Raw genomic sequence first — 57,671 nt, 5'->3', positions numbered from 1 at the left:
ACGTGTCTGTTTTTGATGTTTTAAAGGAAAGAGGATTTATACAACAACTTACCCATGAAGATGAAATAAAAGAACTTCTTGAAAAAGAGAAGATAACGTTCTATACAGGCTATGACCCAACTGCTGATAGTCTACATGTTGGACATTTCTTAACAATGATGGCAATGGCACATATGCAGAGGCTGGTCATAGACCTATTGTGTTAATTGGCGGTGGAACTGCAATGATTGGTGATCCAACGGGTAAAACCGATATGAGAAAAATGCTTACAAAGGAAGATATTGACCATAACGTGTCCTGCTTCAAAAAGCAGATGCAAAGATTTATTGATTTTTCAGATGACAAAGCCATAATCGTTAATAATGGCGATTGGCTTTTAAATCTCAACTACATAGAATTTTTAAGAGAAATTGGAGTTCATTTTTCTGTTAACAGAATGCTTACAGCTGAATGTTTTAAACAAAGACTTGAAAAAGGGCTTTCATTCCTTGAATTTAACTATATGTTAATGCAGGGTTATGACTTTTTAGAGTTAAACAGAAGATACGGATGTGTACTTCAGCTTGGCGGTGATGATCAGTGGTCAAACATAATAGCTGGTGCAGATCTGATTAGAAGAAAAGAAGGAAAGGCCGCATACGGAATGACCTTTACCCTTCTTACAACAAGCGAAGGAAAGAAAATGGGCAAAACTGAAAAGGGTGCACTCTGGCTGGATGCGGAAAAAACTTCTCCATACGAGTTCTACCAATACTGGAGAAATGTTAACGATGCAGATGTTGAAAAATGTCTTGCACTTCTTACTTTCCTTCCAATGGATGAAGTGAGAAGGCTTGGTTCCTTGAAGGATAAGGAAATAAATGAAGCTAAAAAGGTTCTTGCTTATGAAGTTACAAAGATAGTTCATGGAGAAGATGAAGCAAATAAGGCACAACAAGCCGCTGAAGCCTTATTTGGTGGTGGAGGAGATTTAGTAAACGTACCAACCTCAACGGTATCAAGATCACTATTGAATACAAACATACTTGACATCCTTATAGCTGCTGAAGTAATTCCATCTAAAAGTGAAGGCAGAAGGCTTATTCAACAGGGTGGATTATATGTAAACGATAATAAGATAACTGATATAAATGCTGTAATTGCTGATAATGACTTAGAAGATAACAGCATACTTGTAAGAAAAGGAAAGAAAAAATATCACAAGGTTATATTTGACTAGTGAAAAAGGATTAGCAACTGCTAATCCTTTTTATATACAATCTTTCCATTTATTATGGTCATTTCCACGTTTGTATCCTTTAATTCACATTTATCAATTTCAAAAATATCTCTGTCTAAAACAACCAAATCAGCTAACTTGCCAATTTCAACAGTTCCCAATTTATCTTCAAGATGATTAGCAAAGGCAGGCCAAAAGGTAAAACATCTTACTGCTTCATTTATAGGTACAACTTCCCTTCTGTTTAAATTAAGCTCATTTGCAGCACAATGTAATCCTATCATTGGCTCAAAGCCTTTAAAATAAGTTCCATCTTTTTTTCTAAGATATTCTGAACCATATGGACAATCACTGTTGAAAATTACAGGAATATCTTTTTCTATAAATGTCCTGAATCTATAACTGTCTTTTATTCTTCTCATACCTATCCTATTAATTGTAAGTGTGCTCTCAAGATTGAAAACTGGTTGATAAGAAGCAACTATCCCAAGTTTTTTAAACCTATCTATATCTTCCTCTTTAATTATCTGTATGTGCTCAATCCTGTTTCTTACTTCCTTGTTAGGGTATTTACTAAATACATCTTCATATACATTAAGTACTTTATTTACTGCTTTGTCACCTATTGCATGAATGGCTATCTGTATGTTATTTTTCAGTGAATCTTCTATTATCTCATATAGTTTATCATCAGTTATATTCTGCATTCCCTTATTGCCAATGTCATCTTCATAATCTTCAAACAATAAAGCCGTCCTGGAACCAAAGCTTCCGTCCATAAAATACTTAACTGGCCCAACTGATAAAAACTCATCCCCTTTTAAATTCATAAACTCATCATATTCCTTAGAACCACCAAGTGCACCAGCTTTAATTCTTACATTAAGCTCACCCTTTTGGTGCATTGTTCTATAGATATTATATATCACAGGGTATTGTGTCATTATATCATTTATCATGGTTATGCCGTTTGAAATAAGCTGATAATCCGCCCTTTTTAAGGCAGTTTTAAAATATACATCAGATAGTTTTTCAGTTATCATACCCAATATTTTAAAAACTAAGTCTTCATAAAATAACCCTGTATAATTTTCATCACTGTCCCTTGGCGCCTTTTCATCAGAAAATGTATTTTTAAATTTATCAAGCTTTAAAATATTTAAAGCACAGCTGTTTAGTATAACTGCATGACCATCTTGTTTAATCAGACATACTGGCTTGTTTTGCACAATCCCATCTAATAACTCTCTGCTTGGCATAATACCATCAAATAGATATGCCTCATTCCAACCAAACCCTAAAATCCATTCATCCTTGGGCAACCCCTTAGAATAAGCTGATAAAACATCTTCAAATTCTTCACGGTTTTTTATATTTTTAAGGTCTAAATCAATTAATGTTCTTGCAAAATCAAGAAAATGAATGTGACTTTCAAAAAAGCCAGGCAGGACTATCTTCCCATTTAAATCTATAACCTCTGGATTAGTCATATTGTTTAAAACATCAATTGTTGTTCCAGTAAGTTTTATTTTTCCCTCACTGATTCCAACAGCTTCGTAAGTTTCATCTTTAGAATTCATACTGAAGACTTTCCCATTAATTAATGCTATTTCAGCCATGGCCATCCCCTCCATAAAAATAATATTCGACATGTATAAATCCAATTCCTTCATATTTCTAAAAGTTTACATAACCAATTTTTTACATGTGTAATACCAGTTTGCTTTACAATATAAACATCTGTCATTGACTTTTTTTATCTAAATGTTTAAAATTTACTGGAGAAAATAAAAGGAGGATTTTTATGTTCGATTACATAAAAGCAACAATGTCTTCAATGTATAAAGAGGATATTGATATGACAGTTGAAGAATTTGTTGAAAATAATATCAAATATTACACAGAGGAGCAATTAATTGAACAATATGGTGAAAAGGTAAAGATGTTTTATGTCCACGCAAAAATAAATTCACCTGAAGAATTGCAGCTCCTTGTAGAAAAAGTTGCAGCTGGTGGTATCGAAATGTCCTTTGAATTTAAAACAAACAAAAAACGTTAAAAAAGAGCCTGCAGATTAATTTGCAGGCTACTTTAAAAATTCCTTGATTAAATTATGCTCTATTGTTGCATCTGAATTCTTCAGGTACTTAAGTGCAAGGTCAAATTCCTGTGAATAATCCTGTTTATCTAATTCCTTACCAGTTTTCAGTTCAACAACCTTATCAACATTGCTTAAATAAATAACGTTATTGTCAAGCCATACACCATTTCTATTAACTACAAATCCATTTTTTGAATTTAACAAATCCCTTCCTAATGAATACATAGGATTAAATCCATAGAAATTTGCAAGAGTTGGGTATAAATCATATTGTCCCGCAGCCATACTGTTATGACCCTTTATCTTCTCTCCAGGTATATGAATCATTGCAACAACTTTCTGGGCTGTTATCCATTCATATGGTGTTAAATCATTTTTATTATATAAAAGTTTTGCAAGTAAATCCCTTTTGTCATATGGAATCGCTGCATGATCTCCATAAAATACTACGATTGAGTTATCCCAAAGTCCTTGTTTCTTTAAAGATTCAACAAACTCACCAATTGCCTCATCAGTATATTTTACTGATTTCAAATAATCCCCCATTGTCGTTCCTTCAAAATCACCAACATCTAAAATATCCTTTATTTTGTTTGCTGAATCCTTATATGGAAAATGACTTGAAAGAGTAATTAAAAAGGTATAGAATGGCTGCTTATACCCTGTCATCTTTGTAATTGCCTGATTGAAAAAGGATTTATCACTTAACCCTAAACCCTGTTTATCATCAATTACGAAATTCGGTTCACTTTCATATTTTTCAAATCCAAGGCTTGCATACATATTTGTTCTATTCCAGAAAGCAGGTCTGTTTGCATGCATTACTGCAGTAAAATAACCTTTATCCTTTAAATGACTCACCAAAGACTCATACTTATTGCCTGAATACTGATAATATACAGAACCTTCCCTAGCAGGCAATAATGAAGTATTGGAGAGAAATTCTGCATCGGAAGTCCCTCCCCATGCAGTCTGATAGTAATAATTATCAAAAACAAGACAATCCTTCATAAGTTTATTTAAATTTGGTGTTATTTCCTGTCCATTTATTTTTCTATTTAAAACAAAGCTCTGAAATGCCTCAAGTTGAACCACAATCAGGTTTTTTCCTTCAGCAATTCCAGTATATCTTTTTATGACACTATTTTCTTTACTGATTTTTTGATTTATATAAGCACTGGTAACAGATGACTCTGAATTGTTTTTATTTTCATACCACTGCTTAACTGAGTTTTTCTCCTCTTCAGATAGCTTTTCCTTCTTTAATACGTTGTTTGAAATATACCTATAAAAATCAACAAAATGGAAATTCAAATTCCCAATCCTTGTTACAATGAATTTTTTATCGTATAAGGTCCTTAAAAGACCTGGCATTTCTCTTTCAAGTGCAGATGCACTGTTATAGGATAATGAATACCCTGTAACTAATAATACAGTAATTAATGCTATCCTTCTCTTAAAATTATTTGGTTTTACAGTTTGAAGTTTAGCTTTTATCCTTCTATGAAAGGGCAAAATTAAAATTATATCGATGAAGTAAATTAAATCCTTTAATTTGAACAGTTCAGCAACACTGTCCTTAACTTCACCTACAAGCCTTGCCTGTTTAATTAATGCAACTGATGTAACATCTAAAAAATATCTGTTATATACAAGATCACTCATCAATATAAAACTTATTACAAAATCAGATATTAAAAGAAACTTAAATCTCCTTTTCTGATTAAAAAAGCAGCCTAAGGAAGAAATAACCATTACAGAACCTAAACAGCCTAAAATCAAATTTATGTTACCAACCTGAGGCAGTTTTATAGCATAATTGAAACTTATTAATTTTATAAGCATCAAAGCAATAAAAACAAAAACATCAATAGAGTTTAAACATAATCCAGCAATTTTTTTCATCTTTTCCCCACCTTTATACAAAACATAAATTGTTTCTCACAATTTAACATTATAAGACTTGGGGTTTTTAAATTAAACCCATTGATATTATTATTCATACTTTATTAACATGATTATCCCTGTTTCTCCCAGTTTGTTCATCGGCACCGCTATTTCCTATCACTATTTTCTAAATCATATAATAGCTGTGCTATGCTTTTCTTAAGGACTGGATGAACATAATCAGGACAGATATCCTTCAATGGTTTTAATACAAAATCCCTGTTCTGCATATCTGGATGGGGGACCTTAAGGTCTTCTTCGTCATAAATTTCATCGTTATATAGTATTACATCTAAATCAATATTCCGTGGACCCCATTTAAACTCTCTAACCCTTCCTGAATCCTTTTCTATTTGTAGGAGTGTCAAAAGTACCTCTCTGCAACTAAGTCTGGTTTTAACTTCGATAGCACCATTTACAAATTTAGGCTGTTCTTTATAACCATAGGGTTCCGTTTCAATTATTTCTGAAACCTTTGTTATCTTCATACCCCTTTCCTCAATAAGCCTCAAAGCCTTCTCAATTGTTGAATAGCTGTCACCTATATTACTTCCAAAAGCTATGTAAGCAGTATTCATTTTAACACCTCAATCATCATCGCAGCCCTTTTATTCTCTTTAACATCATGTACCCTGACCATTTCGACATTCTTAAGAGCTGCAAAGCAAGTTACAGCTATTGTTCCCTCTAGTCTTTCTTCTGGCGGTAAATTGCCAAGTGCCATTCCGATACTTGATTTCCTTGAAACAGCCAGTAATATGGGACATCCAAGACTATGAAATTCATCTATTCTTTTTATAAGCTCAATGTTATGTTCAAATAGCTTTCCAAATCCTATACCGGGATCTAATATTATCTTTTTCTTCGATATCCCCTTTGATAATGCATAGTCAATTCTGTTTTTAAAAAATTCCTTAACCTCCATTACAACATCATTATAATGTGGATTCTTCTGCATATCCTTTGGAGTACCCTTTATATGCATTAAAATAACCGGTACATTATATTTTACTGCGACATCAGCCATATTTTCATCAAATGTCATTGCGCTTATATCATTTATAATGTCTGCTCCTGCCTTAATAGCTTCTTCAGCAGTTTTTGCTCTATATGTATCAACTGAAATTAATATATCTTTATTTACATTTCTTATTGCCTTTATAAGTGGAACAACTCTGTTTATCTCCTCTTCTTCCCCAATAGGTTCAGAACCTGGTCTAGTTGATTCACCACCAATATCGATTACATCTGCCCCTTCTTCAATCATTTTAAGGGCTCTTTTCAAAGCACTTTCCTCATCTGAAACCCTGGAATCCTTAAAAAAGGAATCCGGTGTTGCATTGATTATTCCCATTATCTTCATTGAATCGAAATTATATTCTATGCCATTCTTTAGTGTTATACTTCTCACAGCATACACCCCTTTTCAGTATAAGCAAAAGCATTATGGTTATGAATACTCTCCATACTTTCAACATAAACACTGTACCATGAAATTTTTTCGTTTTGTTCCAATCTAATTGCCGCTTCTCTTGCCACATCCTCAACAAATCTTGGATTTAAATATGCCTGCTCAGTTATCCATTTTTCATCCTTTCTCTTAAGCAATGAAAATACAGGCGTACTTGCACTATCCTCAGCAATTTTTACAATGTCCTCTATCCATATCATCTTGTTCATTTCTACTTTTATATAAACCGTAGCTCTTTGGTTATGTGCACCAAATTCACTTATTTCCTTTGAACATGGACATAAGGTACTAACAGGTACTGCAACTTCCATTGTAAACTTAAATTTTTCACCCTTTTCTGCATCAAAGGTACACTTTACATCGTAAGGTGATACTATTCCTGTTACAGGTGAAGGTTTTTTAACAAAGTAGTCAAATACAACTGTACAATGGGCAACCTCAGCTTCTAGCTTCTCCTTAAGTTCATCAAGCATAACCTCTAAATCCTTTGGTGAAACAACATTATGTTTACTCATAATCTCAACGAACCTGCTCATATGAGTTCCCCTGACATCATGTGGAAGCTCAACAGATAAAGCTAATTCGGCAACAGTATGCTGCACTCCATCAGTTCTATCCTTCGCTACAATTGGCCATTTTAAATTTTTTATGCCTACTTTTTTCAGCTGTACATTTCTTATATCTTTTTCGTTTTGTACGTCTTTCATAATTTACCCCCTGTATATGATACCACTAGTTTTTGTTTCCCAGATTTCAACTTCATATAATCTGCAGTTATCCCTTTTAACAACATCTACAAGAGCATCCCAAACGTAAACTGCAATATTTTCTGCAGTCGGCTGGGGTATTATATCATTTAAATACGCGTGATCGAATTTATCTATTATTTTCTCCTTTACAAGTTTTTTTAGTTCTACAAAATCATATACCATTCCTTCATCATCAGGCTGGCCCTCAAGTTTTACAACCATTTTATAAGTGTGTCCATGCAGTTTTTCACATTTGCCATGATAATGAATTAAATTATGAGCAGCATCAAATTCAAATTCCTTTATCAATATCATAACTTCATCTCCATTTTTTTATGTTATTTAACAAGATTATACACTATCACATATAATATACACAATTATTATTAAAAAATTGGTAATCTATTTAAATTTATTAATTAAAAAAAATTTTCATTTATCTTTAGCTCCTCAATAAAATAATATATTATTTTAGCTGTAAGCCCCCAGATTACATAGTCCTTAAATCTATAGAAATAAACATTATGTCTGCCAACATCCCAATTATATCCCATTGCCCCCTCCATATCTGTATATGGAAATTCTTCTTCAGGAAGGCTAATTACCTTAATCCTTTTAACTATGGGTTTAATTTCCATAAAGAATTTTAATGGTACATAGAATATATGGTCAACCTCAGTCTGTGAAGGCTTTATTGTAACTTTATTGTCAATTTCTGCAATAAATGGATATATTATTTTACCATGCTGCGTAATTAATGTATCCATCTGACCTATAATGTTTATTTGTTTTTCTTCTATATTCAGCTCCTCGCAGGTTTCCCTTATAGATGCTTTTTCAGGGCTTTCAAATTCTTCAACTTTACCACCTGGAAAGGATATCTCCCCTGGCTGACTTCTCATATTTTTTGATCTTACTTCGAAAATCACATTCAGCTCACCATCAATATTTATAATTGGTATAACCACAGCATACCTTCTATATTCATTGTTTTCTCCCATTATCCCAATATCTTTATTTCGAAATACTTTTGAAATGAAATCAATTTTCATGATGCACCCCCTAAATTAATACAAATTAATTCTAACACAAGTACTCCATAGAGGAATAGTAAGTAACTTAAATTACTCCGATTAAATAATGTAGAAAATGCACTTTTTTTGTCGGATAAGCATATATAAATATTGAAAAGAGAGGTGAGATATATGCTATTTAATTCCTGCAACAACTGTTCCTGCTGCAATCGCTGCTGTAATTGCCAAAGTTCCTGCTGCCAGTGCTGCAATCCATGTTTAATCCCCTGCTTTATTCAAAATTGCAATACAAGCTGCTGTCAGTGCTGTAATCAATGTTGTCCGCCAAAGGATAATCTTTGCTGTGAATTTGCCAGAATACTAGGTGGGACCATAGTTGATTTTCCAAACAAGGTCTGTACTGTTACTATAAGAAGAAATATTCAGGTCAGCATCTCAGGTCAACAGACACAAAGTCCACTTGTTATAAATTCCCTCTTCTCCTATGATGCATCGGATTCGCAAGGCAGAACGATTAACTTTGGCCAGGTTGTTCTATTACAGGAGGAAGTAAATCCATTTATCAGTATACTAAGGGAAAACAATATCACAATAACTGCCTTAAATAACAACTGGTTCTTTGAGAATCCAAGCCTATTCTATCTATACTTCTTCTCAATAGAAGATCCATTGTCCTTCGCAAACAAAGTAGCTAGAGCACTTAGAGTTTTAAGAACTTAGCAAAAATAAGGAGTGGAAAGTATTATTTACAACCACTCCTTATTTTTGTTTAATTATATTTTAACAGTAAATATCCCATTCTTAACCTTTATCTTATCCTATGTGACATTATTAAGATTTATTAAAAATTTCTTTCATTTGCATCGCTATGCGAACCTTTTAATGTCATATGTTTGAATTTTCTGATTTATTGCCCTTGTTTTTTTATATTTATACTGCTGTTTTACCGGTAAAATTAATATATATACAGATTATTTTATTTTGTATCAATATCTTAATTCTAATTTATTCATTTTGCACTCAATACGGTCAATTCAGAATTTTATAACATAATGTAGAATTATTGCTTTTTATGTCGATTGTTATATAATAATCCTTGTACTTTATAATTTAATAATACTTAAAGGGGGTAAACAAAGTGGCATCAAATCCACAAAACAACAAAAAACTTACACTGGTATCATTAATACTAATGATATTTACTTCAGTTTATGGATTTAACAATATCCCAAGATCATTCTACAAAATGGGATATGCTGCGATTCCATGGTACATTCTTTCAGGAATAACATTCTTTATTCCATTCGCATTTATGATGGCTGAATTCGGTGCAGCTTTCAAAAGCGAAAAGGGTGGTATATACTCATGGATGGAAAAATCAGTAGGACCTAAATTCGCATTCGTTGGAACATTTATGTGGTATGCATCATATATAATCTGGATGGTTAACGTTGCATCCGGTGTATGGGTTCCAATATCAAATGCAATATTCGGTAAAGATACTACTAAAACATGGTCACTTTTAGGACTTTCAGGACCTAAGACTCTTGGATTATTAGGTATACTTTGGATAATTTTCGTTACTTTTATATCAACAAAGGGTCTTGACAAGATTAAGAAGATAACATCACTTGGTGGAACTGCAGTTGCTGCATTAAACATCGTGTTATTAGTTGGTGCTATATTAGTTTTAATAGGAAATCATGGACAATTAGCTCAACCAATAGTTGGACTAAGCTCATTTACAACTTCACCAAATCCTAAATATGTAGGAAACATAATCACTTCACTTGCATTCGTAGTTTACGCTATATTTGCATACGGTGGTATTGAAGTTGTTGGTGGTCTTGTTGACCAGACTGAAAACGCTGAAAAAACATTCCCTAAGGGAGTTGCAATATCAGCAGTTGTTATTTCTATAGGATATTCATTAGGTATATTCATGGTTGGTATATTTACTAACTGGACAAACGTTATGAACACTGAAGGCGTTCACTTAGGTAATGCTGGATATGTTGTTATGGCAAACCTTGGATACGCACTTGGAAATGCTTTTGGTGCAAGCGAAGCAACATGTGTTGCAATGGGTGCTGGAATTGCTAGATTCGTTGGTCTTTCAATGTTCTTAGCACTTTGTGGAGCTTTCTTCACATTAACTTATGCTCCATTAAAACAAATTATTGAAGGTACTCCAGCTAAGTTATGGCCAGGAAAAATGGGAGAACTTAAGAATGGAATGCCAATAAACGCTATGGTAATCCAATGTGTAACTGTTTGTGTAATGATTGCACTTGTTACATTTGGTGGAGACTCAATGACTAAGTTCTTCGATATACTTGTAGCTATGACAAACGTTGCTATGACTCTTCCATATATGTTTATAGCACTTGCTTTCCCAGCTTTCAAGAAAAAGCAAGAAATCGTTAAACCTTTTGAAGTATTTAAAACTCAAGGCAGTGCTTCACTTTGGACTGCTGTAGTTGTTCTAACTGTTGGATTTGCTAACGTATTCTGTATAATAGAGCCAGCAATCAACGGAGACATGTTAACAACTATATACAGTATAGCTGGACCAGTATTCTTCTCAATAGTAGCAATACTAATGTACAGCAGCTATGAAAGAAAAGTTAAAGCTAACAGTGAAGATATAGCAGCATAATTATATTAAAAAGCAGGATTAATTCCTGCTTTTCTTTTTATTTGTTATAAAAATACTAAAATTTAAAAAAATTTTTGGATTTTTATTGATTTATTTAATCTATAATGCTACAATAATAATGTAAATTTTAAGAGATTTAACACTATAAGGTCTTATCCTCCCTATCTTTGGGATGTGAGTCTATGAGTCGTTAAATCCCAAATTTAGGAGGTAATTTAAAATGGCAGACAAAACATTAGTATGCACAGATTGTGGAAAGGAATTCATATTCACTGAAGGCGAGCAAGCTTTCTACGCTGAAAAAGGTTTCGAAAACGAACCAAAGAGATGTCCAGAATGCAGAAGAGCTAAAAAAGCTCAAAGAAACAACAGAAACTTCGACAGATAATTTAAGGAGCCTATGGCTCCTTTTTTATTTCATTTCACTTATATATTCATAGGCTTATCCATAATCACAAATCACACTTCTTCTTTATTTTCTAAATTTATCCAAGTATAAAATACTGCCCTCATAAAGAAAATAAGTTTGTAACTTAAATTTTGGTGCAAGAGGTGAATTTATGAAGGCAGTAATCATGGCAGGTGGTGAAGGTACTAGACTTAGACCTTTAACAAGCGATATTCCTAAACCTATGGTACCAATACTTAATAAACCAGTTATGGAACATATAATAAACCTTCTTAAAAAACATAACATAGTAGATATAGCCGCTACCCTTTACTATCTTCCCTCATCAATAAAAGATTATTTCGATGACGGTAGAGAATTGGGTGTTAACATATCCTATTACGTAGAAGAAGTGCCCTTAGGCACTGGCGGCAGCGTTCTCAACGCAGAAAATTTTTTAGATGACACCTTCATTGTTATAAGCGGAGATGCTTTAACAGATATCAATATAACTGAAGCTTTAAAATTTCACAAAGAAAAAGGTTCAAAGGCAACCTTAATATTAAAAAAAGAAAATATTCCTCTTGAATATGGAATTGTAATTACAGATGAAAATGGAAAAATAATCAGATTTCTTGAAAAACCCAGTTGGGGTGAGGTTTTCAGCGATACCGTTAATACAGGCATTTATATACTTGAACCAGATGTTTTAAATTATTATAAAAAAGGACAAAACTTTGACTTCAGTAAAGACCTTTTCCCTAAATTGTTAAAGGATTCAGTTCCTATGTTTGGATACATAACTGAAGATTACTGGTGTGATATTGGAGATATTAATTCATATAAACAAACCCAATTCGATGTCTTAGACGGAAAAGTTCGTTTAGAAATTGCTGGAACTGAAATTTCAAAGGGGATATGGGTTGAAGATGGTTGTATTGTTTCAGAGGATGTAAAAATTACTCCTCCTGTTTACATAGGCAAAGATTGTATTATAAACAGCAATTCAACTATTGATTCTTACTGCATAATCGGAAACAACACTACAATTGATTCAAAATCAACATTAAAGCGAAGTGTTATCTGGTGTAACACATATATAGGTAAAAACTCACAGCTAAGGGGAACTATTTTATGCAATAAAGTTAAAATAAAAAATAACGTAAATATCTTTGAAGACACTGTTATTGGAGCAGAATGCACACTTCAGGATGGCTGCACTATTAAGCCAAATATTAAAATCTGGCCTAACAAAACAATTAAAGAGGATACTATTATTAATAAAAATCTTGTTTGGGGTACAAAGGCAAGACGTACTTTGTTTGGCAACAGAGACATCAGCGGAGATGTGAATATTGATATAACTCCTGAATTTGCATCTTTATTGGGCTCTGCTTTTGCATCGGCTATCAACAAGGACTCTCCAGTGATTATAAGCTGCGACTCCACTCCAGCTTCCAAAATAATAAAACAATCATTAATAGCTGGTGTTTTATCTACCGGTGCCAGAGCTATTGATATAGAAAATATAATTTTACCCATAAACAGATTTGCAGTCAGGTTTTATCGTGGTTCAGGAGGTGTTCATATCAGCACCTTCAATTGTGATCCAAATAAAGTACATATTGAGTTTACAAACAATATGGGAGGTAACATCCAACGAAGTGTAGAGAAAAAAATAGAAAATTTATTTTTAAGGGAAGATTTTCAACGCTGTAACTCAGATATGATAAATGAAGTCATTAATGTTGATAATTTCACTTCCCTGTATATACAAACAAGTGCCAACAGCATCAAATCCCTTAGTAAAATCAGAAGTAAAAATTATAATATTTTAGTTTCTTCTGAAAACGAAAAAACAACTATGCTGACTTTGACATTCCTTAATTTTTTAGGTTGTAAAGCAGATGGGGATTACAGTATTAAAAATTTTAATTCCATGGAGAAATTCATAGATGCAATGGGCAAAAAAATAAAAAGGGGTAACTACAACTTTGGTGTTGTCCTAAGCGAAAACGGTGAAAATTTAACCCTTATTGATGAAAATGGAATACCTGTAAGGGGCGAAAAATATACCGTACTTGCCAGTTTAATCGCACTAAAATCAGGAACAAATAAAAAACTTGTTGTTCCTTATACAACAACCAGGGTTATTGAAAATATTGCAATGCAATATAAGGCTGAAGTTATAAGAACAAAGTCTTCACCCAGCGAAATAATGAACACAATGTTAAACCTTGCAGAGGATGAAGACTCCCTTATTCAATATATTTTAAGTTACGATGGAATACTGGCAGTTGGTAAAATACTTGAGTATTTGACTTTAAACTCCATTTCTTTAGGTGATCTGCTTAAAGAAATACCAGAATTCTACGTTAAACATGATGAAGTCCTTTGTGATTTTAAGGACAGAGGCAGGGTGATAAGGAGGCTTATTGAAGAACACAGCAACAGGGATATTGAGCTTTTTGAAGGAATTAAGATTAATACTCAGAAGGGCTGGACCTTGATTCTTCCAGATAATGAACGGCCTATTTTTAACATTTTCTCTGAAGGCTTCAATGAAGAATATGCTGAGGAGCTTTGTTTGTCAATAAGCGATAAAATCTGTAAGATTGTTAACAACGATTAGTCTTAGGAAAGGTGATAAATATTATGCAGCTTTATATAGTAATCCTTTTGGGGTTAATCATTATACTTTTTTTATTGAAAGGCTTTAACCTTAAACCACATAACATTGAAATTAACGACGTTTTATTAAGTTATGAGGAACTACTCAAACACGCTAAAGAAACCGCAAAATCACACAGAATTTGTAAGAATAAAAATGGTTATAACTATCTCTTTGATAGATTGGATGAAAACTTTGACTATATAACAGATGTATATAAAAAATTAAATGCATACTCAAAGGGGCAGTTACCTCTCTGCCCTGCTTCTGAGTGGCTTTTAGACAATTATTATATAATTGAAGAACAATACAAGAGACTTAAACAGAATAAAGAAAAAAAATTCTTTAAAAACCTTAATGTATTAAAAGATGGTTATCTAAAAGACTATCCAAGAATTTTTGCTATTGCTCTTGAACTTGCAGTACATACAGACGGAAAAATTGATGAAGATCTATTGATAAACTTTGTCAGAGCATACCAGTCAATAAATACTTTATCTATGGCAGAGCTTTGGGCTCTTTCTCCTGCCATTAAAATTGCTCTATTTGAAAAAATAAGATATACCTGCGAAAAAATATATAACACTCAGCTTCAATGGAAAAAGGCAGAAAAAATTAAATATACCGATGAGGACAGTGTTTTAAATGTAATAAATCAAACTATTACTTCATCAAACATACTTCTACCCTCATTTATTGAACGTGTTGTGAATATAGCAAAATATCGGGGTATCAATCTGAACCCTATAATGGATTATTTAGAAGAATATCTGTTAAAGTTTGATACTTGCCTTGAAGATATAATAAAGCATGAACATCAGGAACAAGCATCTATGCAAATAGCTATGGGCAATAGTATCACATCCCTTAGAGTTAATGCCTCTATTGACTGGGAAGAAGTTTTTGAGTCACTGTCCATTGTTGAAGGAATATTAGAACAAGATCCCTCAAATATATACTCCCAGCAGGACTTCGAAACAAGAGACTATTACAGACATAGAGTTGAAAAAATTGCAAAGCTTTTAAATATTTCAGAATCATCTGTTGCAAGGGCTGCTGTTGAATGTTCAGAGAAAGGTTTACCTGACTGTACTGCTTCGTACCATGTCGGGTATTATTTATCAGGTAAAGGTATAAATATCCTTCTAAATAAATTAGGTGCTAAGAAACTTTTTCTTAGAGATAAATACGATACACCTTATATTTATATCTTACCCTTTGCTGCAATGACAATTGTCTTTTCTTCACTGGTTTCTTATGCCAGTTTTTTATATACCCGTAACTATACAATAAGCTTAGTTATTTTTATTCTCTCAATAACACCATTAAGTGATGTTGCACTGTCTCTGACCAATTGGATTGTAACCCATACAGTTAAACCTGATTTTATCCCTAAACTTGAAATGAAATACGGAATTCCAGAGAATAAGACAACAATGGTAATTGTTCCCACTATACTTCCTGATGTTTCAAGGGTAAAGGAATTAATTTCTCAATTGGAAGTTACTTATCTTGCAAATAAAGAAAACAACATCTATTTTGCTTTAGTTGGAGATTTTAAGGATTACAAAGAAGAAACATCACCTAATGATCAACAGATTGTTGATACTGCCCTTTACGAAATATCTAAATTAAACAAAAAATACTCCAGGAATATATTCTTTTTTCTTTTGCAGAAAAAGAATATTCAATAAAAATGAAAATAAATGGATGGCCTGGGAAAGAAAAAGAGGTGCAATAGTAGAATTAAATAACCTTATCAAAGGTGATACAAAAACAACCTTTAGTTTTATATCCAGCGACATAACACCTTTAAAAAAGGTTAAATATATTATAACCCTTGATGCTGACACAATAATGCCTATAGGAACTGCCAGAAAACTTATAGGAACAATTTCACATCCTCTTAATGAAGCTATTGTAGATAAAGATAAAGGTATAGTAACTGGTGGATATGGTCTTATCCAACCCCGTATAGCAATTAATATAGAGAGCAGTAACAAAACATTGTTCTCAAGAATATTTGCCGGCTGTGGTGGTGTGGACCCATATTCTACAGCAGTTTCAGATGTCTACCAGGATTTATTTGGTGAAGGTATATTTACTGGTAAAGGTATATATAATGTTGATGTTTTCAGGGAAGTATTAAACACCTCAATACCTGAAAATACGATTTTAAGTCATGATCTCCTGGAAGGCAGTTATTTACGAGTTGGTCTGGCAACAGATATTCAATTATATGATGGTTATCCGGAGAAATACAGTTCATATATTCTTAGACTACATAGATGGGTCAGAGGTGACTGGCAGCTTATAAGATGGCTTTTCCCATATGTAAAAAACAGATTTGGCAAAAAACACAAGAATCCTCTTACCCCATTATCTAAGTGGAAAATATTTGATAATTTAAGAAGGAGTTTGGTTTCTACAAATATTCTTCTCCTAGTTTCTTTTTCCTTATTAACTATTACTAATTTACCTTTATGGTTAATGGTGGTATTTATTTCTCCTATCTTATTTCATTTGTTACTAGATGTTTTTGATTTTATTATTTTAAAATATTATAAAGCACCACGGCAAAGACTCAATGGAAATTTAATATATGGATTTAAGGCAGCAATTTTTCAAGGATTATTGAATTTAATAATGCTTCCATACCATTCCTACATGATGGTTAATGCAATTTTAAAAACACTTTACAGAGTTTTTATCTCTAAAAATAACCTTCTGGAATGGGTAACAGCTGCTGAAGTTGAAAAAAATTTAAAGAATGACTTTAAAGGTTTTATCAGAAGGATGTATTCTTCTGTTATATTCTCTTTAATATTATTATTTGGAGTTTTAATTCTGAAACCAGAAAACACAATTTATACACTTTTCTTTACTGGACTTTGGGTTGTTTCTCCATATGTAGCCTTTTATATAAGTAAACCTTCTGATAAGATGTGTTTTAATCTTACAAAGGATGAATTAAAGTATATAAGGGAGATTTCTCTGAAAACCTGGTACTTCTATGAAGAATTTTCTGGAGAAGATAATAATTTTCTGCCAGTTGATAATTATCAGGAAACTCCAGTATCCAGGGTTGCTCATAGAACCTCTCCTACCAATATAGGTTTTTTGCTGCTATCAATACTTTCAGCAAGGGATTTAGGCTATATTTCCTTAACTTCAACTATAAAAAAACTAAACAACACAATAACTACCATTGAAAAGATGGAAAAATGGAACGGACATCTGTATAACTGGTATGATACAAAATCCCTTGAAGTTTTACATCCTAGATATGTATCAACAGTTGACAGTGGAAACCTAGTTGGATATTATATAACACTTGTTGAAGGAATTGAAGATATTCTCAAAGCTCCTATCTTTAATACTAATATATTAATGGGTATTATTGATACCATTGAACATTCTAATGACTATAATAAGGATTTACTTAAGGAGCTTAAAAATTCATTCCCTGAACAAAACTATACTCCAAAATTTTACTTTGAGATATTTGAAAAAATAAAAGGGATGTTAAATGAAGACGTCAATCCTGATATAAAGCTCAAAAATTATATTGATGAACTGCTTCTTGAACTTAACAATATTTATCCAAGCATATTGTATAAGATGGATACAATAAATTTCATCAATAACCATGATGAGTTCAATCAGCTGGGTACCATTTTAGGAGCAGTAAGCTCAAATTCATCACCAAAAGATTTGTCCAAGATTTATGAAACTATACTTTCAAATTTAGACTTAATGCTGAATGAATGTAAAGATTCAGCTAACAAAGAATTCTTGCTAATGTTAAAACCTGAAATTATAAGGGTTTCAGATAATTTAAATTCTCTTATTGACACAGCTGAATCCGTAAAAGAAAGAGTTCAAAAACTTTGTGATGAAACCTTGTTCAAACCACTGTATGATGAAAAACGTGGTCTATTCTCAATTGGATATAACGTTGATGAAAACAAACTTACTGAATCCTACTATGATTTATTAGCCTCAGAAGCAAGGCTTACCAGCTATATAGCAGCAGTCAGAGGAGAGGTACCTGTTGACCATTGGTTCAGGCTTGGCAGATCTTTAACACTTATAGATGGATTTAGAGCCCTAGTTTCCTGGACTGGTACTATGTTTGAATACTTAATGCCTGCTTTGATTATGAAAAACTATGATAATACCCTGCTGGATGAAACATATGAAACGGCTATTAAATCACAAATTAAATATGGTAAATTACGTCATCTTCCATGGGGGACTTCAGAATCAGGTTATTACACATTTGATTTACATTTAAATTACCAATATAAGGCATTTGGAGTTCCTGAACTTGGATTAAAAAGGGGATTAATAAGGGATATGGTTATATCACCATATTCAACTCTTTTAGCCCTTCCATTTGCCCCAAATAAGGCATTAGAAAATATTAAAAGACTGATTTCCCTTAATCTTGAAGGAAAATATGGTTTATATGAAGCTGCTGACTTTACTCCTGAAAGATTAAGTATGGGTAATGATTTTGAAGTAGTTAAAAGTTACATGGCACACCATCAGGGTATGATTATGCTTTCAATCAATAATTTTATCAACAATAACATAATGATAAAAAGGTTTCACAGCAGTCCATTAGTAAGATGCGGTGAATTTATGCTCCATGAAAAAACACCTTTAAGAGTTATAATCACAAAGGAGTACAAAGAAACAGTAGAACCATTCAGGAAACATGAATATGAGGATATCATTGTAGTTCGTAATATATCCTCCCTTGATAACCCACTCCCTGTATGCCACCTGCTATCAAATGGCAGCTACTCAATACTTTTGACAAACGGTGGCTCTGGCTATTGTAAAAATGGTGATATACAGGTTACACGTTGGAGAGAGGACAGTGTATCAAGAAAATATGGAAGTTACTTCTTTATCAGAGAGCTAAATTCAAACAAAGTATGGTCATCCACCTTTGAACCTATTAATAAAAACCCTGACCAGTATAATGTTAAGTTCTCCCAGGATAAAGCCGAATATCACAGAACTGATGAAAATATTGAGACTCATCAAGAGATTTGTGTATCTCCTGAAGACAACTGTGAAATTAGAAAAATTACTATTAAAAACAATGCTGAAAAAGAAATTATTATTGAATGCACAAGCTATATTGAAACGGTTCTTTCCCCTCAGATGGCCGACATTGCTCACCCTGCCTTTAACAACCTGTTTATACGAACTGAGTATATTAAGGATGTGTCAGGTATAATTTCCTCTAGAAGGCCGAGGGAGGAACATAAGGAAACCCTTTGGGCATATCACAGTCTGACAGTAAAAGGAAACATATATGGAGATTATGAGTTTGAAACAAACAGAAATAAATTTATTGGTCGAGGAAGAGATATATCTAACCCCTTGGCATTAAATCATCCACTTTCAGGTACCATTGGTCCTGTACTGGACCCTATTATGAGTCTGAGAGGAAAAATTAAGATTGAACCCGGTAAATCAGCTGTTTTCTCATTTACTACTGGAACAGCTAAAAGTAAAGAGGAAGCAAAGGATTTAATGAGTAAATATCATGACTTTTCAAATATTGAAAGAGCCTTTGAATTGGCATATATGAGAAGTCAGATGGAATTAAAATATCTTAACCTCTCACCTGGTGAGATAGAAACTTATGATAACATGATTTCCCACATTCTCTTCCTGAGCCCAATTAGGAAAAAATTTAGCCAGTATATTGCCAAAAATAAAAAAGGTCAGTCTGGACTTTGGGCATATGGTATCTCTGGTGATGTACCAATAGTTTTAGTAACCATAAAAAAGACTGAAGACATAGATGTTATTAAAGACATGCTGCGTGCACATGACTACTGGAGCAGTAAAGGACTTAAGGTAGATCTGGTTATTCTTAACGAGGATGAAAGCAGCTACCTTCAGCCACTTGAACATCTACTTCGAGAAGTTGTTTTATCCACCCATGCAAGAAATATACTGGATAGGCAGGGAGGTATATTCATTAGAAATGCGCACAACATGCCTGAAGAAGATGTTGTTCTGCTATATTCTGTCTCAAGGTTAATTATCAAAGCAGAGCTTGGTCAGGTTAAAAAACAAATAGAACTTCACGATTTACTAAAGCCTCATAGCTTAGCTGTATTTAGTGAATCTGTTAAAAACTATTCAACTAGTGATGAACCACTGAATTTATTGTATTTCAACGGTTATGGAGGTTTTGACGAGAAAAATAACGAATATGTTATAAGATTAAAAGATAATATAAATACACCTGCACCATGGATAAACGTTGTATCAAACGAAAATTGTGGTTTCATAGTAACTGAATCCGGCTCTGGCTATACCTGGTGTGAAAACAGCCGTGAAAACAAGCTTACACCTTGGTCAAATGATCCGGTATCAGACACACCTTCTGAAATAATTTATATCAGAGACGATGATACCGGAGAAGTCTTTACTATTACTCCTCTTCCTATCAGGGAAAAGGAAAGTTATACTATACGCCACGGCTTTGGTTATTCACTTTTTAACCACAATAGTCATGGTATAAAACAGAATCTGACTGTCTTTGTACCGAGAAATGATAATATAAAAATTTCTATGGTAAAACTGGAAAATGACCTGAATGAAAAAAGAAAACTCTCAATTTTTTACTACATAAGACCTGTTCTTGGTGTAAGTGAACAAATTACACAACAGCATTTGATTAGTGAATTTAATGATGAAAGGGATTGTATTTTAATTAAAAACCCATATAATGCTGATTTCCCTGAACGTATGGTCTTTGTAGATTCGTCACTGAATAAGCTAAGTTATACCTGTGACAGATTGGAATTTTTAGGTCAATATGGACATTTAGATAATCCACAAGCTTTGAAGTTTGAGAAACTGTCAAATACCACTGGTGCTGGTTTTGATACCTGCTGCGTTCTTCAAAATTCAATTACTTTAGAAGCTGGTAGTAGTATTGAATTTGTATATCTTTTTGGTCAAATAAAAGATATAGATAATCTTAAATATCTGTTGACCAATTATAAGAATATCAACACCTGTAAAAACGCACTTAATGAAATAAAGGATTTCTGGAGAAATTTACTAAGTGTTGTTAATGTTGAAACACCTGACACTACAATGAATTTGATGCTTAATTCGTGGCTTCTATATCAAACCCTTATATGCAGAATCTGGGCAAGGTCAGCCTTTTATCAATCAGGAGGTGCTTATGGGTATAGGGATCAGCTTCAGGATGTGATGAGCCTTATGTACTCAATGCCATCAATTGCACGAAACCAAATCCTGCTCCATTGTGCCCATCAGTTTGTTGAAGGTGATGTTCAACATTGGTGGCACCCTGGTGCAGGTGATAAGGGTATTCGTACAAGATTTTCAGATGATTTAGTATGGCTGCCCTACGTAACTTCAGAATATGTTAAAGTTACTGGTGACTTTGAGGTATTAAGGGAAATTGTAAATTATCTTGAGGATGAACCCTTAAGAGAAGGTGAGGACGAAAGATACGGAATACCTAGAATATCAGAGGAAAAATCTTCTGTATATGAACACTGCATAAGGGCTATTGAAAGGTCATTGAAGTTTGGAGAACATGGAATCCCTCTTATGGGTTCTGGAGACTGGAATGACGGAATGAGTACTGTTGGCAATAAAGGAAAAGGTGAAAGTGTATGGCTTGGCTGGTTTATATATACTACCCTGAACAACTTTATACCAATATGCAGGGAATTTAAGGATTTTGAGAGGGTTGATAAATACCTTAAGCTCTCAAAGCAGATAATAGAATCTATTGAGAAAAATGCCTGGGATGGCGAATGGTATAGAAGGGCTTATTTTGATGACGGAACTCCCCTTGGTTCATCCATAAATAAAGAGTGCAAAATCGACTCCCTTGCACAATCATGGGCAGCTATATCTGATGGGGCTGATAAAGAAAGGGTTTTAAAAGCAATGAGTTCCGTAGAAAATTATTTGATAAAAGAAGAAGCCGGCTTAATCCTACTCTTCACACCTCCATTTGATGAAGGAGATTTAAGACCTGGATATATACGAGGCTATGTACCTGGAGTAAGGGAAAACGGAGGTCAATATACTCATGCATCAACCTGGGTAATATATGCCTTTGCAAAATTGGGATACGGTGATAAAGCTCATCAATATTTCAATTTAATTAACCCTATAAATCATTCTATCACTCAGATGGATTGTTCAAAGTATAAAGTTGAACCCTATGTTGTTGCAGCTGATGTATATTCCATAGAACCACATACCGGAAGAGGCGGCTGGACTTGGTATACTGGCTCCTCTGGGTGGATGTACAGGGTTGGTCTTGAACAAATTCTGGGTTTCAAAAAAGAAGGAAACAAGTTGATAATAGATCCATGTATCCCAAAGGAGTGGAGGGAATTTAAAATTTATTATCGATTTGGAGAAAGCAGATATAACATAACAGTTGTTAATCCTTATGCTGTCAACAGGGGTGTTAAAGCAATACTCGTTGATAACAAAGAATCGAATTTTATTGAATTGAAAGATGACAAAAATGAGCATCAGGTTGTTGTGACACTTGGTTGAAAATCGAGAGGGCTGTGCACTGATTTATTTGTGCACAGCCCTTTTTAAATGATTCTTATTTATTTCAGCTTTCCTACTCTGTTAAATGGATATATTATAAAGGATGCTTTGCCCATAATTTTATCCTTCGGAATATAAGGGTTTTCCCAGTATCTTGCATCATTTGAAGATGCCCTGTTATCCCCTAAAAAAAGATAATGATTTTCAGGCACTTCAAAGGATGCCTCCTTTCCCTCGTTATAAATTACATAGGGTTCATTTAACTTTTCTCCATTTACAAATAGCTCACCTTTATTATTTATAACTATCTTATCCTTTGGCAGCCCAATTAATCTTTTAACTAGTTTTAAATTGAGCTCATCTGATTTAAAAACAATTATATCCCCTCTTTTAAGTTTACTGAAATCATGAATCCGTGTAGCTATTATTCTGTCCCCTGGCATAATAGCCGGTTTCATTGATTCCGTTGGAACATAGATTTTGAAAAACAAATAATTTGTTATAACAAAATATAAAACTAATGCAATCAGAATTGGAATTATCCAATCATAGAAAAATTTCTTAAATGTCCCCATGTCATCCTCCTTTATTTATCGCCCTGGATTAATTTTTCAAACTCTAACTCCAGCTTATCGAATTTTCTAAGCACTTCTATCAATGGCTCAGTTGTATGCATGTTTACCCCAGCTTTTTCAAGTAGCTTTAAGGGACTATCTGATGAACCACTGCTTAAAAATTCAATATATTTTTCCCTATCCTTTGTATTGTTCTTTAAAATTTTATCTGCAAATGCAGAACCTGCTGAAAATCCTGTAGCATATTTGTAAACATAAAAATTCTGATAAAAATGCTGAACATCTGCCCAGCCAAGTCTATCCACCTCAAGTTTATCTTCTATCTCAAAATCTTTGCCATAATATTTTTTCATAACTTCAGCCCAGGTTTTTTTCAAAAATTCTGCATCAAGGGTTTTATTAGTTAAACCTGCTTCATGGATTTTTTCCTCAAACTCAGCATACATTATCTGGGTGTATATTGTATTTTCAATTAACCTTAAGTAATTGTAAAGTACCCTTTTCTTTTCCTCCTTTGACCTTGCATTTTTAAGAAGATATTCATATAAAAGAACTTCATTTGTTGTTGATGCTATTTCTGCGTTGTATGTACTTATCTGTGATTTTATATATGGCTGAGTTTTGTTCGTATAATAGCTGTTTATAGCATGGCCTAATTCATGGGCTATTGTTGATACACTATCCATATTACCATAGTAATTTAGTAATATATATGGATGGGTATCATAGCTTCCCCAGGTATAATCACCCTGATATTTATTTCTTGTTGGAGCAACATCTATCCACCTGTGTTCAAATGCCCATTTTAAATCCCTTATATATTCTTCACCAAGTGGCTTTAGTGCATTAATCACTATATCCTGTGCATCTTTATAATCGATATATTCATCATTTTCCTCTATCAAAGGCATATAAAGATCATATACCCTTACCTTATCATCGATTTTCAGTAACTTTTTTCTTAGTGATATCCATCTATGTAAAGGTGCTAAGTTTTCATTGGTTGCTTTAATTACATTTCTATATTCTTCTACAGTAACTCCATCAGCTTCAAGTGCCATTTCCAATGGATTTTTAAAATTCCTTGCCTTTGCATTAAATATATTCATCTTTACCTCAGCTGCAAGAGCTGATGCTAAAATGTTTTCTCCTGTTTTAACTTTGCTATATGCTTGTATTAAGGCTTCCTTTCTCTTTTTTCTATCATTGCTAAATATACTGGTATTTTCTGCTTTATTATTGTTTTCAAATTCTGTCATGTACTGAAAGGATTCATAAAAATTAACCGGTATGTCATCTAACTCATCTGCCAATGCTAGAATTTTTTCTTCAGCTTTAGTTGGTATGTTATTTTTTCTTTCTAGAAGCCATTTAAAATAATTTTTGTAGTCACTAAGTTCTGGTTCCGAAGAATACCTCATCAATGTGTTCTTATCAATTTTTAAAATTTCCGGTTCTAGAAATGATGTTGCTTCTGAGGCTTCAGTTAAAAGCCCTTCTATCCTGTCCTCCATATCAAAATACTTTTTATTAAGTGTATCCTCATTTTTACGCATACCCGCATATACATTCAGCTTTTCTCCTAGTCTTAATATTTTTTCATTTAAAAGAATAGCTCTTTTAAAATTAGCAGAAGATGTTGATAACTTTCCCTCATATGTCCTTATTTCTTCAATCATAGCTTTCAACTTTTGAAAATCATTTTCCCAAAGATTATCCGAAAGGTATATATCTTCTAGTTTCCATTTGTAACTCTCATCAATTTCATCCCTTGCAGGCCCCTCATATTTTTCACTTTGAAATGTAGTGTTTGCTCTGCTATTTAACAAAAACAAGCCAACACACAAAACAATAAGAAAAACAGAAAGAAAGGCTAGTTTCGTTCTTTTCTTTTTAATGTTAAAGTACATATTTCTGTCCCCCAATAATACTAATTACTTTTTTATTATATCACTATTAACTAAAATAAGAAAATAATGGTTTTATTTTTTTAATTATTGACTTTAATTTTTTCAAATTGTATACTTTTAATTGTTAACCTATTATTTTATTTAAGTTAACAATAGGAGGTTTAATTATGGAAACAAGATTTTCACTTAAAGAAATTACTTTAATTGGGGTTTTTGCTGCCTTAACCTGTATTTTAGCTCAAATATCAATTCCTATACCATTTAGTCCTGTACCTATCACTTTACAGGTCTTTGCCGTCTGTATTTCAGCTGTTATTTTGGGAAAGAAACTTGGCACTATGTCGCAAGTTATCTACATATTGCTTGGTGTTGTTGGTACACCAGTATTTGCTGGTTTTTCGGGAGGACTAGATAAAATATTAGGTCCTACCGGTGGATTCATACTTAGCTTTCCTGTAATGGCATTCATTATAGGTAGCTTCGTTGAAAGAAAACAATCATTTTTGAATACTTTTATTGCCTTGATTATATCCCTGTTTGTATGCTATTTAATTGGTACGCTGCAGCTGTCCTTTATAATGAAACTAAGCATAGAAAAAGCCTTATCTTTAGCAGTTATTCCATTTATTCCACTTGATTTATTAAAAATTATTGCTGCTGCTTTACTTGGTTTAAAGATAAGGTCAAAATTGCTAAAGGAAAATTTATTATCATGCTAGTTCTAAGACCACACCATATACTTTGTATTCAGGGATATCGTGGAAAGGGCTATAATGAAGAGTTTGTATCTAACATGAATGAAATTGTATATCTCTTAAAAAACAATCCAAGTACCAGAATAAAGCTTATTACCAAAACAGACTCTATCTGTAAGTACTGTCCCAGCAACATTGGTGAAGGATTATGTAAATTTCAAAACAAAGTAGCTGATTTAGATGAAAAGACTTTACTTAATCTTAGCCTTAAAAAAGAACATGAATATATTTACTCTGATATTTTAAGCTACATTAAAGAAAATTTAACTTTAGAAAAATTTGAAAGTATTTGCAAAGAATGCGAATGGTATAAGTTTGGTTATTGTTTAGATGGTTTGTTTAAATTTAATGAAATACTCTAGCTGAGCACTGACTATTTAGTGCTCAGCCTTTTTTGTAACATTTTTCATCAATTATCTATATTATATATCAGAAATCCCCTTATATTTACAAGGGAGGTGAATATAATGATAGATGCATTACTATTATTACTTCTATTCTCTAATGGATCATTCTTAGGATGTAATTCATGTGGTAGAACAAACTGCTGTAACTGCAACAGGTGTTGCCATAAAAGAAGATGTTGTAGATAATAACTGAAAATGCTTAAAGAGGCTGAGAGAGTATTTTCCCTCAGCCCCTTTTCTTTTAATACTATAAATTATTTATTCATATCCAATAACAACCTTAACTATATCACACTGGTTTTTACCAACAGAATTAAATTTTAAACAGGGTGAAACATCCCCTTTACACCCGGTTATTTCTATCAGATCACCTTCGTTAAAATTAAATTCTTTTCCTCCTTGAATACTAACTTCTGAACTTCCAAAGCTGCAATATAATGCTATAGTAAACCTCTGAAATTCATCTTTAAAAGGATTTTCAAGAAATACAATTTTCTCTGTGGACTCATCTCCAACAGAAAAAACCTTAAGATTACCCTCACATTCCTCTGTCATCATCAAGTTAAAATCAGTTACTTTCCCAAAACTTCTTGTTGTCCAATCACCATTAAAGCTGTCCTGTTGAAATTTTTTCAGATTTACACAGTGATGTCCTTCATGAGCTAATGTCAAATTACCATCTAAAACCATTAATATCCTTTTAATACCAGGTAAGAATGTAAATAAAGACTCCTCAACATCTACTTTAGCAGAACTTATCCTCCATTTAAAATTTCTGTCACTATATTCAGCATCTTTTGGGTAAATTAAAAGCTGAGTTGTTGTTCCCCCAGACCAAAAACTTGTTTTGTGTTCTTCTTTTTTTATCAGCCTTATATCACAGGTCATTTTCATTCCCCCCTATCATTCTATATATAAATTATATCCCCTAATTATAAAAAGTTAATATAAAAATTAATTTTATTGTTTTAATTGTGAATATTTTAACATTTGCAATCTTAGATTTTCTATGTTTATTTTCTTTTCTAGTTTTGGCAAAAAAATTTCGAATTTTATTATAAATTGGAGAAAAAATATTATTAAGGGGCTAATTACTGCTCTTGAATTTTATTGATTTTAAAACACATTAATCCTAAATTGTAAAATTTTTAATGGAAATATTGCACACTTTCAAAATATTTTGCAAATAATTATTCAATAATGGCTTACTTTTTTGTTTTTTATGATATAATATTATTGAACAGTATATCACTGTTTAATAATAATACATATTAATTACAATATCTAAAAGCAGGCTCAAGTTTCAATGTAATTTTCGAAAAATTTGTAATCTTGTCGCAAAGGAGTGGTACAATGAATAAAACTGTAAATATTGACTGGAGTAAACTTGGATTTGGTTATGTAAAAACTGATTACCGCTATATCTCTATGTGGAAAGATGGAAAATGGGATGATGGAAAGCTTGTTGAGGATAATACATTAACAATAAGCGAGGCTTCTACTGCCCTTCATTATGGTCAACAATGTTTTGAAGGTTTAAAGGCTTACCGTACAAAGGATGGAAAGATACAACTTTTCAGACCAGACGAAAATGCTAAAAGACTAAATAGCAGCTGCAGAAGACTGTTGATGCCTGAAATGCCTGTAGAAAAATTCATAGATGCATGTATTCAAGTAGTTAAAGCTAATGAACACTTTGTTCCTCCATATGGAACTGGAGCTACCCTCTATTTAAGACCATTTGTTATTGGTGTTGGTGATAACCTTGGTGTTAAGCCAGCTCCAGAATATATTTTCTGTGTATTCTGCTGTCCAGTTGGACCATATTTCAAAGGTGGTATGACACCTGTTAACTTTACAATTGCTGATATGGACAGAGCGGCTCCACATGGAACAGGAGCAGCAAAGGTTGGAGGAAACTATGCAGCAAGCTTACTACCTCATGAGCATGCTGTAAAGAGAGGATTTGCAGACTGTATCTACCTTGACCCTGCAACTCATACTAAGATTGAAGAAGTTGGAGCAGCTAACTTCTTCGGAATTACAAAGGATAATAAATTCGTAACACCTAAATCACCTTCAATACTTCCAAGTATTACTAAGTATTCATTAATGCACGTTGCTAAGGAATACCTTGGAATGGAAGTTGAAGAAAGAGATTGTTACATTGACAACATCGACGAATTTAAAGAAGCCGGAGCATGTGGAACTGCTGCTGTTATAACTCCTATCGGAGGTATTGAATATAAAGGAAAACTTCATGTTTTCTACAGTGAAAAAGAAGTTGGACCTGTTACTAAAAAGCTTTATGATACACTTTATGGAATACAATTTGGAGATGTTAAGGCTCCAGAGGGTTGGATTGTTGAAGTTAAGTAATTAAAAAAACTCATATGAGTAAGAAAATTTACTCATATGAGTTTTTAATTTTTGATTATACCCTGGTTACTTCCCATTTACCCTTATTATATGAATATAAAATCACCAGCATTTCTGCTAAATCAGCAGCGACAAATGTAAACCAAATCCATATAACAGGCAGCCTTAATAGGTTAACTATTACATACATTAAAGGAATCTGCACTCCCCATCTTCCCACAACACTTGAAATAAGATATGGCTTGTTATAACCGGAACCTGAGAACACACTTCCATAACCCATTGTGATTGCTGCAAAAATAAGGCTTATATTAACAATTCTAATCATGGGAACCCCTGTTTCAATAACTGAAGCTTCCTTTACAAATATAGCCATAATTGTGTTTGGTACAATGAATGCTATAATTGAAGCTATTGCCATAATTACAACTCCGTAAAAGGAGGCGTAAAATGCTGTTTTTTTTGCTCTGTTTATATTATCACAGCCTAAACATTGCCCAACTATTGTGCTGCTTGCCATACTTAATCCAAGCAGGGGCATAAAGCAAAGCCAAACAATCTACTCCCAATTCCATTGGCAGCAACTACATCAGTTCCATAAAATGTTATAAACTTCAAGGTGAATATTCCAACAAGATTTCTTAAAAGCACTTCAACACCACTTGGTAATCCGATTGTTATAAGTTTCTTATCTATTTCTAGATTAAGTCTAAAAAGTCTTTTAGGATTAATTTTAACTTTTGTCTTATTAGATAAAATAAATCCTGCTCCAACTATTAAAGTAACAGTTATTGAAAATACTGTTGCAAGTGCTGCCCCAAAAACACCTAGTCCAAATCCCGGAATAGATGTTCCAGGTATTATATCAAACATCAGAATCGGATCAAGTACTATGTTTAATATAGAAGATATTATCATAATCACCATTGGTTTACTGGCATCACCAACACACCTGAAGGCTGTATTAACAGTATAAGTAGAAAACATTACAGGTAAAAAGAAGATACGTATATATCCATAATCTAAAGCAGCCTTTGCCACCTCCGCATCTTTTGTAAAGAATCCCATTAAAGGATTTAGGATAATTGTAAATATAACCCCTGCTATAACAGCTACAAGAGCTTTAAATGTAAAGGTTTGTTCAATACAGAGACTTGTTCTCTCTTCATCACCCTTACCATAACTTTGTGATATTAATGAAATGGAGCTTGTTCCTATTATTTCATTTAAAACATTAACAACCCAGAACATTGTTGAAAATATTGTAACCCCAGCAACAGCCTTTGCTGATATATTCCCAATCCACATCATATCAACCAAATCATACAGCATTTGAATTAAATAACCAAACATTGTAGGAGCTGCCATTGAAAATAAGTTCTTTGTAATACTTCCCTCCACTAAATTTTTTGAAACCCTATCCCCCATAATAATACCCCCTAATTTAAGTTGTAGTCCCAAGCATATTATAATTTTATACCATAATAATACAATTTTTCAATTCTTCATAAAAAAACCTCCAGAATCTTAGTTCTAGAGGGTAAATGCAATGGCACTTCCAATTGCTATAATTTGGGTGACATTTACAATTATCATGTTTTTTACAGATAGTGCAAAGGTATCCTTTTTGGTTTGTATTTTAAAAAACTGTTTTATATTCCCCTTTACCAAAATAATTGTCAATAGTGTAATAATAGAAACAACTGGGACAACCCTTAGTAAAATTAATATAACTAAATCTATATAAATTAAATAATATAAAGCTTTAAAAATTTTCAATGCGTTTTCTTTACCTACATAAATTGGAAGTGTATATCTCTTATTCTCCTTGTCATCTTCTATGTCACATATGTTGTTAGCAAGCATTACATTGGCGATACAGTTAATAGTTGGAACTGAATATAAAAAAATATATATTATTTCTTTCAAATTCATATTTAATGTCAGTATCCCATTGATATATTCTAAATTCATAAGCCCCTCACCTGCATTAATGTAAACAGCAAGAAACACAATTACAAAGCCCATGAAAATTCCTGAAAAAACTTCTCCAAGGGGCATTCTTGAAATAGGTAGCGGACCATAAGTATAGAATATTCCTACTGCAAATGAGATAACACCAAGTATTAAAACTAAAATATTAGTATTTAAGTATAATAAAAATCCAAATGTCACAGCACACAATAAAAGTAAAGAAATAGTAATTATAACAGCTGATTCCTTTAAACTGTATTTTACAATGGCATTATGTAATTCATAATTATACCCATGCTTTTTCACTGCTCTTTTATAATCGAAATAATTATTTATGGCAGTAGTCGCCATGTCGAAAGTAATCAGTGAAATAAACATTAATATAAAGTTATTTAAATTAAAACTTTTAAACCTGTAAACAGAATAAATAACACCAAGTGAAAATGGTATTACACTTGCTAATTTTGTTTGTATTTCAACTAATTTAAAAAAACTGTTTATTCTCAAATTAAGTCCCCCCAACTGATATCAAATTATTTATCTAAGTTCAGCTTATATTTATTTTTAGGTCTTCCTACCCTGCCATACTCCATTTCAATAACTAGCTTCTTCTCCTTTTCCAAATAATCCAGATATCTTCTTGCAGTAATCCTTGATACACCCACTAACTTTGCTATTTGTTGTGATGTAAAGGTTTTGCCCCTCATTTGCCTTATACCCTCTAAAATTCTTTCATAAGTATGCTGGTTAAAGCCCTTACTATCTATGCTGTCCTTCGAAACTAAATCATTTTCCTCTTCAAGCAAAACTTTATTTTCCTTTATGACATATTTATCAATTGTCCTCTGTTCAATGTTTTCGGTACTTTCTAAGCTTTTCTTTCTGAGTTTGTACAATAATAAAGCTTCTTTAAATCTTGCAAATAAAAAAGGTTTAACCAGATAATCTACAGCTCCGTAGCGGAATGCCTCCTGAACAGTATCTGAATTTTTATCTGCCGTAATTAAAATCACATCACACTTTATATTTTCAGCACGAATCCATTTCAGAAGCTCAATACCTCTCCCCTGTGGAAAGAAAATATCTAAGAGTATTAAATCTGGTGTGTCCCTTATAATGACTTCCTTTGCTTTTTCTAAATTATTGACGCTATTACAAAGTTTAAAGCCATCAACTTTTTCTAGAAATCTTGAATTTATTTCCCTTACCATGGATCATCCTCAACAATTAAAACCTTAATCATATACCTAACTCCCCTTCATCGGAATAAATATGTCCCATATAACTCCATTGTCCTGAATTATCTCAATACTTCCCTGAGCATAGTCTATGATTTGTTTTACTATACTTAATCCTATTCCCCTATTACCAGGTTTAGTTGTAAACCCTCTTTCGAAAATCTTATCCATTACATCTTTATCTATCCCTGGTCCATTATCCTGTACTCTTATTTTTAAGCCATTATTATCACTGTTTAACTTTACGATTATTTTACCATTTTCCAATTTAACTAGTTCCTCTATTGAGTTCTCAATTAAATTTCCTATAACAGAACATATTTCATCTGGATTAATACTATCAGGAATTTTTTCTAAACAAGAATCCCTATCTATTTCTAAACTAATTTTGGATTCTGCAGCTTTATTATATTTAGCAAGCAACAAACCAGCAATATGAGGATTTTTTATATTTTTATTTAGAACTTCTGAAATAACTTGTCTTTGATGTGAAATGTCCGAAATATACTCAAGGGCTTTCTCATATTCTTCTAATTGAATAAGCCCAGATATTGTATGCAGTTTATTCATAAATTCATGATTTTGCGCCCTTAATGCTGAAGTCATCCTTTTTATTCCTGTTAACTCTTCAGCCATTTTTTTAACTTCTGTCAAATCCTCAAAACTTGAAACAACACCAATAACCTCATCCTTATGATTTTTGAGTAAAGTATGACTACACATCAGTGTTATATCCTGACATAGCTTAATCTCCTGATTGTATATGGCTTCTTCATTAAAAAGTGCCTTCATCATTTCATCTGCATACCTTAAATTCATACTTGAAACTTTTTTTCCAATATCATCATCCTTTAAGTTTAAAAATTCTTTTGCTACCCTGTTAAATAAAATAATTTTCCCCTCTTTATCTATGGCTAGTATTCCATGTTTTAAACTCTGAAGTATTAAATCTCTCTGACCTAGAAGTAATGCAATTTCCCTTGGCTCCAGACCAAAAATAGTCCTTTTTATAAGGTTAGCCAGAATGGCAGCTCCAATTATACCTATTAATAAGCCCACTGCCAGTGTTATCTTAAAAATCAATATGTGAGCTTCAAGCTCTTTATATACCGTATCTGTCAAAAGCCCAACTAAAACAGCACCAACCTGTTGTCCATCATAATAAATTGGTACAAAGGCTCTTATAGCCGAAATCAAAACATTTCTATCTTTTGAAATATATGCTTCTCCGTACTTAAGAACCCTTTCTTCACCACCATCATTATATTTTTTACCTAGGGATTTTCCTCTAGGATATGAATATTTTATTCCATTCATATCCATCACGATTATATATTGAAATCTAGTTTTATCTCTAAAACTATCAATTGTATTCTGTACAATCTGATAATCATCTTTGTTGGCTAATGCCTCCTTTATCCTGTCCATAGATGCTATTGTAACAGCTAGGTCCATAGCGTTATTACCCATTTGAGTTTCTATGGAATTTTTAATCATATAATATGAGGCAATACCTAGCCCACAAATAATAATTATTATTATAGAACTTATAAATATTGTTAATCTATACTGTAACTTCAAACCCTTCATCCCCAAAACAGTTTTTATTGATTATTATTAATTCTCGCTTTATTCAGAGCATCATTAATGGCATCAATTAAACCTCGACTAGTGTATGTAGCTCCTGTTACAGCCTCAACTTCGCCGCTATTTTTCCTTATTACCTCTTTAGGTATCTTTTTATAAACTATTTCTGCTATAACAGGTATTTCTTCATCCTCTAATACTTTTATTTCCTTAATGCTGTAACTGTCAGTAACAAGACTAATCTTTATTGTTCCTATATGACCTTCTCCAATACCAATATAACTGCCCTCTTTATAAATAACTTCTCTTTTCATACAGGAAGTAAACTGAAGTTGTGATAATATTAACAAAAACATCAAATACTTCTTCATGAAATATTCCCCCATAAACCCAATAGTCTCTTCAATTTTAATTATACCAATATGTTTCAATAATTACGACTTAATAGTTCATGGGTTATTTCTTTTAATATTTTTTTGGCTTTACATTCAGGCAATTCTTCAATACTTCTAAAGGCTTTCTCTGTATATTTGTCTGCCAGTTTACGTGATTTTTCAATTCCTTTAAACTGATTGACTAATTTTATTAACTCTTGAATTTCCTTCTCTTCTATTATATTATTTTCGAGAATATCCTTAATTTTTCCTTCTTTATCTTCTTTAATTGCATAGATAATGGGAAGGGTGTAATACCCTTTGATTATGTCGGTATGGGTTTTCTTTCCAAGTCTCAAAGTATCTCCAGTAAAATCCAATATATCGTCAATAATTTGAAATGCCATTCCAACATGATAACCAATTCTGCCTAAAAGTTTTGAAGTTTTCTCATCACACTGGGATTCCCATGCACCAGTGTACAGGCTTATAGCAAACAAAGCTGCTGTCTTTCCTGATATAATTTTTAAATAGTTTTTTATACCAGTATCTAGAGAATATCTAAGGTTGTACTGCCTTATTTCACCCTTGCAAATCTGAGAAATTGCTGCAGAAATCTCCCTTAAGTTATCCATTGAGTAATTGAATTTTGAAAGCATTATAAAACACTGGCAGAATAGAAAATCCCCGGTATAAACTGCATACTCCTTCCCTAACTTTGATTGTATTGTCTCAATCCCTCTTCTAAATCTTGCCTCATCTATAATATCATCATGTATAAGGGTTGCTGAATGCATCAATTCAATAGCTGCAGCCAAATTATACATCTTTTCCTTGTCATAATTTCCAAATCTGCTAGCTATTAAAAGTAAACCCGGTCTTAACATTTTCCCCCCTGCATCAACAAGTTCAAAGATAGATTCTTTAAAGTACTTTTCACTTGATTTTATGTTATCCTTTATAATATTTTTTACTATCTCAAGTTCATAAGCAATCTCAGGGTAATTTGTCCAAAAATTTTTCATGTTATCACCTTTGCTAAATATTTTTATTAATGTCTATCTTGTTAAGGTGTTTCAATAAAAACCTGACAGTAACTCCTACAATAAATCCTGTGGCTATACCAGCTATCATTAAAAAAGGTAAATAGCCCAAAATATTAAAACTATGGATTATTAAAGAAGCCATTATTAACTGTCCCAAGTTATGGGACACCCCTCCAACTATACTGACTCCAATTGTACTCACCTTATCCTTGCCAAGCAAAATAAGAAAATACATTACAAAAAAACTTAAAATTGCTCCAGAAAAACTATACAAAAAATTAGAAAGTGAGCCTGCTATAAATGAAGTCATAATGGATTTCAATATAACTATTGACAGTGCTTCTTTAAAAGTAAATAGATATATTGATGTTAAGGTAATTATATTAGCCAGTCCAAGTTTAGCCCCAGGAACAGCGAAACTAACCGGTATCATCCTCTCTATTATGCTGAGCACCATTGCCTGCGACACCAAAATTGCTATAAAAATTATTTTTCGGGTATTTATTTTCTGAAACTTATCTCTATCTTGAAACTTCATCAATATCCCCCTCTGAATTTCCAACAATTTTGATAAATATTTTATTTGGCAGGCAAACGATTATATCCCCTGGCTTTTGAATAAACCCCATTTTCTCACAGATATGATCATGGCAGTCTGATTCTATAACCTCAATTCCATTATCATGTATGCTGACAGTATTTTTTCCAATATCAGTTCTAATAGTAAACTCCTGTTTTTCTTTTGTTAACACAACTTGCTTATATAGCTGTCCTTTTACTGTTATTTCAGCTATCAATTCTTTACTGTCCCTTTTCTGTTGACTTAGCTTCAATTGATTAACACCAAATAATAATCCTGATATTAAAATTATTCCAATAATTATTAGCCAATCATATTTCTTCATAACTAAAATCTCCTGATTGATAAAAAATAGATTATATTATTATTTTACATGTATTTTCTATAAACTCACAATAATATTCTTCTATTTTTATTACATAATGGATTTTTACGAAAAGGTGGCTGATAAGCCCCTTCTCATTTGCCCTTTAATTAAAAGGGTTTTTAATTAATTGGCTTTTCAACCACCCTGAAAATCAATATCTTTCATCATTTCAATTTTTTCTTTGCTGTTATTGCTAATCAACGTATATATAAAGTTTTTTAACAAAGCCTATGTTCTTCCACCATTTCTTCAGTTCAGGAAGTACATAATAATCAAGTCCAAAGGTGCTTCCTGAACCACCAATTAAAGCGATTCCTGCACTAAGATACCATAACATTTCGGCAGGTGCCATACCTGAAGCCAGATCATAATCCCCATAGCAACTGATATAATTGATGCTAAAGCCGTAAACAATCCAACTATTAATAATGCTCCAACTATTATTTCACCCATAACCATCAGAATCTGAAATATCTGTGCTAATGGTGTATATCCCCCGTCACCTGAATAGAAGAAAACATCCATAGACCACTTAACTATTTTCTCAATAAAATCTGGAACAGGCAGTGCTGCTCCCCACTGTGAAGCAGATTCAGCCGCCTTTCCTGCTACAGCTGATGCTGCTGTTGTCGCCTGAACTGCACCCTCTGCTGCTGCCTTTATTGATGCGGAAGTTGCACCATCAACATTTGGTGGAGGTATTAAAAATATTTTTCCAGGCTCCTTTAAAATCTTTGGCAGTTTGTTTAACCCTTCCTCCAACCATTTGTAACCAACAAATATTCTTAGAATAACTAACCAAAAATTTGGCGAAGCCTTTGAAAAATGTCCTCCTACAAAGCTCCTTCTGTCTTTTACGTGGAAAAACTCATGCAGCATATACGACCAACATTTATTAAAACCTGCAACTTGGAAAAAATAAACTATATTTATAAAATGTTTAATAAACATCGCAAAGAAACCTGAAATTGCAAAAAACTTACCTGGACTTCCAAGATGTGCTACTCCATACCTTCCTCCAATACAAACCATAGCACCATGAAATTTAGGTTTATATGTTTTCTTTTCTCCTCCACATATATCTGTGTAAATATTATGGGCAACTAAATCAGCTGAGTGTTCAGCGTTTTCAACCATTTGGGGAACAGGTCTTTCTTCACCTTCTGGAATAAAAAATATGTTGTCACCTACAACATAAACATTTTCATAATCTAATGTCTGCAACATACTGTTAGTTACAATTCTTTTTCTCCCTTTTTGCTCTAATTCCATCTTTCCAACTATTTCAGACCCTTCAACACCGGCAGCCCAAATTATTGTCTTAGCTTCTAAAACCCTATCCTCTGAGAGAATAACCCTATCCTTAGTCACCTTCGTTATTGCTGCATTTGTTATTATCTTTATACCTAATTTTGTTAATCTATTTTCTGCCTTCTTAATAAGTTTGTCAGGAAAAATTGGCAATATCTTAGGCAATGCATCTACAACATAAAGTTTAACCTCAGATGTATCAATGGAAAAGTCTTTACAAAGTCTGTCCTTCCACTCACCTAATTCACCAATCATTTCAATACCTGTAAAACCACCACCTACAACAACAAATGTAAGCAGCTGTTCTCTTTTCTTTTTGTCCCTCTCCTTTGCAGCATTTCTAAACATGCTTAAAATTTGTTCTTTAAGACTTACAGCATCTTCATAGGACCAGAGTTTATGAGTATATTCCTCTACTCCTGGTATCCCAAAACAAGCAGGTTGACATCCTGTACCTATAACTAAAAAATCATATTCATATGTATTGTCAACAGATTTCAATATCTTTTTCTTGAAATCGATTTCAAGGATTTCATCTAAAACCACATTAACTTTTCTTTTGGCAAAAATCTTTTTTAAATCAATTCTTATAGAGTCCTCTGAAACCCTGCCAGCAGCAACTTCATGAAGTTCTGTAAGCATTGTATGATATGGTTTTTTATCTATTAATACAATCTCAACATTTTCGTCCTTCTTAAATCTTTTTCCTAATTTTTTAGCAGTTAATACGCCTCCATATCCGGCTCCCAGCACGATAATTCTTTTTTTCTCTCCCACAATTTACCCCCCTTAGTTTGAAAATATTCAAACCGGAAAAATAATTACTGTACACTCTCCTAGTTAAAATTTTATCACAACCTTCTATGAAATCTAGTTTTCAAAGGCTTTTGGTCATAATATTTATATTTTGTTAATTTTGTTCATAAAGATTTTTATGTATTTCCTATATTTACTAAGATATCAATAAATGCTATAATCACTGATGTAAATATTAATCATATTCTAGACTGGGTACACTCTCTCCCATTTCCCCAAATGACTTATTTTATGCAAAAAACATATATTGATTTTAAGCAGGGGGTAATTATGTCAAACAGAAAAAAACTGATTTTTATTCTATTAGTTATATCCATTTCAGCCTTTGTTTTTATTTTTTCAAAATATAATCATTCAGTTTCCAAGAAAAACAGTGAACCAATATCAAAATCCGATTTCTTTTTCGGCACCGTTGTTGATATAAAAATTTATGATGAGGCATCTGAAGAAATTTTCAAAGACGTCTTTTCAATACTGGATGACATAGAAAAAAAAATGAGTATTAACTTAAATAACAGTGAAATTTCTAAAATAAATAACAATGCTGGCAGTAAAGAGATAGTTGTTTCCCCAGAAACATTTTATGTAATTAAAAAAGGAAAATACTATTCATCTCTTTCAAAAGGAAATTTTGATATCAGCATCGGACCGTTAGTTAAGCTTTGGGGTATTGGATCAGAAAATCCCCACCTTCCATCTTCAAAGGAATTAAAGAAAGCTATCGCGTTAATTGACTATAATAACATATTACTTGATGATGCCAAGAGCAGTGTAAAACTTTTAAGAAAAGGTATGATGCTGGATTTAGGAGGAATTGCAAAGGGATATGCAGCTGATGAAATAGCAAAATACCTTAATTCTAGGGGTATTGAAAATGCTATAATAAATTTAGGTGGAAATGTATATGCAATGGGTCAGAATCCCGCTTTAAGACCATGGAATATAGGTGTACAAAACCCCTTTGATTTAAGGGGAAAATATATCGGAATATTACATGTAAAAAATAAAACTGTTGTAACTTCAGGAATTTACGAAAGATACTTTGAAAAAAACGGTAAAAGATATCACCATATCTTAAACCCTTTTACCGGATATCCAGTTGAAAATTCCTTAGCGAGTGTTTCAATAGTTGCAGATAAATCCATAGATGCAGATGCACTGTCAACTACCCTATTTTCTTTAGGTATTGAAAAAGGAAGTAAGTTAGCCGAATCTTTAGATGGGGTAGATGCGATTTTTATTACAAAGGATAAAAAAGTATATATTACCTCTGGACTTAAAAATATTTTCGAAATTAGCGATGAGAATTTCAAACTTATAAGCAGCTTTAGATAATTTTAAGAATTTATGTATAAATAAAAGTGTACCAATAAGGTACACCTTTTATTATTTTGCTTGGCTTAAAGCTTGTTCAGCTAATTTAAAGAATCCCATTACATGGATTGATACTCCTGATATAGCGTCTGTATGTCCTTCTGCATCGGTATATTTTATTGCTGTTGGATCTTGTTTTTCTAATAAATATGCCTCTGCTTTTGCTGCTTGTTCATGCCATTCTGATTGTGCTTTTCCTTTTTCCTTCATTGCATAAACACCTTTTTCAGACTGAGTTTTCTTATCATCTCCGCCAGCCTTATTTACTGCGTTCCAATTTGCTGCAACTATATTTCCATTGATAACAGTAAGGTCTACGGTCTCCTTCCAGCCAGTTTTAGCATCAAAGTTTTCCTGTTCTGCATGATATGTTCCATCCTTGTATGGTCCCCTCTGCACTGGCCCATTTGCCAATGCCTTCTCTGCTAATTTAAAGAATCCCATTACATGGATTGATACTCCTGATATAGCATCTGTATGTCCTTCTGCATCGGTATATTTTATTGCTGTTGGATCCTGCTTCTCTAACAAATATGCCTCTGCCTTTTCTGCCTGTTCATGCCATTCTGATTGTGCTTTACCTATTTGTTTCATTGCATATTTTCCATCTCTGGCTGAGTCTTTTTATCTTCTTTTCCACTCTTATGAGCTGCATTCCAATCAGCAGAAACTATCTTACCATCCTTTACTTCAAGTGTTACAACTTCTTTCCAACCAGTTTTTTCATCAAAATTGTCTGCTTGTGCAAAGTAAATTCCATCTGCATATTTTGGCTTTGATGAATCAGCTGTATCACCGCTGGTTGCCTTAGAACCACATCCTGCCAACAAGCCTGCTGTCAAAATCAGACTTAAACCTAATGCCAAAATTTTGTTTTTCATTATACTCCCCCCATCTTGTTTGAAAAATATTTCCATATACTGTTATTGTATTTTGTTGTTAAAATACTGTCAATTTATATGAAGGTTTTGGTCATTTTGGTCATTTTTATAATTTTTTAAATAGATACCACATTTTTTATATTTTCTAAAATTATGTATATTTGCTTTTTACAGGTGGAATTCTATTGTTAAAGGTGAATTACCTTTGATTAATGACATGATAAAAGGTGATTATATGAAGGATGTTTCTAACAAGATTACACGTTTTCAATACATGTTCATCATACAGGCATCCATGATTGGTTTGGGAATACTTTCTCTACCTTCAAGTGTCTGTGATGTTGCTCAACAATCTGGCTGGATCCCAACATTGCTCTCTGGTGTTTACCCATTGTTTATAACATTTGTTGGGTATATTATTCATAGGAATGCTAAATTTCTTGACTTTGTACAATTAAACAATAAACTATATGGTAAAATATTATCCTATGTTATATGTTTTGTTTTCTTCGTTTATTTTCTATTACAAGGTTCTCTGGTAACAGCTGGATTTGCCAATGTTTTAAATTTCTCAACTACTAAATTTTTATCCCCATATTCCATTATAATTATTACTATTTTACTGACTTTTTTATCTACAAACGAAGGCTTAACCAACATAGGTAGACTGGCTGAATTCCTTTTCCCCCTTACGGTCTTATTAATTATACTTCCTTTATATTTTATAAACAGAGGAGATTCAACAAATTTATTACCAATAATCAGTGACTATAAACTTATTTTGAAAGCAATGCCAGATACTTTTTTTTCTTACTCTGGTGTTGAAATTTGCTTTTTTATTTTCCCTTTTTTAACCAGCAAGAAAAAAATCAATATTTTTTCTGCAATAGGAAGTTTAATTACTATAACTCTTTACACTATTGTAGTATTTATTACAATTTATTATTGTGGGTTTAATCTGACCTCAAAGCTCCAATATCCCCTGCTGTATTTAATAGCAAGTTCTGAAATACCTGTTTTATCTAATTTCGAACCCCTGTTTATTTTCCTTTGGGGAGCTAAGATTTTTCTTACCGTATCAATTTCAGGTTTTATTGTGACTTATATATTTTCACAGGTAACTAAAATTCCTTATTATAAAAGCTGTATAGTAAGTTTTGGGCTGATTTTTTTGTTAAGTCTTTTCTTTGTTCCTGACTACAATAGAACATTTTTTGCTGGACTTTTAATTCCAATCATGTTTATTTTTGTTTTTCTATGGTCATTAATATCATTACTATTAAGTTTTATAAGAAAAGGTGTTTCAAAATGAGATTTTTAAAATTGATTATTATCATAATTCTTGTATCTTTTCAAACCGGTTGTTACAATAAAACTCCTATAGAAAGGACATCTGTTCTTTCTGGAGTAGGTCATGATATAGTTGGAGAGAAAAAATTATCAACAACCTATGAATATTTAGTCTTTTCAAATCAAAATAAAATCACCAAGGCTGTTATAACGACCACCGGTGAAACAATGTTTGATGTTTTTAACGATAGTCTACTTGAGACTAAAAAGACCCTTTTGCCAGGTACCTTAAGACTTCTTATTATAAGTGAGGACAGAGCAAAAATTGGAATTCAGGACATTATAGATGTATTTTTAAGGGATCAAAATAATAATTTAAATACCACTGTGGTCATCTGCAAGGGCAAAGCTGAAGAAATTTTAAAATTACAATCCGTTGAATCCACAACCATGGCTAAAGAAATCGAAGATTTGATTAAATCATCTTATGAGTCTAATTTTACTCAAAGGGATACGGACATTAAAGACTTATTTAACATGAGATATCAGGCTGGAAGAACAATAATGCTTCCATATGTTGAGAAATATAAAGACACTGTAAGATTGTGCAGCATTGCTGTATTTAAAGAAGATAAAATGATTTTTAAAATTCCAAGGGAAGATTTAAAGTTTGTTAATATGCTGAGAAACAACAATTCAAGTGGATACCTAACTTTTAACTCAGGAGGACTTTTAAATTCATTAAGTCTATCCTGTGTAAGCAAAAGAAAAGTAACCTTTGAGATGCAAGGTGATAAATTAATATACAATATTAAGCTGAATTTAAAAACTTTGGTTAAAGAAGACACGTTAAAAAATTTTCAGAAGTTAGACCGAAATAATATTGAAAACCTAAGAAAGACCGTTTCATCGGAAGAAAAGACAAAACTTGAGGAAATCATAGCAAAATATCAAAATAATTTAGATGTAGATGTCTTTGATATCCAAAAATATGCACTTGCAAAATTAGGTAAAGACAAAGAGGAATTTGTTAAAGAAAATTTTAGAAATTCAAAAATTAATATAGATGTGGATATTAAAATAGATTCTACAGGAAGACTTTATAAATAGGGGGGATTCTTTTATGTATTCTGATGAGCTTAACAGCAGTTTAAATTTTAATAGTACTGCTATTTCCTCTATTTTTAAGCACAATGAAAATTTTGTTAAAAGAGATATATTTATTTCAGAAAACATTCCTTGTCAGATAATTTATATTTCTGGAATTGCAGATAAAAAGGAGATTCAGGAAATAATATTAAAACCTCTTTTAAATTTGCCTATACCAAATAAAGATATTGACTTAATAGATGAAGTTTGTAAAAGATATATATATGCCTCTGATATAACTACAACAAATTCTATTAAAACTATTTGCTCTGAGGTTTTAAATGGTAAATGTGCTATTTTAATTGATGGTTCTGATAAGGCTATTCTTTGTGATGTGAAATCCTCTAATTACAGGGCAATTCAGGAGTCTACAACTGAAAAGTCTATCTTGGGATCTAAGGAAGCCTTTGTTGAAAACATTGAAATTAATATAACTATGATTCAAAGAAAAATAAAAAATCCCAACCTTAAAACTGAAAACTTTATTATTGGCACTGAAACAAACACCCAAATTGCTATAACTTACATAGATGGTATAATCGATCCTAAAGTTTTGGATAAAATAAAGACTAAACTTTTGAATATATCAGTACCTATTATAAACTCATCAGGTTTTATCGAACAACTATTAGACACTAGATGGTATAACATTTTTCCAATTGCAAAAACAACAGAAAAACCTGACAAAGTTGCTCTAGATTTAGTTAAAGGCAAAGCAGCGATATTAATTGCTGAATATCCTGGTGCCTTGGTTGTCCCTGGAACTTTCTTGGAATTTTTTCAAGGAGCTGAGGACTACAGCGATAAAGTCGTTATAGCTAGTTTTTCCAGACTACTTAGACTGATTGCTATTATTACTATTATAATATTAGAGCCTATTTATTTAGCTCTGCTTTACTACAACCCCGAACTATTTCCCTACGAATTAATATCAATAATTATATCATCAAGGCAAAATATACCTTTACCACCTCTTTTGGAAATATTTGCAATGGATCTTGCCGTTGAGATTTTACGTGAAGGTGGAATAAGACTACCGACTCCGATAGGAACCACACTTGCTATAGTTGGTGGTATAGTTATAGGTGAATCTGCAACAAAGGCTGGGCTTGTTAGTAACATAACGCTTTTTATTGTTGCTATGACAGTAATTTCGACTTTCTTAATTCCAAACTATCAAATGACATTATCTATAAGATTTATCCGTTTCCCTTTACTTTTATTGGCGCAGCTTTTTGGTTTTTTAGGAATTCTAAGCGGTTTATATTTCTTTATTTTAATTCTGACTAAAATGGACAATTTCGGAGTTGAGTATTTTTCTCCTTTCATGCCTATGCGTCTATCTGATATATATGATACCATTATCAGAGGACCTTTAAATAAAGTTTTAAAACCACCAAAAAGCCTGCAAGGCAGTAACAGGACAAAAAATTGATTTGTCCTGTTACTATAACCATCTTAACCCCTTAGGATAATGATTTTTTAATATATTTCCTGATAATTTACCCCATCCGATAGAAAATCCATCTACTTGAACTAAATACCATCCTTTTCCTGACTCTACCCCAATTGATTCTCCCTTTAAATAGTATAATATTTCCTTAGAATCTTTATCAAAACTCAATTTATTCTTAACCTTGTCACCATTTAAATATAAAGCTAAGGCGTGGGAAGGTTCAAATCTGTTTTTCTTTATACTTCCAAGATGTAATCCTGGACGAAGGACTTTCATATTTTCCAATGAAAGCATCTCCTTTGGCACTACATATAATTGTTCTCCAAACAATACAAATTGCCCCTGTAGGTTTTCCAATAGATTTTCTTCTGCAAAATCAAAATATTCCTTAATTGATTTCTTATTAGTAACACCGTTTATGAAATTAAATTTACTTATATCTTCACCATCTGTTTTTCTTAAAACTGCAATATAATGTCCCTCTCCTTGTGTCTTATGAGGCCAGATTCTAATGGTTCTATCTATGTTATCTACAGCATCTTCAACCCATTGACTCCTGCCCCTATCAAATCCATCATAAACCTTTACATCCTCAATTTCAAAATTGGAATTAAGTTTAATAAAATTACTTATAACCCCTTCATTTTCTTCAGGTGAGAATGTACATGTTGAATAAACCAGCCTTCCCCCAACACGAAGCATTGTTGCAGCATTCTCAAGTATATCAAGCTGACGTTTCAAACAGTGATATACGTTGCTAAGGCTCCATTCATCACGAGCTCCTAAATCTTTTCGAAACATCCCCTCCCCTGAACAAGGGGCATCCACTAGGATTCTATCAAAATAACCTTTAAATTTTTTTGCTAAATTCTCAGGGGTTTCGTTAGTTACAACTGCATTTTTTATTCCCAGCCTTTCTATATTTTGAGAAAGTATCTTTGCCCTTGCGGGATGAATTTCATTAGAAACTAAAATTCCCTCTTGATTCATCCTTGACGCTAAATGAGTCGATTTTCCACCTGGGGCAGCACACAAATCTAATACCCTTTCAAAAGGCTTACTATCCATTATTTCCCCAACAGCCATTGCACTTGGTTCTTGTATGTAATATAGCCCTGCATCATGATATGGATGTTTCCCTGGTCTGTCATCTGAACTAAAGTAATAACCTTCCTTTACCCATGGAATTTTCTTTAAGTTAAAGGGACATATTTTTAAAAACTCATCAATTGAAACCTTGAGAGTATTAATACGAAGTCCCTGAGATTTTTCTTCATCATAGCTTTTTATAAATTCATCATATTCTTCCTTTAATAGTTCTTTCATCTTCACTAAAAAATCCTTCGGCAAGTTCACCATCATCACCTCAACCTTTGTTTTTATTTTAATGAAATGCTAGTTATTAAAATCTAATTAAAAAACATAATACTCTTTTTAACCTATTTAATTATATATTCAGCAGAATAATTCATCAACACGAATATACCTTAAATTAACGATTTAACCCTGAGGACTCTGAATAAAAATTCTTAATTAGTATCAAGATAATATTGATTATTCATCTTCTTATCCAAATTTTGCTTTACCGTAATGTGTGTCAAAGAGGTGATGATTGTGACCTTTGATTTTTTAACAACAAACCTAAAGGAAAACATTGATAATATTTCTTTAAAATTTAATAATAACTCCAACTTTAAACTTAGAGAAATAATAATTGGTGAAAATATTCGCAGTGTGATTTTTTATATTTCTGGTTTGACAGATAAAAATGAAATTCAGGATACTATAATAAAGCCACTTGTTTGTAATAATAGTTTTAAACATGATAATTATGATATTATTGATGTTATAACTAAGAAAATTTTATACTCCTGTGACATTTCAGTAATTGATAAGATAAATGACATTGATTTTGAAATTTTAGGTGGAAAATGTGTGTTATTGATTGAAAATCAAAGTAAGGCTATTGTCTGCAACGTAAAGAGCTCTAAATACAGATCTATACAAGAATCTACCACCGAAAAATCTATACTTGGAGCAAAGGAGAGCTTTGTTGAAAGCATTGAACTTAATTTAACTATGATTCAACGAAAAATTAAGAATCCAAATTTTAAGTACGAAAACTATATAATAGGTAAAGAGACAAACACCCAAGTAACTTTAGTATATGTTGAAAACATAATTGACCCTATTGTTTTAAATAAGATAAAGTCTAAAATTTCATCTATCGATTTACCAATGATTCCATATGCAGGCTTTATTGAACAATCCTTTGATAAAAGAGTATTTAATATTTTCCCTGCAACTAGAATAACTGAGAAACCAGATAAAGCTGTATTTGAGCTGGTAAAGGGTAAAGCAATAATACTTATAGAGGAATATCCCGGAGCTGTTATTCTGCCTACTACCTTTATTGAATTTTTTCAAGGCTCTGAAGATTATAGCGATAAACCAACAATAGCAAGTTTTTCAAGACTACTAAGATTTTTAGCTATAATAACTGTTGTTGTTCTTGAGCCTATGTACTTAACTCTAATCTACTATAATTCAGAACTCTTTCCTTATGAATTGATATCGATAATTATTTCATCAAGACAAAATATACCTCTGCCACCGTTACTAGAAATATTTACAATGGATCTTGCAGTTGAAATTTTACGTGAAGGAGGAATAAGACTTCCTAATCCCATAGGAACTACCCTCGCAATTGTAGGAGGTATAGTTATAGGTGAATCCGCTACAAAGGTTGGACTCGTCAGCTCAATAACCCTATTTATCGTTGCTGTTACTGTTATTTCAACTTTTTTAATTCCAAATTATCAAATGACTTTATCCATAAGGTTTATTCGTTTTCCTCTGCTGTTTTTATCTCAAATGTTTGGATTTTTAGGGCTACTTTCAGGTCTTTATCTTTTTTTAATTATTTTAACTAAACTTGAGTTCTTCGGTGTTAGATATTTTTCCCCATTTATGCCTATGAGATTTTCTGATATCTCTGATACAATAATACGTGGCCCTATCAAAACTGTTCTATCTGTTCCTAAAAGCATTAAACCTAGCATAAGGACAAAAAAATAATTTTTTGTCATTTTCACTCAATTATCAAAAACTAAAAATTCTTAGCATTTTACTGCTTTGAATTTGTGGTTTTTATTTCAAACTTGAAACCCTGTTTTTTCCTAATTTCTTTGCATTGTAGAGTGCATTATCAGCTCTCTTTATAACCTTGTCAAGGTTGTAGTTATCAGTCTTTCTTAATGTTGCAATACCAATACTTGCTGTGTAATTTATATTTATATCCTTTTCTTTAATGTATATTCTTCTTTTTTCTATAGCTTTTCTTAATTCTTCCCCTCTTGCATATGTATTTTCAATACCTGTATTAGGAAGTATTATTATAAATTCTTCTCCACCCATCCTGGCAAGAATATCATATCTTCTAATTCCCTTCTTTAATGTCCTTGCAATATCTTTAATTACTTCATCCCCAACATCATGTCCAAAGGTGTCATTTATTTTTTTAAAGTCATCTATATCTATAAGTATTGCAGAGAAGGTTCCCTGACTCCTCTTTAACCTATTTATTTCTTCATATGCTCTTTTGTAAAAGGCACGTCTGTTGTTAACATTAGTCAGGTAATCAAACATAGCAAGCTTTTTTGTTTTCTTTAAAACTTTCTGCAACTTTATCTGTAATTCCTTTTGATCAGTTATGTCCTGTCCAATTCCAACTATCCTATATATTTCCCCATTTTCATTATATATTGGAACTACTTTTATCCTCATCCATTTAATCCCATGCTTTGTCATCAATCTTAACTCTTTAATTAGGACGTTGTTTTCTTTTAATTGCTTGAGAATATTGTCTATCCTTAACTCCTCATCTACCATTTTTCTGTCATTTGGATGAACAAAATTAGTCCAAACTCTGGGATTAATTTTAAAGTCTTCATATTCACAATCAATGAAATTACTATAACCCTTGTTTAGATATAAAACTTCTCTATCACAAACACTCTGTAAAAAAACAACCTCCTCTATGGATTCCATTATCTGACTCATCAATTTGCTTTGGTTAATCAAGTCATATTCTTTGCTTTTTTCTCTCATCTCAATATCACCTATTTTTACAAAACTTGTCCCATAATTGATTATATTACATTATAAGTTGACTTCTAATTATATATCAATTTTACTAATTTTTTCTAATATATTCAATTAATTTTTTGCATAATCTTAACATTTATTCCTACTTTAAAATAATGTATTAATTTTTATTGAAGGATTTGACATCCATATGTACTTTTATCTAATATTCCTTTCAGTATAGTAAACAATTCCTATTGCCCTTGGTCCAACATGAGTTCCTATAACTGGCCCAATACTGGATATATTAATATCTATACTAATTTTTTCTTTTATTAGATTTACCAATTCTAATGCTTCATCATAGCAGTTTATATGATGTACTACCAGTTCCTTTAAGCCATAATTTTTCATATCTTCAATTAATTTATCAACCATAGTTATAACAGCATTCTTTTTTGTTCTAACCTTTGAAAGAATTGTGGTCTTACCATTTTCTACTGTCAATATGGGGATAATTTTTAATATGTTACCAATTAAAGCACTTGCTCCGCCAATTCTTCCACCCTTTTTTAGATAATCAAGATTGTGTGGAATAAATAGAAATCTGCTTCTTTTTATATTTTCTTCAGCTACTTCCTTAATCTCAGCTATACCCTTTCCTTCCTTTGCAGCCCTTGCAGCAGTAACCACAGCAAAACCAAGCTGCATGCAATTTGATCTTGAATCGATTATTTCAATTCTGGCTTCAGGATATTCCTCTAGTATCATTTCCCTGACCATTACTGCTGATGAATAAGTTCCACTCATTTCAGAAGAAATAAATATACCTATTAAGTCGTCACCCTTCTCAACAACTTCCTTCATCATTTTGTATAAATCATTAACTGATGGCTGGGAAGATGTAGGTATTCCTTTTTCCTCCATCATTTTATAAAAACTCTCATTGTCTATCTCCATCTCTTTAAAATTCTCACCATCAAATAAAATATTTAGGGAAACAGTTTTTATATCAAGTTCCCTCTTTAGACTTTCATCAATATAACTTGTACTATCCGTCAGAATTTTCACTGCCATTTATGTTCCTCTCCTATACTTTATTATCTTAAACTTTCATTACAAATAATATAACCATTTGCTAAGACTTATATATTACATAATTATAGCATTATTCGTCAATATAAGACAAAAATATCAATAATTTAACAAAATAATATTTCAGACACATAAATTTATAAAAAAACAGCTTGTGAATATTTTTTTCACAGCTGTTATGCTATATTTCAATATTAAATCAGGTATTTCCTTTGCTAATTATATTTTTTACAGTATATCCATTCTTGCTAAATATACCAAAATACACATTTATCACTTTTAAAATAATGAACTTACACCCTGCAATAAGCTTCTGCTATATCTTTAAATCCGTATTCTTTTAGTTTGTTAACAACAAGCTGTCTAATCTCTGAATAATCTATCTTATCTTTACCTGTTGCTTGTATTTCATCTTTTATATTTTTAGCTATGTTATGTAAATCTGAACTGTTCATTGGTTCATCAACATCATCTGAAGCTGCCCCGATACTTCTTATAATTTTGTCTAAATCGAAATCCTGCAATCTGCCGTCTCTTTTTATAACCTGCATTTTACCACCCCTTTTGAATTGTTATTTAAATCTTATAACATTTATCAGAATATTTCAATAAATACTTATTTCAAAAAATCTCTGGAGAAATCTCCCCAAAGATTTTTATATTCCTAAAATCATAGTAGCAAAGGAAAAATAAACAATAAGAGCAACTGCATCAACAATGGTTGTAATCAAGGGACTTGCCATAATTGCTGGGTCTAATTTAAATTTTCTTGCCACTATTGGAAGTATGCCACCAACAATTTTTGCAAGCATTATAGTTACAAACAATGTTATCGTTACTGTAAGGGAAATTTTAAAACTTATTTTTTCAATAAAATAAATTCTTAAGAAATTTATTAAAGATAAAACTATCCCTACTATAAAAGAAACCCTTAGCTCCTTTGATATAACCTTAAAAAAGTCCTTTGTTTTTATTTCTTCTAGTGCTAAACCTCTTATAACAAGTGTTGAAGACTGGGAACCTGCATTTCCTCCTGTATCCATTAGCATAGGTATAAATGCAGCTAAAATTGCAACAGATTGAAGTACATTTTCATATCTTTGAATAATTCTTCCTGTAAACGTTGCAGAAATCATAAGTATTAAAAGCCATGCTATTCTGTTTTTAGCAAGGGTGAAAACATTTGCATCCAGATATTCAATTTCAGATGGCTCCATACCAGCCATTTTTTGAAAGTCCTCTGTGTTTTCCTGTTCAATAACATCAACTATATCATCAATTGTAATAATACCTACAAGTCTTTCCTCTTTATCTAATACAGGAAGTGCAAGAAAGTCATACTTTTTAAATACACTTGCAACCATCTCCTGATCATCATGGGTGTGAACATATACAACATCAGTTTCCATAATGTCTTCAATTATTTCATCTTCCTGGCTGATAACCAGTTTTCTCAGGGAAATTATCCCCTCCAGCTTTCTGCTTCCATCTGTAACATAACAGGTATAAATCGTTTCCTTTTCTAGACCTGTTTCCTTTAGGTGTTTAATAGCTTCCTTTACTGTCATGTCCTTTCTAAGGTCAACATATTCAATGGTAATCAGGCTTCCTGCTGAGTTTTCAGGATAATTCAAAAACTGATTAATAAGATTTCTCTCTTCTTCCTTTGCATTTTCTAGTATCTTTTTTACTACGTTTGCTGGCATTTCCTCAAGAAAGTCTATCATATCATCAAAAAACAGTTCATCTACAATATGTTTAATTTCTTTATCGGTAATTGAGTTTATAATATTCATCTGCTGTTCATTTGATAAATAAGCAAAAACATCAACAGCCAAATCCTTTGGCAGCATTCTGTATAATATAACAGCTTCATTTTTGTTTAATTCCTCAATTATTTCTGCTATATTAACTTCATTCAGCTCTATTATTTCTTCCCTAAGAGCTTTAAAATTCTTTTCCTTTAAAAGTCTGATGATTTTTTCGTTCATCATTAACCCTCCTTTAAGAAGAGCCTTCACCAAAAGAGGTGAATATGGCTCATTATATTGAATTTTAATTCCTCTATTTTTTTATCCGGCACAGGACTTGAGTCCATATTCACCACTCCTTTCCTTTTAAAATAAAAAATCTCTACTCAACAGTAGAGAAATATTATTTCTTTATCGTTGAGCTTTAGCACTACAAAGCTTTGACTATTGTCAGCTACGTTAGAAAAAACCTTCACGATTATTTCTGTTAACCCATTGGAATCTCTCGATTTTTCTGGGTAGCAGCATATATCTTTATAGGAGCCTCACCTAACAATTGATATTAATTTTTAATTTCAATATTATTATAGCTCAAATTTTCCTACTTTGCTACTAAATTAACATAAATTAAATAAAAGGAGCTGCCACAGCAGCCCTTTCTTATGCACTTATTTTTTCAATTATAGTCTCACATTCAACTTCATCAACAGGTTTTCCAACAAATCTAACTATCAGAAAACATACTATTATTCCTGCTGTTAAAGCAACAACAACCGGAACATTTAAAGCTGTTGGTATATAACCACATAACACCGTCACTATTCCTATTGAAAATGAATAAAAAAGCTGAGTTTTTACATGATGCATATGATCACACATTGACCCCATTGATGAAAGAATAGTTGTGTCAGAAATCGGTGAACAATGATCTCCAAATATTGCACCTGTCAATACAGCCCCAATGCTCATTGTCATATAATTTGCATCTGGTGAAATACTGTGTGCAAGTGGTATTACAAGGGGCATTAAAATTCCCATTGTTCCATAGGATGTTCCAGTTGCAAAGGAAATTATTGATCCTAAAACAAAGACAATACTTGGCAATAAAAATTTTGGAACTGTCTGTGAAAGCACTCCAGCAAGGAATTTTGCTGTACCAAGTTCCTTAATTGTCCCTGATAAAGCCCAAGCCAGTAAAAGTATAACTGCTGTTACAATTAAAGACTTTACCCCTTCAATCCAAGTGTCTATTGCTTCACCTAAAGTCATAATTCTTTGGGTTACAGCCATTACAATGGCAGTTATACTTGAAAAAACTGCTGATTGGAATAAAACAACACTTGCATCTGATGCACCAAATATCTCCCTTATTGAAGTAAAGGATAAAGGAGCACTTCTAACTATCTCTATAAGTCCTTTATCATCACCAGTGGTTATAGTTGTATAGCCACTATAATAAAATCCCACAAATGATGAAATTATAAGGACTACAATTGGAATAACTGCATTCCATATGCTAAGCTTAATATTTTCCTTTGCCTCGATATTTGAATTTTCACTTGATACCATTGGTTTGGCATCGTCTGCTATGACTTTTCCTGAGATTCTTGCTCTTCTTTCGGCATCAAGCATAGGACCAAATTCCCTTGCTAAAACAGCTGTAAAAACAATAAAGATTAAAATAAATATGTTATAAAATCTATACGGTATTGTTGATACAAACATGGTGTAGGCATTCACATCTTGTCCTATTTGTGCATATCCATCTTTTATTAAACTTATTTCATATCCTACCCAGGTTGAAATAAGTGCAATACCTGCTATTGGTGCTGCTGTTGCATCTATAATAAAAGATAGTTTTTCTCTTGATATTTTCATCTTATCTGATACAGGTCTCATTATAGGTCCAACTATTAGGGAATTTGCATAATCATCGAAAAAAACAAATATCCCAAGAAGCCAGGTTATTAATTGTGCACTTTTTGGTGATTTAGCTCTTTTGGATAAATATTCAGCAATTGCCTTTGCTCCTCCCATTTTCGAAACAACCGCTATAAGTCCTCCAATTGCAAGACATTGAAGTATAACTCCTGCATTCCATTTATCAGCTAGAGCTGATAATATCTTATCAATGAGACCTAAAAAAGCATAAAGAAAACTTTGAATAAAACCATGTGATGTGAGACTTATTAAAAATGTACCTGTAAATACCCCCATCAATAAGGAAATCAGTACATTTTTGTTGCGAAAGCCAAAACAATGGCTACTAGTGGTGGTAAAAGTGTTAAAATTCCAGACATAAAAAAACTCCTCCTTGTAATTATTTTCTCGGAGAAGAGTCCATCAAAGCAAAAGACAATAAAGCCATAGATGTCAATAAGGCATATCTGTCCCTGCATGATAGCTCTCCACAAACTATGCGTTTGTGACAGTTCTAAATATATTCTATTTAGAACCAGCTATAAAGCCTGAAAGCATCAGCTTTATGCTTCGGCGATGGTTCCTTTTTTATATCTTCATCGTGCTTGCCTCAGATATAATACTCTTAAACACCGCGCCTCTATCATGATTAACGCATATTTAATTTTTTGAATTAATAAATATTCTGCAATAAAAATCGAAATTTGTCAAGCATGCTTTTTAAAATTAAAAATAAACTTTTATACTGTAATATACTTAAAATATTTTATATTTAAATTTATATTTTTAATTTTGATATATAAAATTATTAATTTTTATTATTTTTATATTGATTTTATTGATTTTTGTTCTATAATATAATTAAGGAAGGTGAAAAAAATGCCATTTAAAATAATTTCTAAATGTCCTGTATGTAATTCAAGACTTTTTGCTACAAGGTTGAAATGCAAAAAATGTGAAACCATAATTGAAAATGAATTCGAGCTTTCTAAATTTGCTTATCTTTCCTATGAACAATTAAATTTCATTGAAGTTTTTGTAAAATGCAGAGGTAATATTAAAGACGTAGAAAAGGAACTTGGAATTTCATACCCTACTGTTCGCAGCAAATTAGATGATGTTATATCTGCACTGGGTTACATACCTGCTAGAACAAAGGAAGAAAACAATAACCTTGACATAATAACTAAGCTGGAAAATGGAGAAATAACAGCGGAGGATGCAATTAATTTATTAAAAAAATAGATATTAAAGGGGGAAAATTAAATGAATGAAGAAATTATGAAGGTTTTAAAAATGGTTGAGGATGGCAAAATTGATTCACAAAAGGCATCGGAACTTATATCACTTTTAACAACTAAGAATCAGGAAATCCAAGCAGACGCAAATAGAGAAAAAATGTTAAAAATCCTTGTTAAATCAGCAAAGGGCGATGATGTGAAAATCAATGTTCCTGTAAAATTTATAAGTACTTTAGGTTCAGCAATAAAGAAGATACCAAAGGTTGAAGGGGTTGATGGACTTGAGGAGATTGATCTGCAGGCAATTTTAAAAGCTGTAAGTGAAGGCCTTGAAGGGAAAATAGTTGATGTTAAAAGTGAGCAGGGCGATTTAGTTGAAATTATTGTTGAATAACTATTAATGGTGAGTTTATGAAGATTTGTGTAAAAACAAGTGAAGAAAAAAAATAAATATAAGAATTCCTAGCGTCCTTTTAAGATTTTTTTTAAGTATGGCAAGTTTAGGTATAAATATTGCAAAGCCATGGGTTGATAAAGAAAAAAAACAGTACCTTGAGTGTGTTGATTTTAGATTGCTTAGAAAAAGCATTAAAGAGCTTAGTAAATATAAGGGGGTAACATTGGTTTCGGTTAAATCATCTGAAGGTGATGACATTGAAATAAAACTTTAGAGCTGTATATGCAGCTCTTTTTTATTGCCTACAACTTTCTTTAGTTGTAGACTAATGAATGAGGAGTTGATGAGAGATATGATTTATATAGCCACAGCATTGTATTCAGAAGCACAACCCTTTATAGATAAACTTAATCTAAAAAAAGACAATGAAATTACAAAGTTTCAGGTTTTTAAAAATAAAAACTATACTTTAATTATAACGGGTGTAGGAAAAATACCTTCAGCAATTGCAGTAACCTATTTGTTGTCCAAATCAAATATTGGAAAGGATGATTTTTTTATTAACATTGGGCTATGCGGATGTAGAGACAAAATGGTTTCAATTGGAAGTACGTTTATATGCAATAAAATTGTTGATAATGATACTGGATTTTCATATTTTCCTGATATATTATTTGAACATCCTTTTAGTGAGGGCAGCATTACAACATATTCAAAAGTAGTTAAAGGCTGCAAAAGTAACGAACTCCTTGCAGATATGGAGGCTTCGGCTCTTTTTCAGGCTGCAGGTGTATTTTTTCAGCCCCATCAGATAATGTTTTTTAAAATTGTTTCAGATTATTTAACTGGAGAGTTTATTCCAAATGATATAGTTTACAAATACATCAGCAATAATGCAGATAAAATTATTGAGTTCGTTGATAGATTAAATAACAAATTTAAGCTTAACCCCCTTTGGACTGAGGAAGAAAAAAATATTTTACATAAAACATCAGAATCATTAAAACTATCTGTTACAATGGAAAATGAACTAACTCAGCTCCTTACTTATTATAAGCTTAAAAATGGCGATATATTTAATTTATTAGCGCCATATTTAAAGGTTGAATGTAAATCAAAAAAAGAAGGGAAGATATATCTTGAACAAATTAAGCAGTCAATTGTTTAATCAACATTTTTCCCATATATATGTTGAGAAAGATATATTAGATAATAAGAAAGTTTTAGAAATACTCAGCCATTATAAAAATTCAAACATAATTGAAATCAATCACTATAAGGATGTTTTTTCCAGAGGTAATCAAAATTTCGTCCTTCAAAAACAATCTCCAAAACTAATTTTGGCACAAAAGAAAGATAATTTGATTTACAAAGGTGCAGATGTCTGTGAAAACTTTGGAAATAAAAATTTTTATTATACTTCAATCATTATGAACTGCATTTATGATTGTGAATATTGTTATCTTCAGGGAATGTATACTTCAGCTAATATCGTTGTCTTTGTAAATATAGAAGATTATTTTGCTGAGGTTGAAAAAATATTAAAACATGATGATGTTTATCTTTGTATTTCTTATGATACGGACATATTAGCACTTGAAGGATTATTGGGATACACTAAACTTTGGATTGATTTTGCAAAACTACATGATAATTTAATGATAGAGATAAGAACAAAGAGTTCTAATTTTAATTCCATTGAAAATATTACTCCAAGTGATAATGTTATATTAGCCTGGACATTATCCCCTGATGAAGTTATAGAAGAATATGAAAATAAAACTCCAAAATTAAAGGAGAGAATGAACAATATAAAGTCAGCTGTAAACAAAGGATGGAAGGTGCGACTTTGTTTTGATCCTATTTTATATGTACCTGATTGGGAAATTAAATATAGGATTTTAATTGAAGAGGTTTTTAATAATATAGATTCTGATTGTATTCTGGATGTCAGCCTTGGAGTTTTTAGGGTTTCAAAGGATTATCTTAAAAAAATGCGAAAACAAAGGCATTATTCCCTGGTATTGAATTATCCCTATGAAACTGAAGGCGGTGTATCAAGTTACAGCAAAGATTTAAGCGATAAGATGCTGCAATACGTATATAAACTTGTTAAACAATATATCCCAGAAAATAAAATCTATGTATAAGGAGATATAGGTATGAAATCTGCAATAATTACAGGTGCCTCCTCAGGAATTGGACTTGAGCTTAGTAGACTTCTTATAAATTCAGGTTACAGGGTTTTTGGTTTTGGAAGAGATTTTAAAAATGATATAATTACCTCTGAGAATTTTACACCAATCATCTGTGATTTAACCGATATTAATAAACTTTGTAATCAGATAAAGGAAATAAAAAAACAAAATGAAATTCACTTATTAATAAACAATGCCGGTGTTGGTTTCTTTGGACCACATGAGGAACTGAATCCAAAAAAAATACATGAGATGGTAGCTGTAAATCTTGAAGTTCCTCTGGTTCTAACTCAGCAGCTTCTTCGAGATTTAAAGAAAAATAAAGGATTTATTATAAATATTTCATCTGTTACTGCTAAAAAATCCAGTGTCTTTGGTTGTGCCTATGCTGCAACAAAGTCTGGTCTTACTCATTTTGGAGAAAGCTTGTTTGATGAGGTTAGAAAGTATGGAGTAAAGGTTGTAACAATTCATCCTGATATAACCAAGACCAATTTCTATAGAAATGCCAATTTTAAAGAAGGTGAAGGGGAAGATACATACCTGAACCCGGATGAGATAGGAAAGACTGTGGAAATGATATTAAATCAAAGGGATGGAATTGTTTTTACAGATATTACAATTAAACCTCAGAAACACATGATTTCTAAAAAACAACTACTTTGACGTATTAAAAAATTTCA

50 protein-coding genes, 2 pseudogenes and 2 riboswitches (1 of these 54 running past the window's edge) are annotated in these 57,671 nt (G+C 32.1%); of the genes and pseudogenes, 23 read left to right on the top strand and 29 right to left on the bottom strand.

The window, feature by feature from the left end:
- A pseudogene (tyrS, locus tag Q428_RS02735) lies at positions 1-1,219 on the top strand (tyrosine--tRNA ligase); it begins 19 nt to the left of the window's first position.
- Positions 1,220-1,239: 20 nt separating this feature from the next.
- Here the strand turns inward: tyrS and Q428_RS02730 are convergent.
- Positions 1,240-2,838, bottom strand: a complete 1,599-nt coding sequence (locus tag Q428_RS02730; RefSeq protein ID WP_035377953.1) for an amidohydrolase — start codon at positions 2,836-2,838, stop codon at positions 1,240-1,242.
- Between the two features lie 185 nt (positions 2,839-3,023).
- Between Q428_RS02730 and Q428_RS02725 the strand changes: the two genes are divergently transcribed.
- Positions 3,024-3,278: a hypothetical protein gene (locus tag Q428_RS02725; RefSeq protein WP_035377951.1), complete on the top strand. Its 255-nt coding sequence runs from the start codon at positions 3,024-3,026 to the stop codon at positions 3,276-3,278.
- Positions 3,279-3,305: 27 nt separating this feature from the next.
- On the opposite strand, the gene Q428_RS02720 is transcribed toward Q428_RS02725, so the two are convergent.
- The 6 genes from Q428_RS02720 to Q428_RS02695 all read right to left on the bottom strand — a co-directional run bounded on the left by Q428_RS02720 (position 3,306) and on the right by Q428_RS02695 (position 8,539).
- The gene (locus tag Q428_RS02720) at positions 3,306-5,225 is read right to left on the bottom strand and encodes an LTA synthase family protein (RefSeq protein ID WP_035377949.1); all 1,920 of its coding nucleotides are present in this window, start codon (positions 5,223-5,225) and stop codon (positions 3,306-3,308) included.
- 149 nt (positions 5,226-5,374) lie between these two features.
- Positions 5,375-5,845 carry a 2-amino-4-hydroxy-6-hydroxymethyldihydropteridine diphosphokinase gene (folK, locus tag Q428_RS02715; RefSeq protein ID WP_035377947.1) on the bottom strand — a complete coding sequence of 157 codons (471 nt, stop codon included), beginning with the start codon at positions 5,843-5,845 and terminating at the stop codon, positions 5,375-5,377.
- Complete coding sequence (folP, locus tag Q428_RS02710) at positions 5,842-6,630, bottom strand: dihydropteroate synthase (RefSeq protein WP_051514856.1); 789 nt, start codon at positions 6,628-6,630, stop codon at positions 5,842-5,844. The genes folK and folP overlap by 4 nt, the downstream gene beginning before the upstream one ends.
- 44 nt (positions 6,631-6,674) lie before the next feature.
- A complete protein-coding gene (gene folE2 / locus Q428_RS02705) occupies positions 6,675-7,445 on the bottom strand; it encodes a GTP cyclohydrolase FolE2 (RefSeq protein ID WP_035377940.1) in 771 nt (256 codons plus the stop codon).
- A gap of 3 nt (positions 7,446-7,448) precedes the next feature.
- On the bottom strand, positions 7,449-7,802 hold the full coding sequence (gene queD, locus Q428_RS02700) for a 6-carboxytetrahydropterin synthase QueD (RefSeq protein ID WP_035377938.1): 354 nt from the start codon (positions 7,800-7,802) through the stop codon (positions 7,449-7,451).
- A 104-nt stretch (positions 7,803-7,906) separates the two neighbouring features.
- Entirely contained in the window at positions 7,907-8,539 is a 633-nt protein-coding gene (locus Q428_RS02695) for an NUDIX hydrolase (RefSeq protein ID WP_035377937.1), read from the bottom strand.
- A 153-nt stretch (positions 8,540-8,692) separates the two neighbouring features.
- Between Q428_RS02695 and Q428_RS14770 the strand changes: the two genes are divergently transcribed.
- From Q428_RS14770 to Q428_RS02670, 6 genes are all read left to right on the top strand, one after another.
- Positions 8,693-9,241: a DUF1259 domain-containing protein gene (locus tag Q428_RS14770; RefSeq protein ID WP_035377935.1), complete on the top strand. Its 549-nt coding sequence runs from the start codon at positions 8,693-8,695 to the stop codon at positions 9,239-9,241.
- Positions 9,242-9,659: 418 nt separating this feature from the next.
- A complete protein-coding gene (gene yjeM, locus Q428_RS02685; RefSeq protein WP_035377933.1) occupies positions 9,660-11,180 on the top strand; it encodes a glutamate/gamma-aminobutyrate family transporter YjeM in 1,521 nt (506 codons plus the stop codon).
- Positions 11,181-11,400: 220 nt separating this feature from the next.
- Positions 11,401-11,568, top strand: a complete 168-nt coding sequence (locus Q428_RS02680) for a zinc-ribbon domain-containing protein (protein ID WP_035377931.1) — start codon at positions 11,401-11,403, stop codon at positions 11,566-11,568.
- Between the two features lie 172 nt (positions 11,569-11,740).
- Positions 11,741-14,200 carry a sugar phosphate nucleotidyltransferase gene (locus Q428_RS02675; RefSeq protein ID WP_035377930.1) on the top strand — a complete coding sequence of 820 codons (2,460 nt, stop codon included), beginning with the start codon at positions 11,741-11,743 and terminating at the stop codon, positions 14,198-14,200.
- A 23-nt stretch (positions 14,201-14,223) separates the two neighbouring features.
- Positions 14,224-15,933, top strand: a complete 1,710-nt coding sequence (locus tag Q428_RS15860; protein ID WP_242847755.1) for a hypothetical protein — start codon at positions 14,224-14,226, stop codon at positions 15,931-15,933.
- A 16-nt stretch (positions 15,934-15,949) separates the two neighbouring features.
- Positions 15,950-22,831: a GH36-type glycosyl hydrolase domain-containing protein gene (locus Q428_RS02670; protein WP_242847754.1), complete on the top strand. Its 6,882-nt coding sequence runs from the start codon at positions 15,950-15,952 to the stop codon at positions 22,829-22,831.
- Between the two features lie 59 nt (positions 22,832-22,890).
- Here Q428_RS02670 and lepB read toward each other — a convergent pair whose 3' ends face one another.
- Both lepB and Q428_RS02660 read right to left on the bottom strand, forming a co-directional pair.
- A complete protein-coding gene (gene lepB, locus Q428_RS02665) occupies positions 22,891-23,406 on the bottom strand; it encodes a signal peptidase I (RefSeq protein ID WP_035377926.1) in 516 nt (171 codons plus the stop codon).
- Positions 23,407-23,417: 11 nt separating this feature from the next.
- Positions 23,418-25,316, bottom strand: coding sequence for a M3 family oligoendopeptidase (locus tag Q428_RS02660; RefSeq protein WP_051514852.1), 1,899 nt, complete (start codon positions 25,314-25,316; stop codon positions 23,418-23,420).
- A 167-nt stretch (positions 25,317-25,483) separates the two neighbouring features.
- On the opposite strand from Q428_RS02660, the gene Q428_RS02655 reads away from it, so the two are divergent.
- The 3 genes from Q428_RS02655 to Q428_RS16265 all read left to right on the top strand — a co-directional run bounded on the left by Q428_RS02655 (position 25,484) and on the right by Q428_RS16265 (position 26,664).
- Complete coding sequence (locus Q428_RS02655) at positions 25,484-26,035, top strand: biotin transporter BioY (protein ID WP_035377924.1); 552 nt, start codon at positions 25,484-25,486, stop codon at positions 26,033-26,035.
- The gene (locus Q428_RS02650; protein ID WP_035377922.1) at positions 26,029-26,433 is read left to right on the top strand and encodes a DUF1284 domain-containing protein; all 405 of its coding nucleotides are present in this window, start codon (positions 26,029-26,031) and stop codon (positions 26,431-26,433) included. Before Q428_RS02655 ends, Q428_RS02650 begins: the two co-directional genes overlap by 7 nt.
- A 105-nt stretch (positions 26,434-26,538) precedes the next feature.
- The gene (locus Q428_RS16265) at positions 26,539-26,664 is read left to right on the top strand and encodes a hypothetical protein (protein ID WP_278244859.1); all 126 of its coding nucleotides are present in this window, start codon (positions 26,539-26,541) and stop codon (positions 26,662-26,664) included.
- 72 nt (positions 26,665-26,736) lie between these two features.
- Here the strand turns inward: Q428_RS16265 and Q428_RS02645 are convergent, their stop codons facing one another.
- Positions 26,737-27,366, bottom strand: a complete 630-nt coding sequence (locus Q428_RS02645) for a HutD/Ves family protein (RefSeq protein WP_035377920.1) — start codon at positions 27,364-27,366, stop codon at positions 26,737-26,739.
- A gap of 444 nt (positions 27,367-27,810) precedes the next feature.
- Here Q428_RS02645 and Q428_RS02640 point away from each other — a divergent pair, with 444 nt between their 5' ends.
- Complete coding sequence (locus Q428_RS02640; protein WP_278244858.1) at positions 27,811-28,857, top strand: branched-chain amino acid aminotransferase; 1,047 nt, start codon at positions 27,811-27,813, stop codon at positions 28,855-28,857.
- A 55-nt stretch (positions 28,858-28,912) separates the two neighbouring features.
- Here Q428_RS02640 and Q428_RS15855 read toward each other — a convergent pair whose 3' ends face one another.
- From Q428_RS15855 to Q428_RS02595, 11 genes are all read right to left on the bottom strand, one after another.
- Complete coding sequence (locus Q428_RS15855; RefSeq protein WP_242847753.1) at positions 28,913-29,398, bottom strand: MATE family efflux transporter; 486 nt, start codon at positions 29,396-29,398, stop codon at positions 28,913-28,915.
- Entirely contained in the window at positions 29,380-30,285 is a 906-nt protein-coding gene (locus Q428_RS02635; RefSeq protein ID WP_242847752.1) for an MATE family efflux transporter, read from the bottom strand. The genes Q428_RS15855 and Q428_RS02635 overlap by 19 nt, the downstream gene beginning before the upstream one ends.
- Positions 30,286-30,390: 105 nt before the next feature.
- Positions 30,391-31,338, bottom strand: coding sequence for a 1,4-dihydroxy-2-naphthoate polyprenyltransferase (locus Q428_RS02630; RefSeq protein WP_035377917.1), 948 nt, complete (start codon positions 31,336-31,338; stop codon positions 30,391-30,393).
- Positions 31,339-31,364: 26 nt separating this feature from the next.
- Positions 31,365-32,042, bottom strand: coding sequence for a response regulator (locus Q428_RS02625; protein ID WP_242847751.1), 678 nt, complete (start codon positions 32,040-32,042; stop codon positions 31,365-31,367).
- A gap of 36 nt (positions 32,043-32,078) precedes the next feature.
- Complete coding sequence (locus tag Q428_RS02620) at positions 32,079-33,650, bottom strand: ATP-binding protein (RefSeq protein WP_035377916.1); 1,572 nt, start codon at positions 33,648-33,650, stop codon at positions 32,079-32,081.
- 23 nt (positions 33,651-33,673) lie between these two features.
- The gene (locus Q428_RS02615) at positions 33,674-34,027 is read right to left on the bottom strand and encodes an FMN-binding protein (RefSeq protein WP_035377915.1); all 354 of its coding nucleotides are present in this window, start codon (positions 34,025-34,027) and stop codon (positions 33,674-33,676) included.
- Between the two features lie 56 nt (positions 34,028-34,083).
- Positions 34,084-35,055 (bottom strand): polyprenyl synthetase family protein, encoded by a 972-nt coding sequence (locus tag Q428_RS02610; protein WP_035377914.1) that lies wholly within the window; start codon positions 35,053-35,055, stop codon positions 34,084-34,086.
- A 13-nt stretch (positions 35,056-35,068) separates the two neighbouring features.
- Positions 35,069-35,614, bottom strand: a complete 546-nt coding sequence (locus Q428_RS02605; protein WP_242847750.1) for a Gx transporter family protein — start codon at positions 35,612-35,614, stop codon at positions 35,069-35,071.
- Positions 35,598-35,981 (bottom strand): NusG domain II-containing protein, encoded by a 384-nt coding sequence (locus Q428_RS02600; RefSeq protein WP_035377913.1) that lies wholly within the window; start codon positions 35,979-35,981, stop codon positions 35,598-35,600. Before Q428_RS02600 ends, Q428_RS02605 begins: the two co-directional genes overlap by 17 nt.
- Before the next feature lie 235 nt (positions 35,982-36,216).
- Positions 36,217-36,360 (bottom strand): hypothetical protein, encoded by a 144-nt coding sequence (locus Q428_RS15695; protein WP_201769241.1) that lies wholly within the window; start codon positions 36,358-36,360, stop codon positions 36,217-36,219.
- Positions 36,327-38,111, bottom strand: coding sequence for an NAD(P)/FAD-dependent oxidoreductase (locus tag Q428_RS02595; RefSeq protein WP_201769240.1), 1,785 nt, complete (start codon positions 38,109-38,111; stop codon positions 36,327-36,329). The genes Q428_RS15695 and Q428_RS02595 overlap by 34 nt, the downstream gene beginning before the upstream one ends.
- A gap of 309 nt (positions 38,112-38,420) precedes the next feature.
- Between Q428_RS02595 and Q428_RS02590 the strand changes: the two genes are divergently transcribed.
- The gene (locus Q428_RS02590; protein WP_035377911.1) at positions 38,421-39,485 is read left to right on the top strand and encodes an FAD:protein FMN transferase; all 1,065 of its coding nucleotides are present in this window, start codon (positions 38,421-38,423) and stop codon (positions 39,483-39,485) included.
- Positions 39,486-39,536: 51 nt separating this feature from the next.
- Here Q428_RS02590 and Q428_RS02585 read toward each other — a convergent pair whose 3' ends face one another.
- Together Q428_RS02585 and Q428_RS15690 are read right to left on the bottom strand one after the other, a co-directional pair.
- Positions 39,537-40,118 (bottom strand): FMN-binding protein, encoded by a 582-nt coding sequence (locus Q428_RS02585; RefSeq protein ID WP_201769239.1) that lies wholly within the window; start codon positions 40,116-40,118, stop codon positions 39,537-39,539.
- On the bottom strand, positions 40,115-40,405 hold the full coding sequence (locus Q428_RS15690) for a hypothetical protein (RefSeq protein WP_201769238.1): 291 nt from the start codon (positions 40,403-40,405) through the stop codon (positions 40,115-40,117). The genes Q428_RS02585 and Q428_RS15690 overlap by 4 nt, the downstream gene beginning before the upstream one ends.
- Before the next feature lie 217 nt (positions 40,406-40,622).
- Between Q428_RS15690 and Q428_RS02580 the strand changes: the two genes are divergently transcribed.
- From Q428_RS02580 to Q428_RS02570, 3 genes are read left to right on the top strand one after another with little or no spacing between them, the layout of a single operon-like run.
- The gene (locus tag Q428_RS02580; RefSeq protein ID WP_152539058.1) at positions 40,623-41,717 is read left to right on the top strand and encodes a GerAB/ArcD/ProY family transporter; all 1,095 of its coding nucleotides are present in this window, start codon (positions 40,623-40,625) and stop codon (positions 41,715-41,717) included.
- Positions 41,714-42,805, top strand: coding sequence for a Ger(x)C family spore germination protein (locus tag Q428_RS02575; protein ID WP_035377907.1), 1,092 nt, complete (start codon positions 41,714-41,716; stop codon positions 42,803-42,805). The genes Q428_RS02580 and Q428_RS02575 overlap by 4 nt, the downstream gene beginning before the upstream one ends.
- A 13-nt stretch (positions 42,806-42,818) precedes the next feature.
- Positions 42,819-44,279, top strand: a complete 1,461-nt coding sequence (locus tag Q428_RS02570) for a spore germination protein (RefSeq protein WP_051514847.1) — start codon at positions 42,819-42,821, stop codon at positions 44,277-44,279.
- A 12-nt stretch (positions 44,280-44,291) separates the two neighbouring features.
- On the opposite strand, the gene Q428_RS02565 is transcribed toward Q428_RS02570, so the two are convergent.
- Positions 44,292-45,659, bottom strand: a complete 1,368-nt coding sequence (locus Q428_RS02565) for an RsmF rRNA methyltransferase first C-terminal domain-containing protein (protein WP_152539057.1) — start codon at positions 45,657-45,659, stop codon at positions 44,292-44,294.
- Between the two features lie 255 nt (positions 45,660-45,914).
- Between Q428_RS02565 and Q428_RS02560 the strand changes: the two genes are divergently transcribed.
- On the top strand, positions 45,915-47,378 hold the full coding sequence (locus Q428_RS02560; protein ID WP_051514844.1) for a spore germination protein: 1,464 nt from the start codon (positions 45,915-45,917) through the stop codon (positions 47,376-47,378).
- A gap of 72 nt (positions 47,379-47,450) precedes the next feature.
- On the opposite strand, the gene Q428_RS02555 is transcribed toward Q428_RS02560, so the two are convergent.
- The 5 genes and pseudogenes from Q428_RS02555 to Q428_RS02535 form a co-directional block, all read right to left on the bottom strand.
- On the bottom strand, positions 47,451-48,410 hold the full coding sequence (locus tag Q428_RS02555; RefSeq protein WP_035377898.1) for a GGDEF domain-containing protein: 960 nt from the start codon (positions 48,408-48,410) through the stop codon (positions 47,451-47,453).
- Between the two features lie 195 nt (positions 48,411-48,605).
- Positions 48,606-49,463, bottom strand: coding sequence for a DegV family protein (locus tag Q428_RS02550; RefSeq protein ID WP_035377897.1), 858 nt, complete (start codon positions 49,461-49,463; stop codon positions 48,606-48,608).
- 311 nt (positions 49,464-49,774) lie between these two features.
- On the bottom strand, positions 49,775-50,032 hold the full coding sequence (locus Q428_RS02545; protein ID WP_035377896.1) for an ATP cone domain-containing protein: 258 nt from the start codon (positions 50,030-50,032) through the stop codon (positions 49,775-49,777).
- Between the two features lie 105 nt (positions 50,033-50,137).
- Positions 50,138-51,472 carry a magnesium transporter gene (mgtE, locus tag Q428_RS02540; RefSeq protein ID WP_035377895.1) on the bottom strand — a complete coding sequence of 445 codons (1,335 nt, stop codon included), beginning with the start codon at positions 51,470-51,472 and terminating at the stop codon, positions 50,138-50,140.
- 162 nt (positions 51,473-51,634) lie between these two features.
- Positions 51,635-51,796, bottom strand: a riboswitch (M-box (ykoK) riboswitch).
- 96 nt (positions 51,797-51,892) lie between these two features.
- Positions 51,893-53,631: pseudogene (locus Q428_RS02535) on the bottom strand (Na+/H+ antiporter NhaC family protein).
- Positions 53,626-53,803: riboswitch (Lysine riboswitch) on the bottom strand. (Overlaps the previous pseudogene by 6 nt.)
- 228 nt (positions 53,804-54,031) lie before the next feature.
- Here Q428_RS02535 and Q428_RS02530 point away from each other — a divergent pair.
- From Q428_RS02530 to Q428_RS02505, 6 genes are all read left to right on the top strand, one after another.
- Positions 54,032-54,397 carry a DUF2089 domain-containing protein gene (locus Q428_RS02530; RefSeq protein ID WP_035377894.1) on the top strand — a complete coding sequence of 122 codons (366 nt, stop codon included), beginning with the start codon at positions 54,032-54,034 and terminating at the stop codon, positions 54,395-54,397.
- A gap of 21 nt (positions 54,398-54,418) precedes the next feature.
- Entirely contained in the window at positions 54,419-54,787 is a 369-nt protein-coding gene (locus tag Q428_RS02525) for an SHOCT-like domain-containing protein (RefSeq protein ID WP_035377892.1), read from the top strand.
- A 97-nt stretch (positions 54,788-54,884) separates the two neighbouring features.
- Positions 54,885-55,064: a hypothetical protein gene (locus Q428_RS02520; RefSeq protein WP_035377889.1), complete on the top strand. Its 180-nt coding sequence runs from the start codon at positions 54,885-54,887 to the stop codon at positions 55,062-55,064.
- A 78-nt stretch (positions 55,065-55,142) separates the two neighbouring features.
- Positions 55,143-55,958 carry a 5'-methylthioadenosine/S-adenosylhomocysteine nucleosidase family protein gene (locus Q428_RS02515; protein WP_035378007.1) on the top strand — a complete coding sequence of 272 codons (816 nt, stop codon included), beginning with the start codon at positions 55,143-55,145 and terminating at the stop codon, positions 55,956-55,958.
- A complete protein-coding gene (locus tag Q428_RS02510) occupies positions 55,930-56,940 on the top strand; it encodes an SPL family radical SAM protein (RefSeq protein ID WP_035377888.1) in 1,011 nt (336 codons plus the stop codon). The genes Q428_RS02515 and Q428_RS02510 overlap by 29 nt, the downstream gene beginning before the upstream one ends.
- Positions 56,941-56,952: 12 nt before the next feature.
- Complete coding sequence (locus tag Q428_RS02505; protein WP_035377886.1) at positions 56,953-57,654, top strand: SDR family NAD(P)-dependent oxidoreductase; 702 nt, start codon at positions 56,953-56,955, stop codon at positions 57,652-57,654.
- Positions 57,655-57,671 lie beyond the last annotated feature (17 nt).

The organism is Fervidicella metallireducens AeB (assembly GCF_000601455.1).
Classification (GTDB): domain Bacteria; phylum Bacillota; class Clostridia; order Clostridiales; family Caloramatoraceae; genus Fervidicella; species Fervidicella metallireducens.
This window is presented reverse-complemented; position numbering and strand designations above follow the sequence as displayed.

Coding starts and splice junctions, on each gene's coding strand:
- Q428_RS02730 (WP_035377953.1), bottom strand. CDS start 2,838: ATGGCTGAAATAGCATTAATTAATGGGAAAGTCTTCAGTATGAATTCT.
- Q428_RS02725 (WP_035377951.1), top strand. CDS start 3,024: ATGTTCGATTACATAAAAGCAACAATGTCTTCAATGTATAAAGAGGAT.
- Q428_RS02720 (WP_035377949.1), bottom strand. CDS start 5,225: ATGAAAAAAATTGCTGGATTATGTTTAAACTCTATTGATGTTTTTGTT.
- folK (WP_035377947.1), bottom strand. CDS start 5,845: ATGAATACTGCTTACATAGCTTTTGGAAGTAATATAGGTGACAGCTAT.
- folP (WP_051514856.1), bottom strand. CDS start 6,630: ATGAAGATAATGGGAATAATCAATGCAACACCGGATTCCTTTTTTAAG.
- folE2 (WP_035377940.1), bottom strand. CDS start 7,445: ATGAAAGACGTACAAAACGAAAAAGATATAAGAAATGTACAGCTGAAA.
- queD (WP_035377938.1), bottom strand. CDS start 7,802: ATGATATTGATAAAGGAATTTGAATTTGATGCTGCTCATAATTTAATT.
- Q428_RS02695 (WP_035377937.1), bottom strand. CDS start 8,539: ATGAAAATTGATTTCATTTCAAAAGTATTTCGAAATAAAGATATTGGG.
- Q428_RS14770 (WP_035377935.1), top strand. CDS start 8,693: ATGCTATTTAATTCCTGCAACAACTGTTCCTGCTGCAATCGCTGCTGT.
- Q428_RS02680 (WP_035377931.1), top strand. CDS start 11,401: ATGGCAGACAAAACATTAGTATGCACAGATTGTGGAAAGGAATTCATA.
- Q428_RS02675 (WP_035377930.1), top strand. CDS start 11,741: ATGAAGGCAGTAATCATGGCAGGTGGTGAAGGTACTAGACTTAGACCT.
- Q428_RS15860 (WP_242847755.1), top strand. CDS start 14,224: ATGCAGCTTTATATAGTAATCCTTTTGGGGTTAATCATTATACTTTTT.
- Q428_RS02670 (WP_242847754.1), top strand. CDS start 15,950: ATGGCCTGGGAAAGAAAAAGAGGTGCAATAGTAGAATTAAATAACCTT.
- lepB (WP_035377926.1), bottom strand. CDS start 23,406: ATGGGGACATTTAAGAAATTTTTCTATGATTGGATAATTCCAATTCTG.
- Q428_RS02660 (WP_051514852.1), bottom strand. CDS start 25,316: ATGTACTTTAACATTAAAAAGAAAAGAACGAAACTAGCCTTTCTTTCT.
- Q428_RS02655 (WP_035377924.1), top strand. CDS start 25,484: ATGGAAACAAGATTTTCACTTAAAGAAATTACTTTAATTGGGGTTTTT.
- Q428_RS02650 (WP_035377922.1), top strand. CDS start 26,029: ATGCTAGTTCTAAGACCACACCATATACTTTGTATTCAGGGATATCGT.
- Q428_RS16265 (WP_278244859.1), top strand. CDS start 26,539: ATGATAGATGCATTACTATTATTACTTCTATTCTCTAATGGATCATTC.
- Q428_RS02645 (WP_035377920.1), bottom strand. CDS start 27,366: ATGACCTGTGATATAAGGCTGATAAAAAAAGAAGAACACAAAACAAGT.
- Q428_RS15855 (WP_242847753.1), bottom strand. CDS start 29,398: ATGCCCCTGCTTGGATTAAGTATGGCAAGCAGCACAATAGTTGGGCAA.
- Q428_RS02635 (WP_242847752.1), bottom strand. CDS start 30,285: ATGGGGGATAGGGTTTCAAAAAATTTAGTGGAGGGAAGTATTACAAAG.
- Q428_RS02625 (WP_242847751.1), bottom strand. CDS start 32,042: ATGGTAAGGGAAATAAATTCAAGATTTCTAGAAAAAGTTGATGGCTTT.
- Q428_RS02615 (WP_035377915.1), bottom strand. CDS start 34,027: ATGAAGAAGTATTTGATGTTTTTGTTAATATTATCACAACTTCAGTTT.
- Q428_RS02610 (WP_035377914.1), bottom strand. CDS start 35,055: ATGAAAAATTTTTGGACAAATTACCCTGAGATTGCTTATGAACTTGAG.
- Q428_RS02605 (WP_242847750.1), bottom strand. CDS start 35,614: ATGAAGTTTCAAGATAGAGATAAGTTTCAGAAAATAAATACCCGAAAA.
- Q428_RS02600 (WP_035377913.1), bottom strand. CDS start 35,981: ATGAAGAAATATGATTGGCTAATAATTATTGGAATAATTTTAATATCA.
- Q428_RS15695 (WP_201769241.1), bottom strand. CDS start 36,360: ATGTTATGGTATCTTAGTGCAGGAATCGCTTTAATTGGTGGTTCAGGA.
- Q428_RS02590 (WP_035377911.1), top strand. CDS start 38,421: ATGTCAAACAGAAAAAAACTGATTTTTATTCTATTAGTTATATCCATT.
- Q428_RS02585 (WP_201769239.1), bottom strand. CDS start 40,118: ATGAAACAAATAGGTAAAGCACAATCAGAATGGCATGAACAGGCAGAA.
- Q428_RS15690 (WP_201769238.1), bottom strand. CDS start 40,405: ATGAAAAACAAAATTTTGGCATTAGGTTTAAGTCTGATTTTGACAGCA.
- Q428_RS02580 (WP_152539058.1), top strand. CDS start 40,623: ATGATAAAAGGTGATTATATGAAGGATGTTTCTAACAAGATTACACGT.
- Q428_RS02575 (WP_035377907.1), top strand. CDS start 41,714: ATGAGATTTTTAAAATTGATTATTATCATAATTCTTGTATCTTTTCAA.
- Q428_RS02570 (WP_051514847.1), top strand. CDS start 42,819: ATGTATTCTGATGAGCTTAACAGCAGTTTAAATTTTAATAGTACTGCT.
- Q428_RS02565 (WP_152539057.1), bottom strand. CDS start 45,659: ATGGTGAACTTGCCGAAGGATTTTTTAGTGAAGATGAAAGAACTATTA.
- Q428_RS02555 (WP_035377898.1), bottom strand. CDS start 48,410: ATGAGAGAAAAAAGCAAAGAATATGACTTGATTAACCAAAGCAAATTG.
- Q428_RS02550 (WP_035377897.1), bottom strand. CDS start 49,463: ATGGCAGTGAAAATTCTGACGGATAGTACAAGTTATATTGATGAAAGT.
- Q428_RS02545 (WP_035377896.1), bottom strand. CDS start 50,032: ATGCAGGTTATAAAAAGAGACGGCAGATTGCAGGATTTCGATTTAGAC.
- mgtE (WP_035377895.1), bottom strand. CDS start 51,472: ATGAACGAAAAAATCATCAGACTTTTAAAGGAAAAGAATTTTAAAGCT.
- Q428_RS02530 (WP_035377894.1), top strand. CDS start 54,032: ATGCCATTTAAAATAATTTCTAAATGTCCTGTATGTAATTCAAGACTT.
- Q428_RS02525 (WP_035377892.1), top strand. CDS start 54,419: ATGAATGAAGAAATTATGAAGGTTTTAAAAATGGTTGAGGATGGCAAA.
- Q428_RS02520 (WP_035377889.1), top strand. CDS start 54,885: ATGGCAAGTTTAGGTATAAATATTGCAAAGCCATGGGTTGATAAAGAA.
- Q428_RS02515 (WP_035378007.1), top strand. CDS start 55,143: ATGATTTATATAGCCACAGCATTGTATTCAGAAGCACAACCCTTTATA.
- Q428_RS02505 (WP_035377886.1), top strand. CDS start 56,953: ATGAAATCTGCAATAATTACAGGTGCCTCCTCAGGAATTGGACTTGAG.